Here is a 57,671-nt window from a genome sequence, read left to right on the forward strand (position 1 = left end):
CGGTAGTGGCGGTCCATTCGGAAAAATCAATGTCGTGCGCCCGGGACTCACTCCCGCCGCCAGTCGCTTCGCAGCCTGTTACCCCTGCCCTATTCGCCCGTGGAAATCAACGCATAAAATGGCTTGCGCTCACTCGGTCAGCGCTCAGATTTGCCACGTCATGAAACGAATCGAAGCCATCATCAAACCCTTCAAAGTCGACGAAGTGAAGGAAGCTCTAGAGGAGGCTGGCGTCATTGGCATGACTCTGACCGAGGTCAAAGGCTTCGGCCGCCAGCAAGGCCACAGCGAAGTCTACCGCGGCAGTGAATATGCCACCGATTTCGTGCCGAAAACCAAGTTGGAAATCGTCGTCGACGATGATCTCGTCGACTCCGTCGTCACCGCCATCATGGATGCCGCGCTGACTGGAAAAATCGGCGACGGCAAAATCTTCGTGACCCCACTCGATACCATCGTCCGCATCCGCACCGGCGAAACCGGCCCGGACGCCGTCTAATCCGCCTCCCCACCCTCCGCACTCAGCAATCCCCCAATCATGGAACTCATCCACGCCATCATCCTCGGCATCATCCAAGGCCTCACCGAATTCCTCCCCGTCTCGTCCTCCGGCCACCTCGTGCTCGCCGAAGAATGGCTCAACACATCTCTAGGCGAAGAAAGCAACCTGCAGCTCGCCTTCAACGTGGTCGTCCACTTCGGCACCGCGCTTTCGGTCATCGTCTATTTCCACAAGCGCCTCCTCGCTTTGTTCTTTTCGCTCTTCGACAAGCGCAAGAAAGAGGAGCACCGCATGATCTTCTTCCTCTTCCTTGGCACGCTGCCTGCAGTGATTCTCGTTCTGCTCGACAAGTCGCTATTCGGCGGCCAACTGGATGAGATCCTCACCAGCTTCCCGCTGGCAGGCGCGATGCTCCTGCTCACCGGTGTGATTTTGCAGATCCCACAGCGACTCAAGCCACGCGAAGGCGTCGTCACCGGCAAGCGCTCGGTGATCGTCGGCATCGCTCAGGCCTTTGCCATCCTGCCCGGCATCTCGCGCTCCGGCTCGACCATCGTGGCCGCCATTACCTCCGGCATCCGCGCCGACCGCGCGGCCGAGTTCTCGTTCCTGCTCGCCATTCCCGCCATCATGGGCGGCATGGTCTTCAGCTTGAAAGACCTCAGCAACCTGCCATCCGACCAGCTGGTCAATTTCGCCATCGGCGGCGTCGCCTCCTTCCTCTCAGGGCTTTTCGCCGTGTACCTTGTGTTGGCCGCCGTTCGCAAAGGAAAACTAGGCTATTTTGGGTACTACTGCTTCGCTATGGGGGCCGCCGCGCTGATTTGGTATTTTACCTACGGCAACTCTGTGGCAGCTTAATGGGATACCCATGGGCGGGCGCGCAGTCGTACCTCCCTTGTTGATCGATCCCAGTTCCGCATGCCCACGCCAGCCATCAGGCCCCTGCCCAGCCACCAATCCGTGACCCTCCGGGCGTGGCTCGTCGTGCTCTGTGGCGCACTGTGCGCCCTGCTGGCATCTCCAACCATCGCTCAGGCGGAAGAAAATATCGTCCGCCTCCCCCTCGCCGATGGCTTTGACTATCCCGTTGGCCCACCGGACGCCAAAGGTTACCGCAAAGCCCGTGGATTCTGGCCCAACGGTCACCTCGGCGACGACTGGAACGGCGTCGGTGGTGGCAATACCGACCTCGGCGACCCTGTCTATTCCATCGGCGTAGGCTACGTCGTCCTCTCTGGCGACATGCGCAAAGGCTGGGGCAACACCGTCATTATCCGCCACGCCTACCAGGACCCCCCATCCGGGCGCATCAAGGTGGTCGACTCGTTCTATACCCACCTCGACAAAATCATGGTCAAGAAAGGCCAACACGTCGAACGCGGACAGAAAATCGGCACCATCGGGACCAACCGCGGCATGTACCTGGCCCACCTCCATTTCGAAGTGCGCAAGAACATCTACGTTGGCATGCACCGCACCAAGTACAAGCGCGACTTCTCCATCTACTGGGACCCTACCGACTTCATCAAAAAACACCGCAGCCTCCCCAAACGCTTCAACAAGAAGGTGAAGGTGAAGATCAATACCTTCCAGCCATACAAGTAGCGGGTAGGAAGTAGAGAGGGGCCGCACGCGCGTCCCGCAAAGGTGGTAGCGCACACCGCCGTTCCCCCACCCTGTCAGAGTGGATCTGTTGTCCAGACTCCCTCTATTCCCAAGGCTAAAGCCATTGGGCTTCGCCCCCGGTTCCTTTCAGGAACATCTCGGCACGCGCGCACCGATCCGTCCGATCCGTCCGATCCGTCCGATCCGTCCGATCCGTCCGATCCGTCGTTCTGCCGCTCTGCCGTTCTGCCGATCCGCCGCTGAACTCAGCACCTCGCCGACGGCGAGATTCATAGCAGCCTGGGGTCAGCGAGCCTCAAGCGAGCGCCACCCCAGGTGCCTCGACAAAAAAACGATGGCCGAGCCTGCAACGCCATCAGGACGATCGAAGTGCCCGACGGCCACAATGCATGCGCCGGAGCACCATCCCAATATCAAGCTGGCCTCACCACCAACCAAGGGACTGCGTCCCCAGGCTCATATAACGAGTCGCCTTCAGCGACAATCAGGCACGGCACGATATGAGTTCAGTAGTCAGGGCGCCGCACTCCACGAGGAGGAATGGCATGTGCCCCCTCACTGGAGAGAGCGAAGCCACGGGCGATTGGGATATCGATACCGATACCGACGGCGTAATCCTCGGTTTCGAGATATCGCCCCTCCTTGACACCCCCCGCCCCTCTGAGTGAGGGTGCGGCCACTCCATGTCAGCACTCACCAAATTCCGCATCGCCTCACTCGTCGCACTGATCTTCTTCGGCGCCTGGTTGATCTTCGGGCCGGATCCGGTGGAGGCCGGCATCGCCGCAGCGGAAGCAGCCGGCAAAAAGGTAAAGGTCGAGCACTACATCGCCAGCGGACTGTGGCAAGGCGCACTCATCGGCGGGGGCATCGCCTTGCTCGCCTTGGTCGCCTCCCCGTGGCTCTGTCGCCCGGCCCAACCGATCAACGACAGCAAACCTTCCCTCCCGCGCTCGCAAAAACGCTTCACCATCGCCGTAGGCGTCCTCACCATCGCCATCACCGCGGCCACCAACTACCAGCGCTTGAGCCAAAGCCTGTGGGACGACGAAGCCAAGGCGATGCGCATGTTCATCGTCGGCAAGCTCTACCAGCATTCCAAAACCAACGAATGGAAGTTCAAAGAAGCCACTTGGAGCGACACATTCTTCAACTACCGCCTTCCCAACAACCACATCCTCTTCAGCGCGGCGGCCAAGCTCAGCCACAGCGGCCATAACGTGAAGCCCACCGAGCCCGACGCCATGTACTTCAGCGAGTGGCGCTTACGCCTCCCGTCGTTTCTTGCGGGGCTCGGATCCATCGCACTGGTCGGCGCGCTACTCACCACGCTGGGCTTCCAGCGCGCGGCGGTTTTTGCCATGCCGCTCACCGCATTGCACCCGTGGTTCCTGCGCTATCTGGTAGAGGCCCGCGGCTATGCCATGGTGATTTTCTTCACCCTGCTCGCCACGCTTTTCCTGGTCCGTGCGCTGCAATGCGGGCGCTGGCGTTGGTGGCTGGCGTTCTCCGCGGCCACATTCTGTTTGTTGTGGACCTATCCGGTCGCGCTCTACACCGCGGTCACGCTCTTCGGCACGGGGGCACTGGTCCTGTGGTTCTCCCCCCGCTTCCGCGGCACCCGTCTGGCCATGACCGGCCGCCTCGTCTCCGCCGGGCTCCTGATGAGCGCGTTCATCATCTTCGTCATGTCACCCACGCTGCCTCAGTTGCAAAACTACCTGGCTGAAGACCGCGACCTGCAGACCCTCAACCCACGCCTCACAGCCGACAGCATCTCGCTTTTCTTCACCGGCACCCACTGGCGCCTATGGGATTCTGGCAACCCATTGTCCGTCGCGTTAAAAGATGACATCAACGACAGCCTGGCCGCCTTCCTCGTCGTTGCGATCCCCGTGGCGCTGGCCCTGCTAGCCGGCATCGTGCGCCTCGCGCTCAAGCGCACCCACGCCTGGTTGTTGCTTCCCGTTTTCCTGATCCCACCCGCCGCATTCCTGGCACAGGCCGCGGTTCAACAAACCGCATTCTACCCGTGGTACATCATCGGCACCATTCCCATCGTGCCAATGCTCATCGCTCTGGGTGCCGACTACGCAGCCCGTCCACTGGGCAACCGCCGCGCGGGCGGACTCGTCGCCATTGGCTCGGCCCTGCTTGTGATCTGGGCGTTCAGCTCACTCACTTCGGCACAGCGCAACGTCACCCGCAACCACCCGATCGAGCCCACACGCGATGCCTTCGAACTCTACCGCAGCGAGGTGACCAACCCATTCCACCCGGATATCGACCAGGTCATCACCATCGGGTTCCACCAGGAAAACAACACCTACGACCCGAAACTCCACCGCCTCGACGACCCGCAACAACAACACCGCATCCACGACCTCATCGCCGAAGCCCGCGAAACCGGCAAACCGCTCTACGTCGATTTCGGTCAGGAAGCCTACGCCCGGCTCCACTTCGATGAGATCTTCTCCCTCCTCGACGACCCGCAAACTTTCGAACTCGTCGCAGAACTTCCCGGTCTGGAATTGCAGAACACACGTAAAGTGATGCGACTGCTACCTACTCAGCGCCACGCACCACCAGCCGCCCCATAACAAAATCCGGCGGATATCTTTTCCTGCGGCGGCGATCTTGCTATACCCAACAACGCAAACATCCGAGGTTCACATCTCCGCCGTCCATGATCCACGTCTCCATCCGCGACCTCAAAAAAAGCTTCGGCAATACCTACGTGCTCAACGGCATCAACCTCGATATCGTGCCGGGGGAATTGTTCTTCCTGCTCGGCCCGTCCGGCTGCGGGAAAACCACGCTGTTGCGCTCCATTGCCGGCTTTTACGAGCCCGACGCCGGAAGCATCCATTTCAACCACAAGGACGTCACCAAAGTGCCCGCGCACAAGCGCAACACGGCGATGATGTTCCAAAGCTACGCGCTGTGGCCGCACATGAACGTGGCGCACAACGTGGCCTTCGGCTTGGAAGAGCGCAAGCTGCCCAAATCCGAGATCGAAGAACGCGTGCTCGAAGCCCTGCGCATCGTCCGCATGCAGGACCTCGCCACCCGCAAGATCCACGAACTCTCCGGCGGCCAGCAACAACGCGTCGCTCTGGCCCGCTCGCTGGTCGTTCGCCCGCAGTGTCTGCTGCTCGACGAACCACTCTCCAACCTCGATGCCGGCCTCCGCATGGACATGCGCAACGAGATCCGCCGCATCTGCAAGGAGTTCGAGTTCACCGCGATCTACGTCACCCACGACAAAAAGGAAGCCATCGCCGTGGCCGACCGCATGGCTATTATCGAGCACGGCCAGGTCGCCCAAGTCGGCACGCCCAAGGAAATCTACCGCCGCCCGGTCAGCTCAAGCGTCGCCTCGTTCATCGGCGAAACCAACTTCCTCACCGGCTACATCGAATACACCTACGGTGACACCGCGCTGGTCTCCACCCCAGGCGGTGACTTCGAAGGCCGCATCAGCGAAATGGGCTGGACCCCGGAACGCGGCGAACAAGCCACCGTCGCCATCCGCCCCGAAGCCTTCGTCCTGCGTGATGATCCTTCGTTTAAAAACACACTCCCGGTGAACATCACCTCGTCGATGTACCTCGGCGAAATCGCCCAGTACCAACTGCGCTCGAAAACCGGCGACATCATCCGCGTGTCGGAACTCAACCCACACGAACTGCGCACCGCCAGCCAGGAGTTTCTCTACGCACACGCCGAACCAAACGACGTCGTGATCCTGCGCAACCGCAGCGTTCAACCTCACCCACCCGTCAGCGCGTCATGACCCGCTCGCCACTCACCACACGGATTATCGCGGTTGGGGTGGCGCTCATCGTCACGTTGCTCACGCCATTTGTGCTGCGCCCGAAGTCGTCGGGCAACCAGGACAGCGCGGACGAAACTCTCGTCATCATCAGCCCGCACAACGCGACCATCCGCGATGAGTTCGACCGCGCATTCCGTAAGTGGGCCGAAGCCAACCTGGGCAAAAAAGTCTACATCGACTGGCGCACTCCCGGCGGTACATCGGAAATCCGCCGCGTGCTGGAGAGCGAGTTCGAGTACGCCAGCGAATCCGGCCGCCGCGGCATCGGAATCGACCTCATGTTCGGCGGTGGCGCCTACGACTTCAAACGCCAGGCAGCCGCCGGCCACCTCGCCCCGTCCCAAGCCATCCAGCGTGAGTTGGAACTCCTGCTCAGCGGCATCATCCCCCACAGCTTCACCGGCGAAACCTTCTACGATCCACACGGACTCTGGATCGGCACATGCATCTCTTCGTTCGGAATCGTCTACAACAGCGACTCACTCGCCGCACTCGGTATCGAATCCCCGCCAAAATCGTGGGACGATTTGGCGGACCCTCGCTATTTCGGGAAAATCGCCCTGGCGGACCCAACCAAATCAGGCTCCGCCAACAAAGCCTTCGAATCTCTGATCCAACAAAAGATCCAGGAGGAAACCGCCAAGGTCAGCCCCGACGCCGTCCACCCCGAGCGCGACCGCCAGGAAGCCATCAAGCGCGGCTGGGCCAACGCCCTCAACCTCATCCAACGCATCGGTGCCAACGCCCGCTACTACACCGACAGCGCCTCGAAAATTCCACTCGACGTCGCACAGGGCAACGCAGCCGCCGGCATGTGCATCGACTTCTACGGCCGCACGCTCGCCGAACAACTCACCACCCTCGACGGCTCGTCACGCGTCCATTTCATCACCCCACGCAATGGCACGTCCGCCAGCGTCGACCCCGTCGCCATCCTCCGAGGCGCCCCGAACCCGGAGCTCGCCGAAGCCTTCATTGAGTTCTGCCTCAGCAAACCTGGCCAGCGGCTGTGGAATGGAAAAGTCGGCAGCCCGGACGGCCCCACCGAGAACGCGCTGCGCCGCCTCCCGATCCGCCGCGACCTCTACACCGAAAAGGAACTCGAGCACTTCACCGATCCCGAGGCCCTGCCCTACGAGGCCACCGCCGGTTTCAACTACGACCCCGCCCTCACCGGTAATGCCTTCTCGTCCATCGCCGTCATCATCAAAGCGATGTGCATCGACTCCCACGACGAGCTCAAGGAAGCGATGACCGCCATCCAACGCAATGGCAAGCCCAACCAGGCTACCGAGGCGCTCTTCGACGTCTCGATCACCAGTTACTCCAACGCGGTGGGCGGCATCAGCGAAACCCTCGCCGACGACAACAAGATCCACACGTCGAAGCTCAGCCGTAACCTAGTAAAACGCTTCCGCGAGAACTACCGCCGCGCCGCCGCATTGGCCCGCAGATCAACCCGCTGACCACAGCAAAAATGATCTATTGGGGAACGCACGCCATCGCTTGATTTTCGTTACGGTTCGGTTGAGGTTTCCCATCACGCGAGTGGTAGGGAACACCCACCCAGCCTACTCAAACCACCACCGGGCTACCGTTAGCAATGGATCAGCTAGCCAGCGCGGGTTCTCTGTATCTCAATCAAACGACCAACCCCAACCTCTTTATGAAAGACATCCTGATCATCGGCGCCGGCGGAGTCGGCAGCGTCGTCACCCACAAGTGCGCCATGGCCGGCAGCTTCGGCAAAATCACCTTGGCCAGCCGCACGGTTGAGAAGTGCGATGCCATCGCCGCCAGCGTCAAAGAACGCACCGGCGTGGAAGTCGCCACCGCCCAGGTCGACGCCGACAACGTGGAAGCCACCGTTGCTCTGATCAACGAGGTGAAGCCATTCCTCGTCATCAACGTCGCCCTGCCATATCAGGACCTCCCGATCATGGACGCCTGCCTCGAAGCCGGCGTGCATTACATGGACACCGCCAACTACGAACCACCAAACGAAGCCAAGTTCGAGTACCACTGGCAGTGGGCCTACCAGGAGAAATTCGAAAAAGCCGGCCTCTGCGCACTGCTCGGTTCGGGCTTCGATCCAGGCGTGACCAATGTCTTCACCGCCTGGGCTCTCAAGCACCACTTCGACGAAATCCACTACCTCGACATCGTCGACGTCAATGGAGGCGACCACGGCAAGGCATTCGCCACCAACTTCAACCCGGAAATCAACATCCGCGAAGTCACCGCAGATTGCCGTCACTGGCAGGGTGGCAAGTTTGTCGAAACCCCGGCCATGTCGCGCAGCATGCAGTTCACCTGCCCAGAAGGCGTCGGCACCTACGACATCTACCGCATGTACCACGAGGAGCTGGAATCGATCACCAAACACATCCCGACCATCCGCAAGGCGCAGTTCTGGATGAGCTTCTCGCAGAACTACCTCAAGCACCTCGAAGTGCTGCAGAACGTCGGCATGACCTCGATCCAGCCAGTCGAATACAATGGCCAGGAGATCATCCCGCTGCAGTTCCTCAAAGCAGTGCTGCCAGACCCAGGCGACCTCGGCAAGACCACCCAGGGCAAAACCTGCATCGGCTGCATCGTGCGCGGCGTGAAAGACGGCCAGGACAAAGCCATCTACGTCTACAACATCTGCGACCACGAAAAGTGCTTCGAGGAAGTCGGCTCCCAGGCCATCTCCTACACCACCGGAGTCCCAACCATGATCGGCGCAAAAATGCTCACCGAAGGTGACTGGCTCAAGCCAGGCGTCTGGAACATGGAGCAAAACGATCCGGATGCCTTCATGGACCAGCTCAACCTCCACGGCCTGCCATGGACCGTCGTCGAGCTCCCAGTCGGTGAAACCGGCTTCGAAGACTAAGCTCAAACCAGAGCAACTGTTCAAAATTCACCAGCCCCGGTCGCACACCCGCGACCGGGGCTGATTTTGTATAAACGCGACCAGCCGGGCTGATGACGGAGTCCACCGGTGAATCGTTTTTGGGGAACCGCAGATTTCGCAGAAGACCGCAGATTCTCCGCCCCCCCTGATCTGGCTCGTTCTCAATGCAGAGAGGACTCGCTGTCGGTATCGCCATCCCAATCGGAATTCCCACAACCATCAGCGCCCCACTCGTTATCTTTATCCTTATCGGGCTCCTTATCGATGCAGGGAGAATCGGGATAACGAAGAAGATAAAGATAAGGAGCTGATATCCAGCCGCCATCCGGCGTGGTCTTCCCCCCCCTCCAGATCACCCCGCCGCAACCGTCGCGAAGCGACGCCCTACCGGCTAGCCGGAGGTTGCAACCTCCGGTCCACCATCCTACTCAAGCCTCGTCCCGACGGGACGGTTTACCACCGCTCAGCCCCGCCCACAGATCAACTCAGGCACATCCGCCCCCCGTACAGGACGCCCCCAAATCCCACCAATCCCGAGATCGGTGGAAAAACGGCCGCGCTCACAACCGCCCGATGTTGCGCTCGTTCATCGTGCGCACATTGCGCCGCGCCACTGCAAGACTCATGTCCAACTGCCGCTCGAGAATCTCCGCCATGTTCTGGCATCCGGTGAAACGATCCACCCCATGGTACTCATTGAGCCCCTCAACCAACTCCTGCACTTTGTTATAGCTTGAGCACGGCGCATAGCGCATGCAGTCAATAATGTGGCGCACACGCGCCGCCACCGCGCGATAACGCCGCGCAATCAACACACGCTCCTCAACCTGGTACTGACGCACCGTTGCCGGGTTGATGTACTGTGCGCAAAGATCCACCACCGGCTGGTTGTTGTCATAGCGATGCGGACAATAAACGTTCAGTTGCCCCTCATAGCACTGCTGGTCAAAGTCGATCGAACGCACACGGTACTGCTCCCCCTCGAAGTCCGGCGTGATGTCCACCACGTAGTTGTAGCATCGCATATCGCCCAACAAGCGCACAAAGCAGCGCTCGTTGAACTTGATGAACTCCTTGGCAATCCGCACCTTGTTCAGGCTCTTGCGCTTGAAATAGTTCTCAATGAACTGATCGCCCGGCACCCCGGCGATGTGTTCTTCAAAAAGTGTGTTCTCCCGCACCAAATAGGTGATTCGGTTCGGCGAAAGCAAATGCTCAAGCTCCAGACCGTAGATCCGCGAGGTATCCGCCTGCTTCACGTAGAAGTGATCATAGTTGTCGTTGAATCGGTTGACGATGCGGATCCGGAATGGATGCGAGTTGCCAAACTCACAATAATCAATCCGCTCGACCGCCAGGTTCTCGATCACCGAGATATCCCCTTCCGTCTTCATCTTGGCGTAAGCCCGCGTCAGCTTCTCATTGAGCTCACGCATGATCACCGGCTCGTACGCCACCACACGCCAGAGGGTATCGTTGCCGTCCTCGTCCTCCAGTGGGTAGGCATTGTTGAACTGCATCAAGCTGTCGTACGTAAGCTCGATATCCGTCGCCCGATGGTACTTGCGCAGGTAGTCGTGCAACTTCTCGTGCACCGGATAAATCGTCTTCTTCTGCTGGACGAATGTCTTCGCACGCTGGGTCTGCGGTGTCGGCGCCCCGTCTGAAGATCCGGCCAACTGCACCATCCCGCCAAGCAGGCCCGAATTCGGTCTCGATCGCTCGCTCATAATCAAAAATCTCTAGTGTGCTTCCTCCAGAGGAAATCCGCGCCGGATCCGTGACATCTGCCTCCCGTTCACATTCGGTGTTAATCGTTCTCCAACGGCTCCTCGATCCCGCGCCGCCAGCGGTTGGACAACCACGGACGCACCACCCCGTACAGTACGTAAAACACACACGCCACCGCCGGTGCCACATAGTAAAACTTCACCATCAGCACCAAAACCATCGTCACCACCACAATCAGCATCAACGAACTGCGCGAGGTCAGGCTGATGTTCTTGAAGCTCGGGTAGCGCAGACGGCTCATCATCATCAGAGACAACAGCACCATCAACACCGGCAACGCATAGCGCCAGTTGCCCAACTGCATCTCGCCCTCGCTCACCCACATCATGAAAATCGTCAGCGACGCCACAGTCGCAGCCGCCATCGGTACCGGCAGCCCCACAAAGTCCTTCGACTTGTCATCCCCCTTCTCCTCCGCCTTTTCCTCTACCTCAGCAGGCTTCGCCTCACGCGCACCCGCCGCAGCCACCGAAAACGCCATGCAGTTGAAACGCGCCAATCGCATCGCACCGCACAGCAGGAACAAAAACGCGATCATCCACCCCGCCTGCGACGGCATGTCGATCAACACCACATTGAACACCAACAACGCAGGCGCCACACCAAACGACACCACGTCCGCAATCGAATCAAACTCCTGCCCAAACGGCGACTCCTTCCCTCCCAGTCGCGCCAACCGCCCGTCGAGCAAATCAAACAAACACGCCCCGAAAATCAGCCAGATCGCCGTCTGGTACTGCTGATTGGCCAACGCCACATCGCCCGGCGCCAGCGTCATTCCTTCAAAAATCGTCAGCACTGCCATAAACCCGCAAAACAAATTGCCGGCAGTCATCAAGTTCGGGAGAAAATAGATCTTAGGTTCGTGTGGGGACATGGGAATCAAGGGATCGGACAATAATCCTAACTCTGCCGAACGGTAGGTCGGATGCGCCAACTCGCCAATGATAATACCATTTGAACGGTCAAATTGGCGGAATGGCGGAGAGCTTTTTCGAGTGAGGCAAGGCGCGAACAGCGATGCTAGCGGGCTACCTGAGCTGTGAGCAACGCCGCATCACTCAAAAAGATCCCGCCAAGATCACTTTCTTCATGTCTGATCCTACTCACTCTATCCCCATCGGTTCCGACAAGGTGACCGTTTAAATGGTATAATATCGCCCGCCCACCAGCCACCAATTCCCCGTTCTCCCCCCCATCGGCACCCAATCCACGCCACAGATGGGCACAGATCCTCACAGATGCCTCTGGGCTCCCCCCGTTCGTCGCTCGTCCCAAAGCCCAACATTTCCAAGATCTGTGGGAGAACTGTTGATGGAACCGGTCCACCATCGACGGCGCGGACACCGTCACTCAACTCTCCCATCATTCGCAGCGGCGGAGCTCTCACACAAACACACCAACCACGAACTCATCCCCCGCCTGCTGCGCGCCTGCACCCAGCAGGCGCGCAGCCCCCTCTAAACGGAGGCAATCCTCAGTCACTCAATGGAATCGGGATTACCCCCAAAAACCATTTTCAGAGCTACTCAACAAAAGCTCACTTCAATTTCCATTGGTCATCTTCCCATACCAGCCTGTAGCTGACCCCCTGATACGCACCACTTTCAAGATTAGCCCCTAGGCTCGCAATCCACTCGTTGGTGTATCCTTCATCGAATTTCAATCGGAAGCTAATACTCTCCTCGTCGAGAGGATCGCTGTCGTCAGTGCTCCTTTCGAGACACTCCTTCCTCTTCCTGTCCGGCATATTCTTTGAGAGGTACTTGGCCGCCGTCGCGATATCACCCGATTCCTTGGCAAGGTAGTACGTCACCAAAACATCTTTGGGAGTTTTAGGGTCTGGGCTGATCTCGGAAACGATCACCTTGCTCCGACCTGCCTTCAACTCAGGCGCTGGACTCTCTGCACACACTTCAGCCAACGGGAGGATTGCGCATAACAACGCTATGACATTGCTTTTCATCTTCATGGCGACTGCGGTAACCCCATGGGAGAAACAACGCAACCGCTTTAGTTTCAGAAACTGTTAGATCCCCCGTGGCAAGTTCTTTCGCTACTCATACCAGAGGGCTACGCAAACTCGAACGCCCCCCCCCTCAGCGGGCTACCTGAGCTGTAAGCAACGCAGCATCACTCAAAAAGATCCCGCCAAGATCACTTTCTTCATCCCTGATCCTACTCATTCAATCCCCATCGGTTCCGACAAGGTGACAGTTCAAATGGTATTACCGCCACAGATGGGCACAGATCTTCACAGATGCATCAGATCTGCCCGTTCATCCACCGTCCCACCTCCCACCCTTTCCGAGATCTGTGCGAGACCTCGGCCGGCACCGAGCACGATCGAAGGCGCGGACACCGTCACTCCTGGTCCCCGCCTGGCGCTGCGCCGCCCTGCTCACTGTGCTCGTTCACGACCGGTGCATCGCCCGCTCCCAAAACGACAATCTTCGTCCGCTCCTCATTGGGAAACTCCGCCCGAATTGCACGCACCGTAGCCTCAATCACTTCCTCAATCGTGAATGGGTAATGCTCAGGCCGCTTGGCTTTACTCGCATCGATTCCAATCGCAGTAATTTTTCCACTCTCCGCCTGCTCAATCAACTCGACCGACAACCCGTAACGCGAGATCAAATTCAGATCACCTCCCGACGCGGGGATCACCGTTGGACTCGCGAACAACGCCACCCAAAACTCCGCCGACGAACTGTTCAAAATCTTCGGTGTCTCGATGATTTGAATCTTTGTGTCGGCAGCACTCCCGAGAAAACACATCGGCTGCGAAATCGACGTCAGCGTGGGCGACGTCGCCTCAGCCGCCAATGGAGCGAGCGCAACTAAAAGCCCTATGATCTGAGGAATGCGTTTCATCTTTTTCCCTGGCTATGGATGGAAAACACCACCCCAAAAAAACTAACAATAAGAGAAATTTCAGCGCAATACAGAACTCAGCCCGAATGCCACTAACTTCCGCCTCAGCGTCGTCAATTCCGCGCTGAAAGCGCGTCTCATACCAGCCAGGGGTCAGCGAGCCTCAGGCGAGCGTCACCCCAGGTAAATACGCCCACCAATCCCCGGCCGAGCGTGCGACACCGCCAAGGCGCAGCACCCTCCCCGAGGGCCGCTCCCGACACGACCTGGCACCTTAAGTTAGTGCCGGTCAGGACTCCCCCCCCGAAGCCCACCGTCCCGAAGCCCACCGTTTCCGAACTCCGTGTGAGAACTGTTGATAGAACCGGCCAGCACCGCGCGCCATCGACGATGCGGACACCGTCACTCCACTCTCCCATCATCCGCAGCGGCGGAGCTCTCACACAAACACATCGACCACAAGCTCATCCCCCGCCTGCAAGAACCCTACAACATCCCAATTCCTCACGAATCGTTCGTGAAGTGCTACCGTGGCACGTCACTCTTGAAGCTGCGCCCGTTCTTTTGCGGCGGCTCGAAGGATGGCAGACCCGATGAAACCGATGAGAAGCGCTGGAATCAGGCCATAGATCCCGAGCCAGTAAAGCGGCTTCACAATGTATGAGTGCGGATCAAAATCTTGGTAGACAACCATCGAAGTTGCCGAACCTGCGATCACTCCGACCAAGAATATCGCCAACGCGAATAATGCTCCGGCCCAGAACTTGGTGAGACCTGATCGAAGGGGAAATCCGACGACCTCAATGACCAAAATCATCGCCGCGTAACCCGTCAAAATCTGAGGAAGCCAAGAGACAGCAAACTCACCTGTGGAACGCGGCCCGACGATAGGCACGCAGACCAGCGCAAGACCAATGACCGAAATTGCGAGTGCCGCATAGACGGCCTTGCGAAACGCTCTTCGTGTAACGGTCATTTTGGGGGAGAACGTCCGAGGTGACTCACGCGCAGTAGCGCGTTGAGTCCACCGGATTGTTCGGCTCTATAATGCGGGCAGGCGATGGATTAAAAACTGAGACGGGCTCTAAGACCGCCGAGAACGAGAAGATCGTCAGACGGATTGAGTGCCGGATCAATCAAAACCTGAACCGACGGCGTCAGCGAGAAATGGGAAGAAACATCCCAGCGGAAAAACAATTCGGCCGCGGTTTGGTCTCCAAGAGTGTCGTTCGAAAGGCTCTCCCATCCCAAAGCCCCTCCAAACTCGCCAATGCCACTTTCAGGACGGTAGAGCATGCCGGCGAGGATGGTTGCATCCGCACGAGAGGCCTCACCATCGGCCCAACCCACCCTGGCAAACGGCATCCATCCGCAGTCGAGCATCCAATTGTATGAAAGTGCCAGTCCCCAGCCATCGTCGTTCCCAAGTCCCGTCCGCTCGTCCGCATGCCAGAGGGTAAGATGAGCGGCCCTGTCGAGTCGCCTGGCCCTGTCCGGAGACCAACTCACATAGACTTGCTTGAAGAACTCCCAGCCATCGACAAGAAAATCGAAATCTTGGGCCGAGCCGTTGGCGTCATGAATGGAGGCCCCTACAACCCAGTCACTGCCAATCTTGAAACCAGCTCCGGCGCCAAAACCTAGGTCCGGATAAGGAATCGTAGAATTCACCAGCAGGGAGGCATTCTGGAATCTATGCCACTGGCCGGAGTATCCCGAGATATCAACAAAATCTAGGCTGTCCAGACGGCCCACCACGAAGCCAAACCGCCCGTCGCACAGGAACTGCTCCCAGTAAAGGGGAGCGAGAAACCATCCTGCTTCGGAAAAGCTTGCCCCGGTGACGCCAAGATATCCCAAGTTGGCACCCAGGGCTCCGGGCACTACATCGCCACCCAGTTTGTCGCGGCTCTCTACCTTCCATACGAGGGATCCAGTGTCCTGCGTTCCCCGCCCGAGCAGCTCCCATTTCCCATAGATTCGAAATACGCCACTGAAAGCATCGTCGTTGCCCGTCAGGGTTCCACCGGCCTTCTGGTAAAGGGTGGTGTAGTCCAGGCTAAAGTCAAAGCCTGAGCGTTCGCGCATTTGTTCCTTAAAAGTATACCAAGGGGTAAAAAGGTTCGCTTCCGGAGCTCCGTCATCGCGCTGCAGATCTGAACCAATGCTGGATGGACCTCCAATAAAATCCTCTTCAGATGACGGCATTGGCTCACTCTGGCCTGAGGCAATTGCCACGACAGACCAGACGAATACGAATATCTTTCTTGCGATCATGGAGGGAATTCAAACTGGAATATATTTCACGGAGTAAGGTGCCCACTTCTCTTTCCAAGGGCGCGCCTGCTCCAGTTCGAAGGCAAGCTCGTAGAGCATCCTGTCTCCGCCGAGAGACGCCTGGAACATTGTTCCCACCGGCAATCCGGAGACACCGCACCAATAGAGCGGGACCGACATTGCAGGGATGCCCGCCACATTCGTCGGAGCTGTGAACGCCATTCTTTCTTGCAGGAATTCAAGGAGTGCGTCGTTGACCTTGTCTACCGGGCGCAGTTCCTCTTTGCCTACCGAAACCACTGGCATCACAGGCGACATCAGGACATCGATCTTCTGGAACAGGGCACCATACATTCCGGGCACCTTGTCGAGGTAGGCAAGGCCCTTCCTTTCCTGCTCGGCAGGAATGGTCGCTCCATAGGCGATCAGGGAGGCCGTCCACGGATCAAGCAAGCCGGATTCGGCCGCCGGACGTCCACTGAGCCCGGACGCCATTTCGGCAAAGACACCGAATCGCCGAAGAAACGCCCCGTTGTAGTTCTGGAAGAACTCTTCGGTATCGAGCGGCATGTCGACTTCAACAACCTCGTGTCCCAATCCTTCGAGCAACTTCACGGAACTTTCCATCGCGGCCACGACCCCTGCCTCGGATTTCATTCCATTGCTCATATGAGTCGCGACGCCGATCCTGAGTCGGCGCTTTGACGGTCCCTCGACCAATCCGACGGGCTCGAATATTCTACCTGACTTGTCCTCGGTTTCGTTGAAGAGAGCAGCGCTGTCCCTTACAGTGCGGCTGATGGCCTGGTTGGTTTTGAATGGATTGTGTCCGCCATCGGCCTCTCCCGAGAGCATGCGCCCCCGGCTCGGTTTCATGCCAAACACGCCATTGGCGGATGCCGGAAGCCTATTGGATCCGCCACCATCGGTTCCGTGAACCAATGGCAGAATGCCCGCCGCAACGGCTGCGGCAGCACCACCACTCGAGCCCAAAGTGGACTTGGATAAATCCCATGGATTGCGGGTCGGACCAAATGCGGTGTTGTTGGTAACGACGCCAAGCTGGGCGAACTCCGGGACATTGGTCATGCCGATGATGTTCATCCCTGCAGCCTCGACTCCGTCGATATAAGCAACATTCTTCTTGGGGACGTTTGTCAGCCACAACCTTGAACCGTCTGTACGACGCACGCCTCCGACATCGATCATGTCCTTGATCAATATTGGAACGCCCGCAAAAGTGCTGTCGAGCGGTATGGTCTCCGCCCTTGCCCTCGCCCGGTCGAAAGTCCGAGTGGTGATCGCATTGATGATTGGCTCAACCGCCTCAATGCGACGGATGACAACCTCCACTAGTTCCTTGACGCTAATCTCCCTCTTCTTAACCAGTTGTGCCAAACCCAGGGCATCGAAATCAACCAATTCGTCGATTTGGCGCAAGCGGGGCGAGACAACGCCTTCTCCACGAGAGTAGAGGGGCGCGGCTATGGATCCAAGCAAGCCTCCAGCAATAGTATTCAAGAATTCTCTTCGATCTATTTTCATTATATCGACATCGTTTGTAAGCAATTTTAAAACCGAACGTAAAAGGCCAGACAACCGCGCCTAGCAACGATGAAAGCCTACAGATCTTGCGGACAACATCCAGCGTTATCGCGGTTGGCTGCGCCGTCTTGTTCGCCAGAGTTTTAGTTTGTAGTGGGGATTGAATCGATCCAAGCCTGGATGGCTATGGGAGTCCGTGACGAAACGAGCAAAGCAGTCAGGAAGGTCACGCACGATACTGAGAATCCCCAGAGCTGCCGTCTCGAAAATCGGCGCGATCCAATGAACACGGAAATCCACGCGCACAGAACAGCCAGAGTCGCAAACGCACCAAGGTAAAAGGATGCAGCAGGGAGAAATGGGGAAGTAGTGAATCGAAAGACATCTCCTCCTCCCTGCCAGGTTGTAGTAAGCATGAATGCGTCCCAGCAGATCGAGTTGAGGACCAGATAGTGTGCCGCGAGTATCGGAACGAATGCTTCACTCATCGGCTTTGAGCGGGAAAAGGCCAACGCCAATGAAGCGAACCCAACAAGCAGGATCAAGAGGAGTTGGGGGAATGTCCACGTAACAGGCATTTTTGAGGCGAACGTTGAGGCCAGCTAGCCCGGCACCGGGGGCGATCTCGACTTTGGTTTAAGGGTTAAAGTTACTTCTTAACTTTAGACTTCGGGACGGGTGTCGGGTCAGATGCGGCGGCTTGTTCTCCTTCTTCTTTCGGAGCCTCTCCATCTACGCTGACTATGCGAGCGTCTACAAAGTAATCAAACCCAAACGAGTCATAAGGACAACATACAAACTTCAATTTTGAGGTATTGCTTAAATTCTTGATACCCTGATTAGGTTCTGAGGCACGGAATAGGTAATGAAATACGGGACCTTGCTTTGGTCCACCTTGATATAGGAGAGCTTCTTCAATTTCACCATCAAGGCTAGTCTCAACAATTAGATATTCATCATAAACACCTTCTGTCCCATCAATATTCTCAGGTATGCGGTACGTTGACTTGTAAGTGTAAACGATCTTCGTCCCAGCTACAGGTTCAAACAACCTCAACAGTAACTCTTCATTCCAAGGTTCAAGTTGTTCAATCAGAGCAATATTAATCTTTGATTCGCTAAACACCCCCTCTTGCTGGAACACCCTGTCTTCATAGAGGGGCCACGCCTCATCGGGATGATTGACTTCATCGCTAGAGTTCTTGCAGCCAGAAACCGAAAGCAGTCCAATTACTGCCAATATGGCGATAATTCGCATTTTTGGGAGAACGTAAAAGGCCAGACAACCGCGCCTGGCAACTGTGAAAGTCTAGTGGTCTTGCAAACAAGATCCAGGGTTATCGCGGTTGGCTGCGCCGTCTTGTTCGGCTGATTTCTTACGCTTAAGCTCCCTCCAAATGATCTCATCGAGAACGTACACCTTGCCGTTTTTAATCTTTCGATCCGGAATGCCATCTCCATTAAGATCGCTAATGAACCACGTCGGCTCATCCACATAATTAGATATCGTTATTTCAGCTTCTCTTTCAGATTTCAATTCCAACATACGAGGTGTGCTTCCACCTGATTCAAGTTGGAGTGCAGTGAGCCCCCCATCGATATTGGATACAATCATTGTGCGTGGATTCGCTCCAGCCTGACGTATGACCACAGCTCGATCCGTCTCGAGCACTAAGACATCTTTTGGAAGTTCGGTTGCCTTCGTCAGAACTCTACCTGCCGGTGTGTCAGGTGAATGACAAGCTGACAGAAATATGGTTATCAATGTGATTATCAGCGGTCGCATTTTTTGCCGAACGTCGAAGTGGTGGCACCCGCTACCGGGAGCGCCAGTCCGACAAAGGGTAAAGGGTTCTCATCCCGGTTCAATCTCCGACTCGCGGCGGGGTAGCGGGTTGTCCACCCACGCCTTGTTCGCTGTTGGGTTTCGTGAGGCTTGCGAGGTAGGAAGCGAAGTCTTCAGACATCTGAAAATCGGTGATCTTATCGAAATCCTTCTCTTCGAAACCCCGAAGGCCCAGCACATACTCGGCCTCAGATGCACGGAGATCATCCTCAAAGAGCACGAACGATCGGTACATATTGATGCTGAACTCGGTGTAGGTCTCCGTGCAGATCCGGCCACAAGTCCTGCATCGATACCGGCGCCTTGAGTCACCCTGACGCTGGATGCCCTCGTCGATCGCATCAAAACCATTCCGAATCACCTCCTGAATCAGAATCTCGGAATCCCAGAGCAATGTGGGAGCGATTCCGTAGTCCTCGAAATTGAAGCTGACTATCTTCTGGAATCCGGGGACACCGCATCGGCATTCCTGCTTCACGGCAGCCACAACGTCGCTATTGAACTGGTCGGGTGTTAGTGGCTCCATTTTCTTCAGCGAACGTAAAAGGCCAGACAACCGCGCCTGGCAACGGCGATAGCCTACAGATCTTGTGAAGAACATTCAGCGTTATCGCGGTTGGCTGCGCCGTCTTGTTAGCTTGTTGGGTTGGGGGTGTCGAGCCTAAGGCCTCCGACTTTCGGATAAACGTCTGGCGAAACGGCGGGGCCGCTGCGACCAGAGAAATCTGATGGCTCGAGCGAGTCAAGATACTCAAGACATGCGGGCAAAAAGAGATCAATCACCTCTCCCAATTCGATGAATCTGCATCTCCAGAACAGAATCTTGCTTGATGAGGTATTGCTTTTTGAATCGACCGCTACGCAAAAAAGATCGAACGGATATTCATCAGCGAGATCTAATGGCATTAAGCTCCAATCTCCTTTGTGATCCATTTCGACGTCGATGATGAGCTTTCGGTCGTCCACGATTCCAGAGACGCTAGCATGGGCATGTCGTCCTCTATGTATCGGCTCCATCCCTCGCCTCTTTCCGAACGAATGAACCTTGTCTCGGTATGGCTGCATCTGAGCAAGATACCTTTGCTCCTTCTCTAAGATGCGATCTGGATCATCCATTTCTTGAGCTAACGTTTAAGGCCAGACAACCGCGCCTGGCAACGATGAAAGCCTACAGATCTTGCGAACAACATCCAGCGTTATCGCGGTTGGCTGCGCCGACTTGTTCGGCTTGTAAGTTTTCAGGTGTGGGTGCTGCCCACAAAGGCAACCTTGTCGCTAGCATCAAACGCCACCAACAGAAATTGTGGGCCAAATCCATCAATGCAGTAAGCACGAATGCTGTGGCCCTTCATGACCTCCTCGGATAGCACCTCCGCAACCCAACCTGGCCGATCACTACCGGCGCTGAAATCATACATTGGGAGACCTAGAATCGAGTCAACTTCATCGACCGGCATTCCTGGCTCAATTAGTCTCCACGATTCGATCAGCCGTTCTCGAGTAGTCTCGTAGGGGTTGAAGTGCCAACCTCCAATCCATCCCAATGCTACGCAACAAATTGCCAGTAGAAGGGGAAGGGTAAGTTTCATTTTTTGCCGAACGTCGAAGTCCTCTCACACCTGCACGAGGGCGAGGCTTCGACAGTGGGTTGATGGTTGAATGATCATGACGGATTGAACTCGCAGCGGGGCAGGTGTTGAGAGCGACGCCTTGTTCGACTTATTGATTCGTGTTCATCAGGCGGAACCGAATGGAAAACTCCTCGCAAAACGCCCACAGGCCTCTCTCATCAGCTTCCAGCACCAACTTCACCGTAGAGGTGCCATCATGCCCCTGTTCTTTCAGGGCAGTCAGAATCTCGCTCGGATTGCTCTTAATTGATCGCTCAAGATCCACTACGGTCTTCGCGTGCCAGTCTGCCTGCATCAGCACATCGGAGCCAGTGCCGTCCGACATCATCCCTCCGCCAATTGACATGTAGATTGCTCCATCATCCATTTTGAGGGACGTATTCACGTGGGCGTCTCTGAGTAACTTAACATCCTCGCTCGTCGGATTATGGGCGATGTCGATCACACCCTTGAGCCGGTAGCGCTCGATAGTGTCTGGCCAGTTCTTGTGAATAATCTCTACGACCTCTCGATTCGACCAGTTCCCGTGTGGATAAACCTGAATCTCGTAAAGACTAGAGGTCGTCACAAGGGCGAATAATACTGGTCCAGTCCGCTCTGCGAATCCATCGCCCTCAATGCTGGTCCCCAAGTGCAAATGATACACTCCCCAATCGTTGAGCATGTCATCCTGCTTGCCAGCTTTCTTCAGTCCGCGGCTAAGATGTGGAGTAAGGTCATCACCCCCAACTATCTTCGCCTCTAGGTCTTCGAGTCCCGCCTGGAGTTCTGAAGGACATGAAAACTCTGCGGAGCGATGAACCGTTCGAGGGGCTGGTTGAATGCGGCGGCGAAGCGCATTAAAGTAGAGAATGGAGATGTCTTCATGTGTGGAATTGGCAGGGATCGTGTAGCCCAATTCCGCAAGGCGTCCGCGCAGGATCTCGATCCAGTCGTCATAGAAGTCCGCGTTTATCATTCTTGTCGAACGTCGAAGTCCTCTCACACCTGCCCGAGGGCGCGGCTTCGACTGCGGGTTGAGGGTTGAATGGTCATGACGGTTTGAACTCGCGGCGGGGTAGGTGTTGAGAGCGACGCCTTGTTAGCCCTTGTTTTTGCATCCGTGATCTATCGAGAGTTGTCGCCCCAACTCAAGTGAGTCTGTGAGCGAAGGCTTGCCGATCTCCGACCAGTAGCCATAGCGGGATGGATAGGAAATCGGATCGTCATGATACTCCCAGCGCTCGATGCGAACTTCATAGTTTTGGTCATCGCGAAGGGCGATCACGCCTCTGCGAAGGAAATCGTCTGAGAAAAGAATATCCTTGGTGACCAGCGTGGTAAACGAGGGAGTGGAAATGGTATCTGGAAGCTCCACTCGGCGACCACCAGTCTCAATAAACAGGCTTGGACGAGCATCGCCTGGCATCTCATGAGTCCATTCGTTCAGGCATCGCAGCAATTTGGCGGCATCGTCAGTCAGGGAGGCAGGGAAACCGTCCCAGTCCGTTAGCGTCACCTCTGAAACGTCGTCGAATGCCAGCTCCGTAATGCAGTCCCAGAATGCGTCCCAGTTCCGGCCATAGTAATCCGGAAACGCTAGCGCGTGCGCTAAACGCTCGTGGAGCTCCTCTTTCGATGAAACACCTTCGAGCTGAATTTTGACTGCTCGGGACACGGGCATTTTTCTTGGGCTAACGTAAAAGGCCAGACAACCGCGCCTAGCAATGATGGAAGCCTACAGATCTTGCGAACAACATCCAGCGTTATCGCGGTTGGCTGCGCCGACTTGTTCTGCTCTTCGATTCTTGGGCGGGTCTTGGTGAAGAACTCCCGCGACCACCTGTCCCGCAAAAAGCGAGATGATAGAGACGGGGGGAACCGCGATAATTCGATCAACAAGCAATAGCTCTATTCGAGTGAACGTCGCCCTGAGGATAATGGCTCTTAATCCATGCCCCAACCGGCGTGCGAGCAATTGGGGGGACTATTACGCAATTCCTCAAGACTGCCTTATGTCGGGTCAATCCTCTTAGCCGCCTTTTGGCTATGTCGTTTCGCTCGCTCCTCGGACTTGTATTTGCGCTTTTTGGCGTACTCAACGAGGTCAGGATTAGTCGAGTCAGATAAATCGTTCTTTGAGTTGTCTCTTGAGATCTGTCTGATGGTTTTGTGAATGCTGCGACTCATTTTCTTGCAGAACGTCGAAGGCCTCCTACACCTGCCCGAGGGCGCGGCTTCGACTGTGGGTTGAGGGTTGAATGGCCATGGAAAATTGAACTCGCGGCGGGGCAGGTGTTAGGAGCGCCGCCTTGTTGTGCTTCTTGATTTAGTAGGGAACGGCCTCGCCAGCAAGGAGTTCTCCGGTCTCAAAATCGAGTTCGAATGGTGTATCGGGGGTGACGTTCGACGTCAGCATCCAGGCTCGTCCCCGCAATCGACCGTCGATCAGTGAGTCAAACTCGATCCCATCCCATGAAATTCGTGGCGTCCGCCAAATCAGGTCAGCTCTCTCAAAACGGGCGACCCGCAGAGTGTCCGTCAAGGCATACGCACCACTCTCTCCAACGATCCACGAAACCGGAGCCCCCCAATTCTGAGGCAACTTCTCCTCGACGGCCTTCATCAAGGCATCTTGATCGATTCGAAGCTCGGGATACTCCGTCAAGACGATCTCAAGTAGCTTCCGTGCGTTATCTCCGTCGATCACGTCCCGCGAAACGGCGAGGTCGTATCCATCGACCCATCGGCCGTGGTTGAGTTCATCATCAACCAATAGCTGGATCATCTGCGGGAACTTCGATCCGAAGAACGATTCGAGCTGAACGCTGATGATATCGCGCTTCGTCATTTTCTGCACAACGTAAAAGGCCAGACAACCGCGCCTGGCAACTGTGAAAGCCTACAGATCTTGCGAACAACATCCAGCGTTATCGCGGTTGGCTGCGCCGACTTGTTCTGCCTTTAGGTTCCAACTAGGGTAGACAGTGCTGAGATCTTCTGGAAGCCAACCAGACTTGGAGAAAAGCTGCTTGCGGCCATCCCATGCGCCGTGCCAAATCCAGGTTTTGCCGTCCGAATCAAACTTCTCTCCGGTCTTTGCTCCCGTTCTGATCTTGCCGTTGATCACGAGCTCCCCATGAAGCCCTTCGGACCTAGTGCCTTTGGAGATATACCACATTCTCCATTCCCAAAGCTTGCCTGTGCTATGAAGGTGGGGAGTATTCCGGTCAATCACATGCTTGGATCCACCGTCGTAAGACTTGGGTGGATTGTCTCCATCTGCCGCCAATAGGCCGTATGGCGCAATCATCGCGAGAAGGATCAACTGAAGCAGCTTCTTCATTTTCGGCAGAACGTAAAAGGCCAGACAACCGCGCCTGGCAATAGGGGAGAGCCTACAGATCTTGCGGACAACATCCAGCGTTATCACGGTTGGCTGCGCCGTCTTGTTGTGTAATTGAAGTTCCATTGCCATGTTCGACCAAACCCTGAAGAACGTGCTTCGACTTCTCGGTTCGATGTCAATGGTTGTTGCTGAGTGGGACCTGCCTACACAGTCTCGTTGTGCGACTTCCTCTCTCGTAGGCGATCGTATATTCGTTCAAGTCGCGGCAAGAACACGATCAAAACAACCGGGCCTATGAAGGCAAAGTTCACCCCTTCCGGAGCAGGGACAAGAGCGCGAACACTCCAGATCGACGCACCCAGTAAAAGAAGGAACAGGGTCGTCTTAACCCAATCAAACTTCGATTGGTTGAACCAAGAGAAAACAAAAGCGGCTGGCATTAGGAATAGAGGGCTGAAGAGTGTTGGAGTAGCGAGCCACTGGGCTACTCCAAATCCTAAGGAAGCGCAAACCATCACGATGAAGGAGGCACCAATGAACTTCGCAAAAGATTTCATTTTCTACACAACGTCGAAGTCCACCTACGCCTGATCGAGGGCGCGGCTTCGACTGTGGGTTGATGGTTGAATGGTCATGACGGTTTGAACTCGCGGCGGGTCAGGCGTTAGGTGCGACGCCTTGTTAGCCCTTGTGGAGGTCGGCCATGTTTTTTGGTTGCGGTCTCACACCGGAGATAACGTCGTCTACAATGTTTCGGACCGCTTGTGAGATCTGATCATTAGGTGCCATCTGGAGTGACCGATCGACGGCCTCCTTAGCTTCTACGTTCTTACCACTAATGAGCAATGCTAGTGCGAGGTTGGCATAGAGCCCAGCATCATCCGGCGTCAGCGTAATTGCATGCTCTGTGGCGCGAACTGCTTCTGCGCCAAGTCCCAGATCTAGACAGGTTGACGCATACTCTCGCGCGACGTCTGGATTCTCCTTCTGAATGTCGAATGAGGCCTTGAACTCAGCGTTGGCGGCCTGAGGGTCGCCCAGAACTTGGTATCCCTTGCCCTTGATCCAGTAAGCTGCCCAGTTCCCTGGATTGTATGCTGTTACGGCATCCAAATCCGCAATGCCTCGTGTAACCTGCTCTATCAACTTCTTGGTAACTTTCGGATCGCGGTTAAGGAGCTGCATATGAGGAGAGATCAACTGGCTTCCTCGTTCGTAAATTGCATTGTGATCATCGTCGTTAGTCACGACGACAGCAACAGGCTCGGCGTGTTGCTCAGCGGCTTCCTCGTTCTTGCAGCCGAATAGTGTTGAGAAGAGTCCCATGATGATGAGTGCGCGGAGCATTTTTCTTGGGCTAACGTAAAAGGCCAGACAACCGCGCCTGGCAATAGGGGATAGCCTACAGGTCTTGCGAACAACATCCAGCGTTATCGCGGTTGGCTGCGCCGCCTTGTTGGGCTTGTTTTTCCGGTGAACGGGAAACAGTCTGATTGTGATTCAGTAAGCCACTGCCTTCGAGTAGCTCATCTTCGAGTTCCGCTCTGCAACTCTCTGCTCGGTAATACATTATGACAGATAGGGCTAAGCCTGCGACGGAAGCTCCGAACATAATGGTATCCATCATTCTGCTCTCCATCACGTGTGGTAATGCGCTTGAGTGGCTTGCGTATAGGGTCGTGTACGCGTTTATGGCGAACATCAAGAAGCACGGCAGCAACAGAACTTTCTTCTTATGGTCGATTCGAACGATTTCGAGATCTGATTTATCTGCATGTCCAGCCAGTCGGTAAAGCCTCCGAACTCTCTTGAGGTATCGTGCGTTCTTCGGCTTCATGGTTCTTTGCCCAACGTAAAAGGCCAGACAACCGCGCCTGGCAACGATGAAAGCCTACAGATCTTGCGAACAACATCCAGCGTTATCGCGGTTGGCTGCGCCGACTTGTTGTGCTTGCTGATTCCTGACTTAGCTATCGAAGCTCTCGGGCATTGGGTGCCTGCTGCTAATAGGGGAATCATCATAAAAATCGATGATGATCGAGCGTCGCCCCGGAACTGTTTCCGAGGCTTCGATATTGATCGGATTCCGGTCGAGAGTAAACGAGATGCGCTCTGGAATGGACGTGTCTCCGTGCTTGCGAGGTCTGTCATACTGACGGGCGCGATCGAAGTAGCCAACCGCAACTTCAACGAACTCTTCTGTAAGGTTGCCAGCAGAGTCTTGAATGGTGAGGATGGCTTTGGCGGTGCTGTCTAGATCGACTCGAATATTCCAGCGTTCGTGATCGACATCAGCTTCGATAGCTAGGAAGCCCGGTTGGTCGCTGACTCTGACTACAGGACATTCGGAGGTGGTACCCAGCAACGCGTTGACCCTTGATCGTAGGACTCCTGAAGTCATGGATATTTGGCACAACAGTATTAGTTTACGCCCACGGGCTCAATATCGGGTGAGCTTGGGGCGGGTGGTTCTTGGGAGGGAGTGTGGGCGGCAGGGCTGATGGAGTCAAGGGGTGTGGCGCGCTTGATGTCAATTTTCAAGTGTTAGAAAATACTTCATATCGATTGACCATCCGGACAGGTATCGGATCTGATATCGCGGTGGAATGATGAAGGGGTTGAGCAACCACGCTTCAGGCGGGGTTTGACTCTAACCCTGAATTTGCTCACGCCCCCGCCTTCACTGTGGTGGGAAAATGAGTTTAACAAACCCGTCAAGGTTAATCAGGGCCAAGTGACGGCCCCAACAAGAGGTAACCCGGGGCGTGAGTTCACCGGACTGGGAGTGGAGAGGTTCCCTCCTAAAGCAAAGCAAATCGCTGGGCGGCGATCCACTTGCCCCCCTCCCCCACGAGAAAGAAACAAAAGTGAGGAGAATAATCCGGCGGGCAGCGGCATCTGGGGGTGGGCGCGATCGGTTGACCTCGGCGCGGTCACCTCTACCTTGTGCCACGGCCAACCCGCCTGATCCACCACCATGAGCGAATCCAAAGACCAACCCACCCACAGCGAAGACCTGCCGCCCCTTCACGGCGGTATGACGATGACCGAGGTTTTGTCGGCGTTCCCCGGAGCACAGCGCGCGCTTTTTGCCGCGTTTCACATTGGCGGCTGCCAGGCCTGCGGGTTCCAGCCGGGTGAGACTTTGGCACAGGTGTGCGATCGCAATGAGGACGTGACGCTCGACGAGGCGATCAAAACCATCGTCGAGAACCATCAGAGCGATGTCTCGTTGTCGATTTCCCCTCAGGAACTTCAGACAGCGCTGGCCGGTGATGACGCTCCGTCGCTCGTCGACATCCGCACGCACGAGGAATTCGACGCCGTGAAGATCGAGGGCGCGCTTTTCTTTTCCGAGAACCTGCAGCAGGAGATTTTCGGAACATGGCCTAAAGAGTCGCCGATTGTAGTGTATGATCATACCGGCAACCGCGCACTGGACGCCGCAGCCTATTTCATCGGCCACGGGTTTTCCAACACGCGGGCACTGACCGGCGGCATCGACGCCTGGGCCAAAGAGGTCGACAAGAACATCCCACGCTACAAGCTCGAGTTCGACGCCTAAGCCCCCCACCCCACAATAATTTCAGATCAGATATGGACGAAAAGAAGCTCAACGACGCCATCGCCAACCCACAAAACCTGGGCGAGATGGCCGATGCCGACAGTGTGGGCACCGTGGGATCGCCGGACTGCGGCGACATGGTGCGCATGTGGCTCAAGTTCAAAGAAGAAGACGGACGCAAGGTGATCGACCGCGCGTCGTTCCAGTCATTTGGCTGCCAGACGGCCATTGCTGTGGCCTCGATGGCGACTGAAATGCTCAAGGGAAAAACCGTCGATGAAGCACGCCAGCTCAAGGCCGAAGAAATGACCGGCGACATCGGAGCGCTGCCACCGATGAAAATTCACTGTGGCCAGCTGGTGGAAGGCGCATTGAAAAGCGCTCTCGACAACGACGGCACCGAAGCCCCGGCACCAGCGCCGGAATCACCGGCCACCAACGCCCCCACACTGGCCGACAGCTTGCGCAGCCAACCCGCAACCGGAAAAGGCAAAATTCGCATTGTCAAACTGACCGACGACAACGATCAATAATCCAACTCAGGAGCCCGAAACTCCATCAATCCAACCAATTTACGCTATGCAACACGGAGAAGTCGAAATCAGCCGCGAAGTCGAAGCTATTCAGATCCCAAGCGGTGAGCGCATCACGCTTCCTGCCGGATTGAACGTGATCATCACCCAGTCGCTCGGCGGCACCTACACCGTCGCCACCACGCAGGGACTCGCCCGCATTTCCGAAAAAGATGCCGATGCACTCGGGATCGACCCGAACGCCGCCAACGAAGCCGCGGAAGCCGCTGCAGACCTCGATCCTGACGATCTGGTCGGCCACGTCTGGGCCCAGCTCAAAAATGTCTACGACCCGGAAATCCCGGTCAACATCGTCGACCTCGGCTTGGTCTACGACTGCTTCATCGATGAAGAAGGCGACAAAAAGACCGCAATGGTCAAGATGACCCTAACCGCTCCGGGATGTGGCATGGGCCCGACCATCGCTGCCGACGCACAGAGCCGCATCATGACCATCAACGGCATCGAAGACGCCCATGTCGACCTCGTTTGGGAGCCAGCCTGGAACCAGGACATGATCTCCGAAGAAGGAAAAATGAAGCTCGGCATGATCTAAGTGCCACTTGCAGAGGGGAATGATTCCGATCCGTGAAACATTCCCCTTGCAATCCACCAATTCCTCAATAACTTCCCCGCTCCCGTGCCGCTTAATTTCGGCACACCGACCAACCACACAAATTTTCCTGTCATGTCCCAGCACCCAAGCCTCAAGTCGTCGAAAACCGTCGGAGCCAAGCGCAACGTTCTCAAGCGTTTCGAGCGTATCAAGGTTCTCAAAGAGCGTGGCAAGTGGGAAGAAGGCAAAGGCCTCACCGGTCTGCCTAAGACCCAGCCAGAAGCCTAACCCGGCTTTTCCCGACATTCTCTAGGCGACGAGTCTGGGTGATGAAAATTGAGCACATCGCGGCAATCAACACCGCCCGCTCATTCATCACCACGCTCGCCCCGTCGAAGAATCTCTGGCAGCCCCACACACAACGGGGCCGCCATCGACACCTCCTTCCTGCCGCGCGCGACGGGAAGGAATTTTTTTCTCTACGCCCAACGACCGCTTGAGCGAAGAGCCACCAGCGCACACCCGACCCTTTTCCACCCGCGACCATGACCAACGAAGCAAAATCATCCGACGGCACCCGCCTCAACCGATATTTGGCGTCGTGCGGACTGGGCTCCCGCCGCTCCTGTGAGGAACTCATCACCAGCGGCCGCGTGGCAATCAACGACCTCCAGGTCAAAGGCCTCGGACAACGCGTCCTGCCAAGCGATACCGTCACCGTCGACGGCGCACTGGTCACCCCTGAGCGCGAGATGACCCTCGCCCTGCACAAGCCGACCAAGTGCGTCACCACCAGGAACGACCCACAACAGCGCCAAACCGTCTACGACCTGCTGCCAAAAGAGTACCGCAACCTCCACCACGTCGGTCGCCTCGACCGCGAATCGGAAGGCTTGCTCATCCTCACCAACAGCGGCGACCTGGCTCAAAAGCTGACCCACCCATCGACCAAGGTCGAGAAGGAGTACCTGGTGCAAACCGACCGCGTGTTCGACATGCGCGACCGCAGCGCCTTCATCAAGGGCATCGAGCTCGAAGAAGGCATCGGCAAAGCAGTCGCTGTCCAGGCATTGGCTCCGCGACTGGTCCGCGTGGTCCTGCAGCAGGGAATGAAGCGTCAGATCCGCCTGATGTTCGCCGCCAAAGGGTACGCCGTAAAACGACTGATCCGCACCCGCGTGGGATCCTACGAACTCGGCAACATCAAAGCCGGCAAATGGCGCCGCCTCACCGAGCAGGATATCCGCCAACTCCAGACCAACCCGACCGGGCGCCCGGAGTAAAGCGATCCCTCAGTTGGCGCCATCGACACCAAAGCTCATCTTTCCAATGCCCGCACCACCTTAGTGCGGGCATTTTTTGGATACGGCCGCACACCACGTCGCCCCGATCTTCTTTATCTTTATCCTCTTCCTTATCCAAATCCCCGCGGCCGATAAAGATCCCGATAAAGATCCCGATAAAGATCCCGATAAAGATCCCGATAAAGATCCCGATAAAGATCCCGATAAAGATCCCGATAAGGATAAAGATAAGGACTCCCTCCCTCCTCGATTCGGAATGCGATGGCGCCCCCCCACCAGGCACGCGCAGCGCTGGAGGGACGGCATTCCTGCCGTCGGTGCGGCTCCGCGGCTTCCTCCTAGGCTCCGCCCTGCATGTGATCGGGCATTTCCTCCAACTCTTCGACCCTCAAGCCAACGAGGCAGACATCGTCATCGAATGCCCGGCCATTGGAGAAACGCCGAGCATCAGCCAACACGCCATCGAGCAAATCACCGAGATCGGCATCCAGGTTCGACGACATCGACCGGCACAGATTCTCCTCGTCCCAGCAGTTACCTTCGTTGTCCTCGACTTCGATAATTCCGTCAGTGAACACCAAACCGGTCCACCCATTGGTCAGCTTCACTGAGTTACGCGGATACTGGATTCCATTGATCAATCCCAGCGCAGGTCCAACGTTGGCGGTGCTATCGACCATATTGTCGACCTGACCATCCTCGTCATTGAGGTTGCCGGCAATCGGAGATGGATGCCCCGCGAGCGAAACCGCCATGCGCATTTTGTTCAAATCGAGCACCATGTACGCCGCGGTAGCGAACATCGTCACCTCGGACTCACGCAAGATCGCGCCGAGCCCCTCGTTCATCGCGCGCAGGAAACCACTGGCACTGCGGGCCTTGTTCCCCTGGCGCTCAAGCATGCCACGCAACATCGAAACCACCAGCGCCGAGCGCACCCCGTGCCCCATCACATCGCCGACCACCACACCGATCACCCCTTTGTCGATCTCGATCACCTCGAAGAAATCCCCCGCCAATCCGAATGATGGCAGGTGGCGGTAATCAATGGTGAGGCGCACACAGCGACCATCTGCGGTCTCAATGCACATCACTTGGTTTTCCTTCGGCAGCAGTGCCGACTGAATCTCACGTGCCAGTTGGATCTCCTCCTCGATCAAGTTGTTCCGCGCCTGCAATGCCTTGGTCAGCCTCGCCGACTCCCGCTGCGCCAACACCATCTCCGTGACATCCGACGAAATCCCGAACGTCCCTTTGACGCCTCCCTTGATATCGATCCACGGCATTTTGGTGGTCATCACCCAGCGGGACTCGCCGTCGCCCATCTGGGCCTCTTCGATCAATCCTACCAATGGCTCGCGCGTTTCCATCACTCGCTGTTCATCAGCCACCCGACGATCGGCATCCGGCGCAGGCTCGTAGTCGTGATCCGACTTCCCCTGCATTTCCTGCGGGTCGGCCTCCTCGAACCAGCGCGCCATCGTCGCATTGACCATCTCAAACTTGGAGTCGCGGTCCTTGAAATAGATACTCAGCGGCAGGTTGTCGATCAATTGGCGGAACAACAACCGCTCACTCTGCAATTTGGCCTCGGCATCCTTGCGCTTGGTGATGTCGATCATCGATCCCGCCATCCGCACAACGACCCCACCGGCGTCGCGCACAGGCACCCCGCGGATCCGCATCCAGCGCCACCCCACGCGATCGCCACACCAGAGGCGGCAGTTCACCGCAAATACATCCATCGAGTGGTCGTTCACCACTTCATCGATCGCCGATTGGAACGCATCACGGTCCTCCGGGTGGATGTACTCACCTCCCTGCGAGAACAAATGCGGCAACGGATCACCCGGCGCTACTCCCAGGAACTGAAGGATACTATGGGAGTAATACACCTCGCCATCGGCGATGTCCCACTCCCAGATCCCCTCATTAGAGGCCTTCAATGCAAGGTCGATCAGGTCCGGAGACGGATGTCCCTCGGCGACATATACGCGTTTTTCGGGGGGGGTTAGCATGTAGGAAAATGGGCTTTCATTCATAACGACAGCTCACGGGCTCTGTCACCCAAAAACTCGCGCAATTGACGCAATCGCCGCCACGCCTCCAAGTGCTGCCGATTTCGGTAAGCTACGCCTTGCACAGCTGCTCGAACTCGCTTAATCAATCAGCTGCAAACACCTCGATTCGTACGAATTTCCCGAACTCGACCAACGCATGAGCACCCAGAACCAACTCCCATCCGACACACCGATCGGCTCGTCGCTCGACGAAATCGCCGCCCGCAAGCCAGCCGGTGACCAACATTCCCGCCGACTCATCACCGGAACCATCATCGCTTTGGTGTTCGGTATCGGCATCTCGGTGATCTTCGTGATCAAGAACCAAAAGGCAAAGGCCGCTGCGGAAGCCTTCGGTAGCGCATCCACCAACGAAGAACTTCAAGCAGTGGTGGACAACCACCCGGGCTCGGCCGCCGCAGGCAGCGCGCTAATTGCTCTCGCCGCCAACCTGGCCGAGGACGGCAAACCAGCCGAAGCCATCTCGACGCTCGACACCTTCATCGCCGACTTCCAGACCCACGCTCTGGTGCCTCAGGCCCTGATCTCCAAAGCCACCATCCAGGCGGCTCAAAACGAGACCGACGCTGCGATCGCCACTCTCGATACATTCGACGCCAACCACGGCACCTCCGCTCTCGCCCCTCTCGCATCGCTCACACGTGGCGACATCCTCAAAGGCGCCGGCAAACTGGAAGAAGCAAAAGCAGTCTACGACCTCATCCCAAGCGACAGCCTGATCGCCGGCCAGCGCGACGAGCGCCTGCGCTTCCTTAACTTCACCCCACCGGTGGAAGTCGAGCCAGCCCCAGAGCCAGTCGAGGAAGAGGCCACTCCTGCGGTTGAAGCCACTCCTGCGTTTGAAGCCGCTCCTGCAACCGACGCCGCTCCTGCGGAAGAAGCTGCAGTGGAAGAGACCACCGAAGAAGTCGTCGAAGAAACCGCTGAGCCTGCGGCAGAAGAAGCTGCAGCCACACCTGTGGAATAACGACACCATTCCTTTCCCTCTCACGGCCGACGCTGGACACCCGTCCTCGTCGGCCGTTTTTTTGTAGCCGCCACAGATGGGGGAGGATCGTCACAAATGCATTTTGAATGCACAATCCACCCTCGCCACTCCTAATCCAGGTGGAAGGAACCACAGCCAGCGCGCCCTGACCACGACGGTGGGGACACCGTCACTCCATGCCTCCGCCGCGCCGATCGATCACCAAGCCCACCTCGTCGCAGCCATACCCGTCGCAGCCTCCCCGTCGCGAAGCGACGCCTTACCAGCTAGCCGGAGGTTTCAACCTCCGGTGGAATCCCCCACATCAAATTCGTCCCGAAGGGACGGCTTACCGCCACAGATGGGAACTGATTCCCGCAGATGCGCTTGAGGACGACATTCATCTCGCACCTAAACACCAGCGCATCCCGCAATCTGTGGAACCAACCACGACCAGCGCCCTACTACGACGGTGGGGACACCGTCACTCCATGCCTCCGCCGCGAGCTCTACACGGAGCACGGCACCGAGGGTACCTACCTCACCGTCGCGAAGCGACGCCTTACCAGCTAGCCGGAGGTTTCAACCTCTGGGAAATCCCCCCTCATCAGATTCGTCCCGAAGGGACGGCCTACCGCCCCCTCCACACCTAGCTCGGCTCGTTGCGCTCCTTGTTTCGGTCAACGTAAATCTGAATATCGGCCTCAGCCGTACCGAGGAGCTCCTGGGCGCGCATCAGCGCATTTCGCGTCGAGATATTCGGGTTCTCCGGTGACATCAGGAAAATATTATCGCGCCCGACCACATCGATCATCCCGGAGTTTTTCAACACCGCATAGATCGACTTGGTGATGCCACTGATGACTAGGTGGCGCTCACGCTTGTTCACCTCCCGCACCAGATCCGCCAGGGCCATGACGCTGGTCGCATCCAGATTACGCGCATTGCGCAGCCGCAGAATGATCACTTTCAGGTTCTCGTCGGCAAGCGTGCGTTGGATCTGACTGCGGAACAAATCCGCCGCACCGAAAAACAAATCCCCTTCGACGTGAACAATCGAGATCGCTGGAATGTTGCGCTTGCTCGATTCGGCCAAATTCCCGTCGTCGGTGAAGCCATACTCCACCAAATCCGGACGGGCCGCCTTGCGCAGGTAAAGCATCACCGAAGTCGTCACGCCGACGAAGATCGCCACGTGCAACGGCATCACCAGCGTGGCGCCGAATGTCACAATCAACGACGTGGCGTCCGATTTGGTAGCCCCCAGACAGATGCGGATGTTTTTCCGGTTGATCAACGAAACCGCCACCGCGATCACCAAGCCTGCCAACACGGCCTTCGGGATGTACGCGACCATCTGGGAAAGAGCCACAGCCCCCAGCAAGCACAACATTCCGCTGAACGCAGCGGACAATGCTGTGCGGGCGCCACTTTCAAAGTTCAATGCCGAGCGGGTGAGCGATGCGGACGATGGCATGCCGCCACCAAGAGAGCAGGCAATATTTGCCACTCCGAGCCCATAGAGGTCCTGGTTGGCATCCACCCGGTCACCACTGCGACTGGCCATGCTCTTCGCCATCAAGCCCCCCTCGAGCGAGGCCAAGAACGCCACCGCCAAGGCCAATCCAAACAACGCCCCCATCTCCTGAAACACATCGCCAGAGGCAAAATGAAATGGCGAACTCGGAACCAAGTCCGCCGGAGTGAACGCCTCATAACGTGCCAACTCCGGACCAAAACCCAGTCCATCCACCGTCGCTAGGGCACTGGCACAGAGACAGCCCAACACCAAGGTAATCGCAAACACCGGCAACCGCCGCCACTTCTGCTGCAGCAACAAGTAGACGATAATCGTTCCCACACCCAGCGACACCGCCGCCCACGACGCATTGGGCACCTGTTCAACCAAGCGCCAAACCATACCAAACAAAGAACGCGGCGTATCCGTGGCGGCATCCCCCCCTTCGGGCACCATCTGCACGCCGAGCACATGCTTCACCTGACCGACCATGATCAGAATAGCAGCGCCGGAGAGATAGCCCACGATCACACTGCGGCTGATGTATTGACCGAGGTCAGCCGCACGTAAAAACGCCCCCAGAATCAGCACCACCCCGATCATCAACGATAGCAACGGGATCAGCGAGTTGATCTGGTCGAGCTTCCCCGGATAGGTCACGAAGAAACTGTAGATCATGAACGCCGTCGCGTTGGACGGCCCGAGCATCGTAAAACGAGCGCTCGAGAAAAAGGTCCCAAAGACCGCGGCAATCGCCGTAGCCATGATCCCGAAAACGATATCCACTCCCGCCACCGCCGCGTACGCCATTCCCTGAGGCAACCCCAACAACGCCACGTTAAGCCCGGCTCCAAAGTCTGCCTTCAAGGCGCCGCGCGAATACCCTTTGAACGCTCCTAGCGAGGGCCACATCCGGATCGTGCTCGATCCGAAAAACTCCTGCCAGGCGCGCTTGATCGTGCTGCGGACACCCTTGCTCAACATTCCTACCAGCTTGGATGAGCCCCTCGGTTCAATCAAGCGGCGATTCCCACTCTAGTTATGGAAACTCGACACCGAAGAAGTCCTTCAGCACCGCACGGTAGACGCCGTGCTTGAACTCAGGCAGCCACTCGAGCTCGAAATCCCGTGGGTCGATCCACTGGAACGAGCGGAACTCAGGATGGCGCGTACGCAGGTTGATGTCGCGGTCACTGCCGAGGAAACGGCAAAGGAAATAGGTTTGCTCCTGGCCGATATTCGAGCCAAAGCGGCGCATGCTCGCAGGAAACTCATAACGGTACCCCTCTTTGCGGTCCAGCACGTGCACCAGATGAGGTGGGGTCCCGATTTCTTCCCGCAGTTCACGGAACAACGCCTCGTCCGGCGTCTCCCCACGATCAATTCCGCCCTGTGGAAACTGCCAAGAATTCGCATGCCGAATGCGCTCGGCAATCAACACTTTGTCGTCGTTGTTCAGTAGCAGCGCAGCCACATTCGGGCGGTATTTCTTTTCCGTATTCACTTTATCCATGCTGCTTGCGCTCATCTCCTCGGGGTCAAGGTCACGCAATCGACCTACCCCTTGCAACGAAAATCGCGAAGAAATCTCATCTCCCTAGCTGCGGCATACGTATGGGCATACCCTCCGCACACCATAACCCACTGAGCTTTAACCTCCAAACCACCACCATTAACGCAACGGCACGTCGTTGGACTCCAGCCAATCGTGGAACAAGTCGGTCGCACTGCGCTCAAAATTGTCCAAATTGCGGAAGTACTCACGGCGCTGACGCCCAAGCACTGCGGGAATCTCGATTTCGCCCTCCCCTTCACGCAATACTTTGAGGACTACCTTGCGCCCTCCCCCACGTTTGAAAATGTGCCGGTAAAACGACAGATCACCGTGAAGCGTGTTGAGGTCCACATCATCGATCATCAAGATCCGATCCCCCACCTTTACTCCCGCGGCCTCCGCCGGCTCGTCCGAGACCACACGGTCCACCTGCACTGCATAACGTGGCTTGCCCTCGGCAGATGGAAAAACCACCAGGCGGTGCTGCACTCCGAGAAACCCGTGGTTGGGGCCAAAATCTGAAAACCTCACCGCCCACAGCACTAGCAGCTCACGCGCACGCTCCCATTGTTCCGGATCATCCGACTCGGCATACGTTCGCAGCAACTCGGCAACCAGGGCTTCGCTGTCCTGTCCCTCGACAAACCGGCGCTCCACTTCCTCCTCCGCACCCAGGCGGATCGTGGCATTCTCTCCCCCCAACTCGGCTACCAGACGTTTGGCATCGAAGTCTTTCAGCGAGACCTCCGCCGCAGGGGCATCGTTCTCAACAACACCGGCATCCTCAGCCGGATCTGCTTGACTCTCTTCTACGGCGGCCGCATCCGCAGCGCCGGCAGCCCTCAGGGGAGCCGCATCCTCAGGAGCGGCTTGGGCAGTCACCAAACAACATCCCGCCGCCACCGCGTACGTGTGAAATTTCATCCATCTGATCATCGCGCGCAGTATGGTACCGAATCCGCCCCGCCCGCAAGTCTCAAGCCACAGTGATCACTTCGATTCGATGCGCTCGAGCACATCCTGGCTCAGCCACAGGTCGTTCATCCGCGCGGGCTGCCACAGGCTATCGGAGGAAAAAACCACCCACCCGCTGCTGGTACGCAAGCGCCAGTCGGTCAGCCCACTAACCCGCAGCCAGCCATTCCACTCAAACTCAGGCGCCGCAATTTCTTCCCCCTCGTTGGTCGCCAGTTCATGCAACCCCTCGGGCGTCAGCATGGATCGCACCACCTTTTTCACCAACCAGCGCCGTGACTTACGCGCTCCGGCCTTCACCCAGTCGGCCACATTGCTGGGCGGAACTGTCGAGCGCACCGCATCCATGCGCACAAAATGATCGTCCAACTGCGACTCCAGCGACTCCTTGAGTTGTGGAAATTCCACCATCCGCTCGATCCGCGATTCGTCGCCCGAAACCACCGCCGCACGCACCATCGCCATCTGCACCGCCCACCACACAGGCAATACCAGCAAAACCACCAACGCCAATCCCCGCACCCAACGCCACGTACCCCGGCGCTTCTTCTCTACCGGAACGACCACCATCCACAACAACAACGCCACAATCGCCGCCACTCCGCCGCGAACCCACATCGGACCATCCACCATCTCGCTCACCGCCATGCCCGCGCAAACCACCACGATCCCCAACACCACGCTCACCAGCTTGGCGAGCCATTTGAGATCGGCAAACCAGCGCTGGCTCAAATGAGCCACGACGACCACGGAAAGAAACGCAACAAGATCCATCATGCAGGGTTCCTCCATCTCACAGACCACGGGTAATGGAAACCACAAATATCATCACACCACCACGTCACGGATCCACTTGCATTGCCCGCTGAAATCCGATTCCCTACAGCACCATGAAACCACGATTCCTTTCGCTTCGGTCATGCGCCTTGGGCGCTCTGACTCTGGCTACCACATTGGCCACACCACTCCACGCCCAGGAAGCGGCGCCGGAAGAAACCGACCTCAAGAGCCGCATTTGGGGGTACACATCCCCTGCCGGCACCTACGAAGTACGAGTCGATCACATCTCGTCGATCTCCAAAACCGAGTACCTTATCGAAGGCAACATCATGGTCTACGAAGTCACTATCGATACCATCGGCCAAACCACCGCGCGCTTCTACTACGGCGAGCCATGGACTCCGAAAACCAGCGTCGGCGCAGTGGAAAACGCCACCAACCGGGCCCGTGACATCGGAAACACTCTAAACCAGCGCGCCGGCCAGGTGAGCGGACAGGTCGACCGATTGGTGATCAAGAACTACGGCCCGCCTAACACCACCCACGCCAAAACCATCGAGTTCAAGGTCGCCAACCGCTCGGAGCTCAACCAAGTCTACCAAGCCGCCCGCAATTCCTGGATCAAAGGCCGCGGGCGCAATATGAGAGTGAAAGACGAATAACACCGTCAGCTCCTCACGGCACATGCGATCCTCCCTCGCCAGGATCCCGAATTCCCCCTCAAACACCCTGCGGCAACCCACATTGCCGCAGGGTGTTTGTTTTTAGCACCTTACGAACCAGACAAACGACCTCGACAACCCGACCGCGCCCCAACGCACGACATTTTTTGCATGATTTTACCAACTTTTACTTGATGATGAGATTCAGTCGCATTAGTGAACCAAGGTCGGCGCCACGCTCGGTGACGCCGACTTGGTTCAAAAATCCATCGCTATGAAACACACATCCAAAGTTGTCGCCTCCGCGACTATTGTTGGTTGCGTTGCACTGGCCTCCCAGATGAACGCACTCGCCCAGACCGGAGAAGTCACTCCTCCAGCGGAAGCTGTGCCTGTGAGTGAGTCCGTCATCAGCAGCGATGAAATGCTCAGCCCTCTGAGCGTGGTCGGAAGCGAGGATCAGATCTTTGAATTGGTAGGCTCGGCTGCTTACATCGCGGATCAAGTCTTCCGCTCGCAGAACTACCAAAACGTAAACCGCATTCTGGCTCGTGTTCCTGGTGTCTACGTTCGCGAGGAAGACGGCTTCGGTAATTTCCCGAACATCTCGATGCGCGGAGCCAATGGCGAGCGCTCGGAAAAAGTCACGATGATGGAGGACGGCATCCTCACCGCACCGGCCCCCTACTCCGCACCGGCAGCCTACTACTCTCCACGAGCCGCACGCATGAGCGGAATCGAGATCCTCAAAGGCTCGAGCCAGGTGCGCTTCGGCCCACAAACCACCGGTGGTGTGATCAACTACCTCTCCACACCGATCCCCGACAACGGCCCGGACGCGGCACCGGCCACCACGACGGCTAAAGGCGGCAAAGCTGTCGCCGCCGCACCTCAAACAGATTCCGCCAACAGCGTACCAAACTTCTACTGGCGCTCGACCTTCGGCACCGACAACACGTTCTTCAACCACGGCTATTTTGGCGATACCGCCTACACCGACGCAGGTGCCTTCGGCTACCTGCTCGAACTCCATCAGCACTCGACCGATGGCTTCCGCGACATCGACGGTGGCGGTGATTCCGGGTTCATGCTGATCGAACCGATGCTCAAGTTGAGCTGGAGCCCTAACACGGCGATGAATCAGCGCTTCGAGTTCAAGTACGGCTACTCCGACTTTGATGCCGACGAAACCTACCTCGGCCTGTCTGAGAAGGATGTGCGCGAAAACCCATACCGTCGTTACAGCGGCACCAAGTTCGACAACATCAAGTCGAAGCAACACCGCACCTACCTCAAGTACCAGTTTGAACCGACCGACAACAGCCGCTTCGAAGTGGCCGGATACTACAATCAGTTCAAGCGTAACTGGTACAAGATCCGCAAAGCCGATGGCGAAAGCATGGCCACCGTGCTCGCCAACCCAGCGCTCTACCCATCAAGCTTCGCCGCACTGACAGGTGAGGGCAGCGACGCACCGACCACACTCGGCATCCGCACGAACAACCGCACCTACAAGTCCTACGGCGTGCAGGCCGCTGGTGATGTGGACTTCACCACCGGCGACGTCGCTCACACCCTGGGCTTCGGCGCCCGCTTGCACTACGATGAGATCAAACGCTTCCAGCGCGATGATGTCATCAACCGCAGCACGTCCGGTGCCTTCACCGGGATCGACCGCGGCGCGGATGGCTCCGGAGGCAACCGCGAACAGGATTCGACCGCGCTCGCTCTGTGGATCGAGGATTCCATCACCATCGGAAACCTCACGCTGCGTCCAGGTGTGCGCTACGAAACCATCGACCAAAGCTACACCGACTACGCCAGCGATTCATCGTTCACCAAGACCGATGGAGCCGACGGCAACATCCACTACTGGGCACCTGGCATTGGGTTCAACTACGCCCTCAGTGACAGCAACCGTCTCTTCGGTGGCGTCTACAAGGGCTACTCCACCCCGGGACCACGCGCCACGCTCAAGGGCGGTGTCGACTTCGAAGAGAGCCTCGGTTACGAGCTCGGCCTGCGCAACCGCGGCCAGACCGTGGCGGCTGAAATCGCCGGCTTCTACTCCGACTTCGACAACCTGATCGGATCGGACGCCGGACTCGGTGATTCCTCCGCCACCAACGCAGGAGCAGCCGATGTCTACGGTATCGAAGCTCTCGTCTCCTACGATGCGCTCGGCAACAGCACATCGGGATACTCGCTGCCGCTCTACGCCTCGGCCACCTGGACCCAGACCGAGATGAAGAGCTCGCTTAACAGCGACAACGACCTCTACTCCGGTGCCTTCCCTGGCGCGGAAATCCCATACGTCCCCGAGTGGAAACTCGCCGGCGGCATCGGATTCTCCACTGGCCAGTGGGGCGTGAACCTCGACGCGAGCTTCGTCAGCGAGGCCTTCGGCACCGCGTCCAACCTCGACCGCCCGGACACCACGTCCCTCCAAGGCAAAATCGACGACGCACTCGTCTTCGACCTCTCGGCCCACTACCAGCTGACCGAGAACGTGCGCTTGCTCGCCGGTGTGCAGAACCTCTTCGACGAGACCTACATCGTCAGCCGTGCGCCCGAAGGCCCACGCAACGGTGCACCTCGCCAGCTCTACGGTGGCCTTGAGATGACGTTCTAAGAACCTACTCAGACACCGTGGCCGGGTGGCGACCCGCACGAAACCGCCACCCGGCCCATCACTTTCCATCTGGATAATGGGAGACGGACTTTCAGCCAGTCCGTCGGTTGCAGCATCCCTCGCAGTGGGTCTCCCCCACCGCGAGGGATGTTTTTTTTGTATAGATCCTGCACTCTGGCTGCCTCCCATGCCGGTGGGGACACCGTCGCTCCGATACAACTAAGTAACGCCACGGCGGTTCGATCTCGCGGCCGAAGTACCGACTGCTACACCTGAGCTCAGCGCCCATCCCTCCCGCCATCCATAAAACTTAATCACCTAACCACCTAAAACCTTCCCCCAACCACCTTTTCTATTATCTGCCGCTTCCAATCAGTTGAATCCTGTCCATTCTGTTCCAACCAGCCCCTCCTCCCCGATGAAACCACGTCTCGCCTTCTTCCACTCCCAGATCACCGAATCGCCCGCTCTCTCCGATGACCTGGCGCACCTCGAGTCGCTGTGCGACGTGACCTATCATCCATTCCTTGTCGGATCTCCGGAAAAGCTCGCCGAGCACGCGGCCGCGGCCGAAATCATTATCGCCAACGACGTCGCCCTCACCGCCAGCGACCTGCCATCATTTCCCAAGCTCCAGCTCGTCTCGCTGCTCGGCTCCGGCTACGACATGATCTCTCTAGCAGACACCCGTGACCGCGGCATCACCGTCTGCAACGAACCGAGCTACGGCGCCACCAACGTCGCCCAACACGCGCTTGCACTCATCCTCGAGCTCTGCCACCGGGTCGGCGACCAAAACCAAGCACTCAAAGCCGACGGCTGGCGCACGCCTCGACGCCAAATCATCGCCGACCACCCAATCCTCGAACTCGACGGCCTCACTCTCGGACTGATCGGCTTTGGCCGCATCGCCAAAAAACTCGCCACCGTCGCCGCCGCGCTCGGCATGCGCGTGATCGCAGCAAGCTCGCAATCCGAACAAACTCTGGCTGAATTCGGTGTCGGCAAAGTCACGCAGGACGAGCTCTTCGCCACCTCTGATTTTATCTCGCTCCATTGCCGTGCGTCGGAATCTACTCGAGGCCTGGTCAACGCCCGCCTGCTCGGATTGATGAAACCCACCGCATTTCTCATCAACACCGCCCGGGGCGAACTGATCGACGACCCCGCTCTCTTCGCCGCTTTGGACAACGGTACCATCGCGGGCGCCGCCATCGACGTCCTCGCCCAGGAACCCCCAGCCGACGACCACCCACTCGTCGCCCATCCACGCTGCATCGTCACCCCACACATAGCCTGGAACAGCCAACCCGCCCGCGAACGACTCGTCAAAGCCACCATTCACAACATCGAAGCGTTCCTCAACGGCTCGCCTGTGAACCAGGTGAATTAGGGCAAGGTTTTACGTAGTTAGGTGATTAGGTTTTAAATGCCGGGATCCGGCGGTTCTCGCATCACTTGATCGAGGAGCATCTCCTCGCGCTGGTGACCCGGCTCCGCCTCCAATCGGAAGCGGCGACCCTCGCCGCACTCCAAGACCCACAAACTAACACAACAAGAACACCATTATAAAACACCACCGCCGCATGCCAGCTTTTGGGAGTGCAGTGAGAATCACTGCTTTGTATCGGCCTCAAACCAAACGTCGTACCATTCCCCTCCAGCATGACATTCCTCACCCGTCCTCAGGAATTGCCTGAGGGCCTACGTCTATCGTTTACCTCGGCGCCCCCACACCCGGCTACGCCCGCAATCGAAAGCGGCGATCCTCGCCGCACTCCCAAATAAATCCTCCCCATCCACATCATCTGAGGATCACACCATCCTATCCATCTGCGGACTTCCCGCCCATCCGCAGAGCCCCTCACGCGCCGCCGGCATCGAGTGCCTTGCTGATGCGCTTGGACGACACTTTCCCCATCGCCGTGACCTTGGAGGAGAAGAGCGAAACCCGCCACTCCTGCAACTGCCAGCCGATCTCATCCCACACCGGCGACGCCACATCCTCCATCACCTTGGCGAACCAGCGTTCGTGGTGCGGATAGAGTTGGTCCATCTTTTGCAGGTCTTTCATGATTGGCTGCGACTGCAATCGATCGATCCGCTCAGCCATGGCGGCAAAGTACGCCGGGTAACGCGCAAACCACTGCGCACCCGCCCGCTGGATGAATCGCGGACGCATCAACCACTCGAACTGCTCGGCCATGTCGTCGGCGACTTCGCCCAGGTGACGGTCGCCTCGGTGCTTCTGGATGAAATTGGCCACCACCTGGTAGTGTTCGGCCACGCCGTCCACCCACTTGGAAGTCATCTCCGCCGACGCATAAAGCCCCGCCCGCATCTTCTCGGCCGCCGCGGCAAATGCCTCCGCATCCCGCGGCAATGGAGTCCCCAACGCGTGTTCGATGGTCACGTCCATCAGGTCGTCCTGGTTGGTCTTGGGCGCGCTGCCCATCACCGGCAGCATCAGCTTCCCATTCATCGAGAACGGAAACTTCTTCCGCACCCACGCCACTTGATCCGGATGGGCGAAACTGGCCAACCGCACACAGCCGGCACGATGACTCGCCCCAGCTTCTCCGGCGGTAGCAAACACACGCACTCCGACAAACTTGCCCTCATCGACCAGCGCGGGATACGCCTGACCACTACCCACGGCAATCGCCGCCGGCAGCGCATCGCACTCCCACTCCTTCATCCCGCTCACCTCCCAGCCGGAGTTGGCTTGTTCGTCGAAACGGTCGGCGAGCAAGTCGGCCAACTGCTCACGGATGGCACCCACATCGCTGCCCATGGCCAGCTCGTTGCCCTCGTCATCGCAGACCCAGATCTTGGTCACCAGCTCGTGCGGGATCCGTTTGAAATCAAATGCCGACGAATGGATCAACCGCCCGGTACGCTCACAAAGGAATGCCGCCAGCGCCGACTCGATCGCTCCGGTCTTTTCATAACCGAGCCACTGCGCAACAAACGCATCCACTGAATCTGCAATCGGTTGGCAGGCGATGCGATCCGCCTTCGGCAGCGAGCGCACCAGAATCTCGACCCGCTCCGCAAGCGCCCCGTCCACACCCCAGCCCGGCAGCCAATCAGGGAATCCGGACAATTGGTCAATGTGCACACCGAGTGTCACGCCGTCGTCATCCGCTCCCGGTTCGCAACGGTAATAAACCGCGTAACTCGTATCGCCACAGCTGATTTCATCAGGGAACCACGACGCCTCATCCTCCGACACGCCGCCGAACACGCAATCCTCCAGCGTCACAAACAGACACTTGCGATCCTCCTTCGGCAGTCCCTTGCGCCAGCGATGGAATGCCTTGGCGGTGCACATCCCCTCGGGGATCACATTCTCGAAAAACTGCAGCACATAATCGTCGGACCACAGTTGCCCAGGTCGGCGCAGTTTGTGCTCAAGCGCGGCCACCTCGTCCTTCATGGCGTCGAGATGTTGCAGGAAATCCGGGCGCGACTTGAGGCCACCGCCCAGGATTCCGTCGCAAATGAAGATCTCACGTGCCTTGGCGGGATCGATCCGCCCGAAGTGCACCGGCCGCTCGTCGACGACAATCAACCCGCCGCTGACCACTCGTTCTTTGGCGTAAACCGCGCCCTGACCGACATCCCACGCCGCCGCGTAATACTGGCTGCGGCACAGGTGCGGCGCCACTTCCTCGATCCACGCCGGATCCAGACTGGCGCACTGACGCGCCCACAGACGCGACGTTTCCACCAAGTCGAACCCAAGGATCCACTCGTGGCGCTTGTTTGTGTTGAACAACCCGGAGCCAGGGAAAATCGCGAAAAGCTTCCCGCCCGCGCCGCGGTAAGCGCGTTCGCCCTTGTCCCACCATCCGATCTGGCGCGGCACTCCGGTAAGCATCGCCTTGTGCACCGCATCGTATCCGGCCCCGCCCTCGCGCGATGGATCCACCGCGCCGACATGCCACTTGAACGCCTGACGGCAAACCGCCAGCAACTCGTGGTGCAGGTTCGCCCACTCCATCACCCGCCGGAAGTTGAGGAAATACTTGCCGCAGAACTTACGCAGCTGGTTCATCTTCCAGCGCCGCCCATCGCGGAACTGCATCAGATCGCGCCACAAATGCACCAACGAGAGGAAGTCCGAGCGCTCGTCATTCCACTGGGCGTGCGCTTTGTCCGCTGCCTCCTTTTTCTCCCGTGGGCGCTCACGCGGGTCCATGATCGTCAGCCCCGCCACGATCACCGCCACCTCAGGCAGCGCACCATATCGCTCGGCGGCCAACAACATCCGCGAGAGCTGCGGGTCGGCAGGAATGCGCGCAAGCTTGCGCCCGATCTCGGTGAGTTCGTCGGTCTTCTTGTCCAACGCCCCGATATCGCACAGCGTCCGCCGCCCGTCGTTGATCGCTTTGGGCGATGGCGGGTCGATGAACGGGTACTCGCGGATGTCCCCAAGGCGCAGCGACTTCATCTGCAAGATCACCCCCGCCAACGACGATCGACGGATCTCCGGGTCGGTGAACTCAGGCCGCCCGAGAAAGTCCTCCTCGTCGAACAAGCGGACACAGATCCCTTCCATGATACGGCCACAACGCCCCATCCGTTGGCGCGCCGACGCCTGACTGATCGGCTCGACCTGCAGTTGCTGCACACCTTTGCCCGGTCGGAAGCGACTGATGCGAGCGACTCCGCTGTCGACCACATAGACAATGCGCGGAATGGTCAGCGAGGTCTCGGCCACGTTGGTTGCCAGCACAATGCGACGGCGACCCTTCGGCGGCGTGAAAATCATCCGCTGCTCGTTCATCCCCATGCGGGCAAAAAGCGGTAGCACATCGGTGCGCGGCAGATTCCAACCCGCGATCAAATCGGCAGCTTCACGGATCTCGCGCTCGCCCGGCAGGAAAATCAAAATATCGCCGACCTTGTCGACGTCGTTGATCCAAGTAACCGCGCGCCCCACGTGCTGGGCCAGCGGCTCGCTGTCGCGGTTGGGCGGCAAATAATGCACGTCTACCGGGAACGTGCGCCCTTCCACTTGGATAATAGGAGCAGCGATCTCGCGCTTGGCATCACCGAAGAACTCGGCAAAACCACCGGCATCGAGTGTGGCGGAACTGATCACCACCCGCAGATCTTTGCGGCGGGCGAGCAGTTGTTTGATATAGCCGAGCAGGAAATCAATATTGAGGCTGCGCTCGTGTGCCTCGTCGATAATCAGAACGCTATACTGATTGAGATTGCGGTCGCCCCGGGTCTCGGCGAGCAAAATCCCATCGGTCATGAACTTGACCCGAGTGTCCTTCGACGTCTGGTCACTGAAACGGACCTGGCAACCGACCAACCCACCAACCTCGGCACCAAGTTCATCCGCCACGCGACTCGCCACGCCGGTCGCCGCAATCCTTCGCGGCTGGGTACAACCGACCACGCCGTTGAGCCCGAGCTCCGCCGCCACCTCAAGCGCCATCTTCGGCAGCTGAGTCGTCTTGCCCGACCCCGTATCCCCCACCACCACAACCACCTGGTGGTCGCGCATCGCCGCCATGATATCGGCACGCCGTAAACTCACCGGCAGATCCGGATAGACAATCTTTGGCAATGGCTTGGGCTGGGCGTCTGACATGAGCCGCCACTATTGCCGCCGCCGGCCGCCGGTTCAACCAGCAACACGTGTGTTGCTGGGCCGCCTATGGGGCATGTGGGAGTGCAGCGAGAATCGCTGCTTTGTCTCGACCTGAGCTCTTCCAACGCACCTTTCCCTTTCACCGTGCCATTCCTCCTCCGCAGAACGCCCAATCGCTGGTGGGTAGGTCCCGCGTCCGCGGGACCGACAAAGCCAACCGTACGGAGCGCAGCGACCAAATCTCCATCCTCCCGGCTCCGCCAGCAATCAAAAGCTGTGATTCTCACAGCACTCCCCCCCCCACAAATCCGACAACCACCCTACCGCCGGCATGCGTATCCCATCGTTAAGGGAAGGCGATGTGTCTGCACATCTCGTCACTCGCCGTGCCAATCGGTTCACGCACCCGAACTCCTGAAAACTGCCCACTAGGAACTAGCAAACTAATACGCCATGACCCTCGACCGCCTACTCGCCATCTGTGAAGGACTCGAAGATGAGTTCGACGGTAGCCTCGACGCCCTCGACAACCGCCTCCACCGCTTGGAGGAAGAGTTCGAAAACCGAGTCGCCGCTCTTCAGGACCGCTACCCTAGCGACCCAGACGTCGGCGCACTCCAGCATTTGGACACCGGCCTGCGCCGCACACTGCGACTCCTGCGCGGCAAACTCACCGCCATCCAGGAAAACGGCGACAACCTGCTCGAAGAACTCGGCCCCGAAGTGCTCAAACACGCCCCCGCCATCCGCGAAAAACTCGCCAGTTGCTCGGACATCGAGCAAGCCGCCATCGAGATCCAAAAGGAAATCCACGACTCCAGCGCCAGCTTCCGCAGCTTCATCAAAGGAATGCTGATGTGGAAAGATTCCCCGGAAGAACACCTCGAGAAAAAAGAGTGACGCCAGCCCCGCATGCCAGCTTTTGGGAGTGCAGTGAGAATCACTGCTTTGTATCGGCCAGGGACCGCCGCCGCACCTTTCCACGTCATCGTGCCATTCCTCCCCCGTCCTCAGGAATTGCATGATGGTCTGCGTATACCATCTAGCACAACGCCCACCACTCCTGGCTCCGCCTCCAATCGAAAGCGGTGATCCTCACCGCACTCCCAAAAGGTCGCTCAGTTAAAAGTCGTCGTAGTCTGCGATCCGATCAGTCTTGAACGTATCTACAACCCGCTGCAGCGCGGGCGGTGCCTCCTTGGCAAACCAACTGGCAGAACACCAAGGATACTCCGTCGCTACTTTCACCAGCCCATGCTTCACAGGGTTCCTCTGCACGTACGCCAAGCGCGCCAGATATGACCTCTCATAGGTCAGTCGCTTCTCCCAGTAGTTGTACCAAACCTTGCGGCCCTCTGCCCCATCCCATCGGTTTATCATCACCGCCGACTGCCGGTGCACGTCCCCGATGAGTCTGCTCAGCGACGCGGCAGAGCCATCCGGCGAAGCCCCTACGAAGTGGTAGTGGTTGGAAAAGACAGCCCACGCCTGAATCCGCCACCCCGCCTCATTCGCCCGATCCAACAGCAGGTTGCTCAACATCCGCAGTTGCTCCCGTGAGCGAAACACATGCTCTTTGCGGTAGGTCCCCGCCGTCACCATAAACACACCCGGCGAATTCAAATAATGCGGCGGATGGTGCGGCCAAACGATTTCATTCTCTTCTCGACCCATAATCCACCAACTAACACCGAAAGCACACCATTAGAAAAACCACCGCCGCATGCCTGCTTTTGGGAGTGCAGTGAGAATCACTGCTTTGTATCGACCAAGAACCACCGCCGCACCTTTCCTCTCCAACATGCTATTCGTCCCCCGTCCCTAGGAATTGCCTGAAGGTCTGCGTCCATCGGTTCGCACAACGTCCACCACTCCCGGCTCCGCCTGCAATCGAAAGCGGTGATCCTCACCGCACTCCCACACCAATCCTCCCCATCCACATCATCTGCGGATAGTGCCATCCTGATTATCTGCGGACGCCCCCCGAACCCGGCGCGCCGATCACCAATGCCGATACTCCTCGGGACCTCTCCTGAAAGGAGAACGCAAACCAGCCCAGGGTAAAAGGGAGCGCCAGCGACCCATACCCTGGGTCCCCCGCCCCGCGGACAAAGGCCAAGCCTTGCCGCACGGATTCACCAAAGCTGGCAACCCGCAGGCCCTAGGATCCGCTCCGACAGTTCACGGCAGCCTATACCGAAAGACTCCACTCCCGGCTCCGCCTCCAAGCTAAAGCGGTGATCCTCACCGCACTCCCAAACCAATCCTCCCCATCCACATCATCTGCGGATAGTACCATCCTGATTATCTGCGGATAACGCCCTCCATTTCACCAGCGAAATCCATCACGCCCCCCTCCCCGCCCCCCATCTGAGGACTAGGCGGATTTGGCGGGCAAGGAGCTCTTGCCGATGCAGGGAATTGGGGCATGTTGCGTGGTCCGTTTAGTACTCACCACGTTATGAATTTCAAAGGATCCTGCTCACTTGGGGCCAGCGCGATGCTGGCTCTTTTGTCACTGAACGTCGGCCAACTGGAAGCACTGGCAGCCGAAGCCAGCGCGGTTCAGGAAGCGGCCGAACTCGATTTGAAGGTGCTCGGCGCAAAGCAAATCAACCCGACCACCGTCGAGTTTGTGCTCACCAGCCAGCGCCGGATGACCATGGATTTCTACAGCGACTCGATCTTCCGCTGGTTCCGTGACGATCAGGGCGGGATCCTGCGCGATCCTGTCGCCGAGCCACCAGCACAAATCCTCGTGGACCAGCCACGTGCCGAAGTCGGTGCACTGACCCTTGAGAACGAATCCGGTGTTTTCGCCGTCAGCACGTCCAAAGTGCGCGTCGAGGTGGACGCCGCGACCGCCCGCGTGAAGATGACCCGCATCGCTGATGGTGCGGTTTTGTTTGAGGAAGTAACTCCCGTTGAGTTCGACCGCAAAGGGGTGAAAGTGACCCTCACCGAGCGCGACGACGAATACTTCTACGGTGGTGGCGTCCAAAACGGCCGCTTCTCCCACAAGGGCAAGCTCATCGACATCGAAAACCAGAACAGCTGGACCGACGGCGGAGTCGCCTCCCCGAACCCATACTTCTGGTCGACCCGCGGCTACGCCATGATGTGGCACACGTTCAAGAAAGGTCAGTACGACTTCGGCTCGAATGACAGCGGTCAGGTGAAGCTCACCCACGAGACCGACTACCTCGATGTCTTCGTCATGGCTGGCGAGACTCCGGCCGATCTCTTGGACCGCTATTTCCAACTGACCGGCAAACCGGTGCTGCTGCCTAAGTTCGGCTTCTACCTCGGTCACCTCAACGCCTACAACCGCGACTTCTGGAAGGAAGTCGAAGAAGACGGCATCCTCTTCGAAGACGGCAAACTCTACAAAGAGGAACAGAAGGACAACGGCGGCGTGCAGGAGTCGCTCAACGGCGAGAAGGACAACTATCAGTTCTCCGCACGTGCTGCGGTCGAACGTTACGAAGACCACGACATGCCGCTGGGATGGTTCCTTCCTAACGACGGCTACGGCGCGGGCTACGGCCAGACCGACACATTGGAAGGCAATATCGAAAACCTCCGTGAGTTCGGCGAGTGGGCACGTGAGCGCGGCGTCGAGATCGGGCTTTGGACGCAGTCGGACCTGCACCCGAAAGCTGACATCAGCGCCCTCTTGCAGCGCGACCTGGTGCGCGAAGTGCGCGACGCCGGTGTGCGCGTGCTCAAAACCGACGTCGCCTGGGTCGGTGCCGGATACTCGTTCGGATTGAACGGTATCGCCGATGCAGCCCAGCTGATGACCTACTACGGTAACAACGCCCGCCCATTCATCATCACGCTCGACGGATGGGCCGGCACCCAGCGCTACGGCGGCGTTTGGACCGGTGACCAGACCGGCGGCAAGTGGGAGTACATCCGCTTCCACATCCCGACCTACATCGGTGCCGGACTCTCCGGTATGTCCAACATCTGCTCGGACATGGACGGTATCTTCGGCGGCAAGGACCTCGTCGTGAACACCCGCGACTACCAGTGGAAAACGTTCACCAGCATGCAGCTGAACATGGATGGCTGGGGCTCGAACCCGAAATACCCACACATCCTCGGCGAACCGGCTACCTCGATCAACCGCTGGTACCTCAAGCTCAAAGCCGAGCTCATGCCCTACACCTACAGCATCGCCCGCGAAGCCGTGGACGGCCTGCCTATGGTGCGTGCCATGTTCCTCGACGAGGTGAACCCATACACCCTCGGCTCCGCCACCCGTTACCAGTTCCTCTACGGTGAGGACTTCCTCGTCGCCCCGATCTACCAGAACACCCGTGCGGATGACGAAGGCAACGACGAGCGCGATAACATCTACCTGCCTGAAGGCCAGTGGATCGACTTCTTCACCGGCGATGTCATTGCCGGCGGCCGCATCATCAACAACTTCGACAGCCCGCTCTGGAAGCTGCCGACCTTCGTTCGCCGTGGCGCGATCATTCCTAAGAACCGCCCACACAACGACCCGGCCGAGATCGACCTCACCGAGCGTATCTACGAGTTCTACCCATATGGCGAAAGCGCCTTCACCGAGTACGACGACGACGGATTGACCGAGCAATACAAAGCCGGTGCCTTCGCCGAAACCGAGATCACCTCGGTGCAGAACAAGGACCAGGTGAAGATCTCCATCCAGCCAACCCGCGGTAGCTTCGATGGCTTCGTGAAGGAAAAGTCGACCGAACTTCAGGTAAACCTCACCGCAGAACCATCAGCAGTCACCGCCACGATCGGCGGCCAGACCGTGACATTGCAGAAAGTCGACACAGCCGAGGCTCTCGCCTCCGGCTCGAATGTCTACTTCTACGATGCCGCTCCTGAACTCAACCGCTTCGCTACGCCGGACACCGAGTTTGCCAAAGTCAGTGTCATCAAGAATCCAGTGCTCCACGTCAAACTCGCCAAGACCGATACCAGCGTCAATGGCGTCGAAGTCCAGATCGACGGCTACCGCTACGATCTCGGGGATCCATTCCTCGCGTCCACCGGCGAACTGACCGCACCAGAACCGCAGATCACCGACGAAAACACCAAGCCATACACCCTGGAACCAAGCTGGGAGCCGGTCGCTAATGCCGACTACTACGAGATCGAGTTCCAAGGCATGAACTACTCGACCATCCGCCACAACAGCTTCCTCTTCGAGAACCTGAATGTGGAGACCGAGTACAGCTTCAAGATCCGCTCGGTCAACAGCGAGTCCACATCCGACTGGGTCGCCTTCACCGGCACCACCAAGGCGGACCCATACGAGTTCGCCATCAACGGATTGGTCGCACGTTCCACCGCGGAAGATCAGGGTGGCTCGGGCATTGCCAAGCTCTTCGACCGCGACCAGCTCTCCGGCTGGCATACCAAGTGGGGCGAAAAAGCCGTACCATTCGAGTTCATCGTCGACCTTCGCTCGGTCAACCTGCTCGACAAACTCCAGTACATCCCGCGTGACGATGCCAGCAACGGCACGCTGTTGGAAGGAACCATCTTCCACAGCATGAACGGCCGCGACTGGACGGAAGCCGGTGCCTTCACCTGGGAGAAAACCGGCGACACCAAGGAGTTCGTCTTCTCCGAGCAGCCGAAAGCTGGTTACGTGAAGATCGCGGTGACCAAGGCCGTCGGCGACTTCGGCTCGGGCAACGAACTCTACATCTTCAAGGTGCCGGGCTCGGAAAGCTACATCCCGGGCGACATCAACGAAGATGGTGCCATCGACTTCAACGACCTGACCTCCTACGGTAATTACACCGGTCTGCGCCAGGGCGACTCCGACTTCGAAGGCTACATCAGCAAAGGCGATATCAATAAAAACGGCCTCATCGACGCCCTCGATATCTCCTACGTCACCACCCGCCTCGAAGGGGGCGCCCAGCCACAAACCGATGACAAACCAGTCGCCGGCACCCTCGAAATCAACACCGACAAGGAGCAATACCAGGCCGGCGACAAAGTCGAGATCGCCGTCAGCGGCAAGGACCTCGTCTCGGTCAACGCACTGAGCTTCGCCCTGCCATACGATGCCCAGAAGCTCACCTTCGAAAGCATCGAGCCTGTGGCCATGAAGCAGATGGAGGACTTCACCAAAGACCGTCTCCACGGCAATGGTCAGAAGGCCCTCTACCCGACCTTCCTCAACCTGGGCAACCAGGAAGTCCTGGAAGGTAGCGAGACGCTCTTCGTGATCACCTTCACCGCCAAGGCCGCCATCGACGCAGCCCCACAGGCGAAGGACGGAATCCTCGTCGGCAAAGACCTCGATTCGACCAACCTCTGGGCTGAGTAACCCCTCATCCCATCCCGTTTCCCTAATGGGCGGTGACGCATCAGTCGTCACCGCCCATTTTTTGTGCCTGCTGCCGCCAAAGTTACAAAAATCCGATCCGCCGCCGTCGGTCCTGCGCACAGGAGCTTAGCAATATTGGTTGGGACGTCGGCATCCAGCACACAACATCACAACGGACGTTATTGATTGAGCTGGCAATCTGATATCATTTGAACGGTCAAATTGGTGGAGAGCTTTTCCGCGTGAGGCAAGACGCGAACCGCGATGCCTGCGGGCTACCCTAGCTGTGCGGAACACAGCATCACTCAAGAAGATCCCGCCACGATCACTTCCTTTGCTCAACATCCCTCTGATCCCACCCTCATCGATCATGCCAAGGTGACCGTTGAAATGGTATTAGTTCGCAGCAATCCCCTCTCGGTCGTTGGTTTCCAGCCACGCCATGAAGACATCCGCAGCAGCATCGGCAGTGTGAATGGGAATTCCCCCAGCCCGCTCCACGCTCCGGAACTCTTGATCTTCAAAAACCCGCACCATGACCGGCACCCCGCTCACAACCCTCAGTACGGTGAGCGAATCTTGGACCCTACGCAGCGAGGAAACAACCAACCTTGCCCGCGAGGCTCCAGCACGATGCAGAACGCCCACGTCCGCAGCATCGCCGTGGATCACCTCAATCCCTCGTTGCTCCAGTTGCCGACAAACGATTGCATCATCGTCCACCACCACCACCCGATGGCCTGCGGCGATCAGCGGCTTTACCGTCCACATCCCCGAAGCTCCAAGCCCGAGAATCAACACGTGCCCCTCTGGTTCTGCGCATTGCGTCCCACGGGTGCGGAATGGGTGCAGAGGTAGCAGTGCCTGCGCCAACCGTGAGCGACCTAGGAATGGGGTCAGTGACATCGTCATCACAGCGGCCAAAGCCAGCACCTCAAATCCACTCTGAGAAACATGGCCCGCGCTTACCCCAGCAAGGCACAACAACAACGATAGTTCGCTGATCTGCGCCAGCATCAAACCACTCTCGATTGACGCACGGGCATTGAGCCCCCTCCACTCGGCCAGCACCGCAACCAACGGAGGAGTCACGATCAACACCACCAATGCCAGTTGGCCTGCCGTCAACCACTGCCCGGCCTCAGGCACTCCCAGCAAAGCTCCCAGCATTACAAAAAACAACGCTTGGAAGAACTCAGTAAGCGACGCCAGCTGTCCGCGGATCAGAGAGTTGAGGGGAAAGGATGAAAACGTGAACCCTCCGAAAAATGCCCCCACAATTGGAGGCAATCCCAGCGCCATCGAAATCCACACAAACGAGAACATCACGGCAATCAACCACAGAAGAAGACTCTCCTCATCGGGCTTGATCCGCCGCAACAACGCAGGGACCACGTGACGCTGGGCAAACCACGCCGCCACCCCTAGTAAAACAACTTCACCCAAGCCAATGCTAATGCGCACCCAGCTTCCATCGACCCGCGCGAGCAACACCAAAGCCACAACAAGCAACCCATCCTGAACCAACAAAGAGCCAGTAACCACGCGGCCGAAGGGCTCGAACATCGCTTGGCGTAAACGCAAATTCCGAAGTACGACCACCGTCGAACTCACTGCCACACCAATTCCTAAATAGGTCGACTCCAGAGCACCAAATCCCATTATCCAACTAGCCGCTGCGAAACCTGCGGCTGCAGAAGCCAGAAATTGCACACAGCCAATCCAAAGTACGGCGGAAAAATGTTTGGCAAAACGCCGCGGATTCAATTCCACCCCCGACGCAAAAACTAGGAATACCAACCCGAACTCAAGCACGCGGATGGCACCGCCACTTAGGTCCTCGCCACCCGCGCTACCGGGGACGAAGCCCGCAGGCAACCAGCCCATCAAGTTGACCGCCATCCCCGTCACTATCAATACAGGCAGCGCTGGCAGCCGCGCCATGTGCGCCACCCCGTAGGCGATTGCCGCAGCAGCAAGCAAAAGTATAAATGTGTTCATCTCCCGATCACCCCCATCTCTTCGAGTTTCGCCAATTGGGCTTTCAGCCCATCGGCCCGAGAAATCATGAGGAAATCCACATCCAGCTCAAGGAGGCCCTCGACTACAGAAAGATCAGTCACGTGGATCGCGCTGGGCACCCCGAGGCCCTGACACCGATAAGCCAACAGTTGGTTCACCGCCTCAATCCGAAGCGCCGATACCAGCAACCGGGCCTTAGCCAGTTGGGCCTCATCGAGCACTGAGGCATACTCAACACTCCCGAGAAGGGTCTCGGCTGGCAGGTCGCTGAGCTTCTCTGGATCCGTATCGATCGCCAGAACTAGTTCGCCGCGTTGGTGAAGACGCCGCACTAGTTCGCGCCCCAAAGTGTTCATTCCCACCACGATGATATGCCCACTCAATTCGTGGTCATCGCCGTGCCCCCTCTCTGCATGCCCGGAGGTTCTGAATATCCGCCACCTCAGCAAGCCCAACTTGTCGACCCACGAGTAAAGTCGACGGTTATGGATAATCATGAAGGCGGAAATCGCTATGGTGAGTACTCCGACCAACGCAGTGATTGAAAGAATTTCGCCCCCGATCAATCCGCTCGCCAACCCCATTCCGGCAAAAATGAACGAGAACTCGCTGATCTGCGCAACAGTGACACTCGTTAGAAACGATGTCTCCTGCCGATAGCCCATACGTGTGATGATTAGGATGAATATGAATGGATTTCCGATGAGAACAAACACGGTAAGCACCAGCGTTGGCCACCACTGATCGATCGCCCCCCCAAGATCCATCCGCACTCCCAAAGAGACAAAGAACACCGCAATGAATAGATTCATCAGCGGGTGCACTCGCCGCCGCAGATCGTCATTGTAAGGAAGTTGCGCGAGACTGATACCAGCTAGAAACGCCCCCACCTCGAGCGACAACCCAAAGGCGTGCGCCGCCCACACTAATATAAAGCACCACGTCAGAGCCCAAACCAACAGCATCTCCGGCGAGCGCGACGCCCATCGGAACGGACGGGGCAACACGTAACGCGATGCAGCCAACGCAAAGACCAGCAGAAGAATCATCCCGCCGAACGCTTTGGCCAGCGCAATCATCACCCCGCCTGCATCCATTTCCTCGGCCCCTGAAATCCCAGCAAGAAAGGTGAGAATCACGATGACCACCAGATCCTGAACCAGGAAGATCCCGACCGCGATGCGTCCATAGAGACTGTTTAACTCCCCCTTCTCATCGAGCAGCTTTACCACCACAACCGTGCTGCTGAAGGTCAACGCGATCGCCAAGAAGAGCGCCTCGACCAGAGGAAAACCCAGTGTCCAGCACAGGACATAGCCCCCTGCCGCCGTAAACACCACCTGGCCAATGCCCGCCATGATCGCGACCTTGCCGACATCCCTAATCTTGGCGAAGCTCAATTCCAACCCGACCAGAAAGAGCAGGAGAGCTATACCTTTCTCCGAAATAACTTTCAGCCCGTCGCTCATCTCAACCCAGCCGAACGCAGGGCCAATCATCAACCCGGCGAAGAGATAAACCACGATCGCAGGCATTCGGATCAGCCGACCAAGAACAACCAGCACAGCGGCAGCAACAACAATGGCTCCCAAGTCGTTGAAAAACTGCCCGTCTATCATCGGTGTAACTTTGGTGAGGCGCTAACTGCAAACCAACGTCGCAGGCGACATCCTGCGAGCCCGACCGTCACGAGCGCGTGAGAAGGGCGAAGCAAGAGACATTCCACCACTGATTGGCACCAACTGTAAAGTCACTTCAGCTCCCCTCGTTCGCGACAGCCGCACTGTACTCTCAAAGCGACCGAGTACCGGAGCCCCTGTCCTGATGCCCATTTATCGCCTCCTTCAAAGACCTGAGGATGACAATCCGTGCCGTAGGTTCGCACCGTACTCTGTTTAGCCGATGCAGTCACAGCCCGGTTGAAGCTCGCCGATTAGCCCAGCTCTGCAACCAATTGAGCAAACCCTCAACACCCCTCACATTCACAATGAATATTGGCACCGCCATAACGAGTGAGAATTGCAGTCCCTGGCTCTTGGGCGGCAACTTTGGCATCGAAAAGGAGCACATCCGCGTGGATCGCCAGGGCAACCTGGCTCTCACTCCCCACCCCACCGCCTTCGGTGACAAGCTGGCGAACCCCTATGTAACCGTAGATTTCTCAGAGAGCCAGCTTGAGATGATCACACCACCAATGGGAAGCGCGCGCGAAGCCATAGGGTTCCTGGAAACGATCCATGACGTGGTCAGTGAATCTCTAGACGACGAATACCTGTGGCCACAAAGCATGCCACCCGAGCTACCGGAAGACGGCAGCAAAATCCCAATTGCCCAATTTTCCGACGACTTCAAAGCACTCAACGAATACCGCTATTTCCT

The 57,671-nt window shown here is 57.7% G+C and carries 49 protein-coding genes (2 of these 49 running past the window's edge); 20 read left to right on the forward strand and 29 right to left on the reverse strand.

Features of this window, described 5'->3' with window-relative positions:
• On the reverse strand, positions 1-17 hold the beginning of the coding sequence (locus G3M56_RS10945) for a DUF2062 domain-containing protein (RefSeq protein ID WP_164365609.1). 565 nt of this gene lie to the left of the window's left edge; 17 of the gene's 582 nt are visible here — the first part of the coding sequence; its start codon is at positions 15-17; its stop codon lies off the left edge, out of view.
• Between the two features lie 143 nt (positions 18-160).
• On the opposite strand from G3M56_RS10945, the gene G3M56_RS10950 reads away from it, so the two are divergent.
• The 7 genes from G3M56_RS10950 (at position 161) to G3M56_RS10980 (ending at position 8,850) form a co-directional block, all read left to right on the forward strand.
• Entirely contained in the window at positions 161-499 is a 339-nt protein-coding gene (locus tag G3M56_RS10950; RefSeq protein WP_164365610.1) for a P-II family nitrogen regulator, read from the forward strand.
• A gap of 39 nt (positions 500-538) precedes the next feature.
• The gene (locus G3M56_RS10955; protein ID WP_164365611.1) at positions 539-1,363 is read left to right on the forward strand and encodes an undecaprenyl-diphosphate phosphatase; all 825 of its coding nucleotides are present in this window, start codon (positions 539-541) and stop codon (positions 1,361-1,363) included.
• Positions 1,364-1,423: 60 nt separating this feature from the next.
• Entirely contained in the window at positions 1,424-2,110 is a 687-nt protein-coding gene (locus G3M56_RS10960) for a murein hydrolase activator EnvC family protein (RefSeq protein WP_164365612.1), read from the forward strand.
• Between the two features lie 704 nt (positions 2,111-2,814).
• Positions 2,815-4,731, forward strand: coding sequence for a glycosyltransferase family 39 protein (locus tag G3M56_RS10965; protein ID WP_164365613.1), 1,917 nt, complete (start codon positions 2,815-2,817; stop codon positions 4,729-4,731).
• Between the two features lie 86 nt (positions 4,732-4,817).
• Positions 4,818-5,927 (forward strand): ABC transporter ATP-binding protein, encoded by a 1,110-nt coding sequence (locus G3M56_RS10970; protein WP_164365614.1) that lies wholly within the window; start codon positions 4,818-4,820, stop codon positions 5,925-5,927.
• Positions 5,924-7,435 (forward strand): ABC transporter substrate-binding protein, encoded by a 1,512-nt coding sequence (locus tag G3M56_RS10975; RefSeq protein ID WP_164365615.1) that lies wholly within the window; start codon positions 5,924-5,926, stop codon positions 7,433-7,435. The genes G3M56_RS10970 and G3M56_RS10975 overlap by 4 nt, the downstream gene beginning before the upstream one ends.
• 200 nt (positions 7,436-7,635) lie before the next feature.
• Positions 7,636-8,850, forward strand: coding sequence for a saccharopine dehydrogenase family protein (locus G3M56_RS10980; RefSeq protein WP_164365616.1), 1,215 nt, complete (start codon positions 7,636-7,638; stop codon positions 8,848-8,850).
• 581 nt (positions 8,851-9,431) lie between these two features.
• On the opposite strand, the gene G3M56_RS10985 is transcribed toward G3M56_RS10980, so the two are convergent.
• The 19 genes from G3M56_RS10985 to G3M56_RS11075 all read right to left on the reverse strand — a co-directional run bounded on the left by G3M56_RS10985 (position 9,432) and on the right by G3M56_RS11075 (position 26,564).
• The gene (locus tag G3M56_RS10985; RefSeq protein ID WP_235203399.1) at positions 9,432-10,601 is read right to left on the reverse strand and encodes a hypothetical protein; all 1,170 of its coding nucleotides are present in this window, start codon (positions 10,599-10,601) and stop codon (positions 9,432-9,434) included.
• Positions 10,602-10,681: 80 nt separating this feature from the next.
• Positions 10,682-11,539: a CDP-alcohol phosphatidyltransferase family protein gene (locus G3M56_RS14255; RefSeq protein WP_164365617.1), complete on the reverse strand. Its 858-nt coding sequence runs from the start codon at positions 11,537-11,539 to the stop codon at positions 10,682-10,684.
• A 663-nt stretch (positions 11,540-12,202) separates the two neighbouring features.
• The gene (locus G3M56_RS10995) at positions 12,203-12,634 is read right to left on the reverse strand and encodes a hypothetical protein (RefSeq protein WP_164365618.1); all 432 of its coding nucleotides are present in this window, start codon (positions 12,632-12,634) and stop codon (positions 12,203-12,205) included.
• Positions 12,635-13,026: 392 nt separating this feature from the next.
• Positions 13,027-13,536 carry a hypothetical protein gene (locus G3M56_RS11000; protein WP_164365619.1) on the reverse strand — a complete coding sequence of 170 codons (510 nt, stop codon included), beginning with the start codon at positions 13,534-13,536 and terminating at the stop codon, positions 13,027-13,029.
• Between the two features lie 538 nt (positions 13,537-14,074).
• Positions 14,075-14,512: a hypothetical protein gene (locus tag G3M56_RS11005; RefSeq protein WP_164365620.1), complete on the reverse strand. Its 438-nt coding sequence runs from the start codon at positions 14,510-14,512 to the stop codon at positions 14,075-14,077.
• 89 nt (positions 14,513-14,601) lie between these two features.
• Positions 14,602-15,813, reverse strand: a complete 1,212-nt coding sequence (locus G3M56_RS11010) for a carbohydrate porin (RefSeq protein WP_164365621.1) — start codon at positions 15,811-15,813, stop codon at positions 14,602-14,604.
• A gap of 9 nt (positions 15,814-15,822) precedes the next feature.
• On the reverse strand, positions 15,823-17,358 hold the full coding sequence (locus G3M56_RS11015; protein WP_164365622.1) for an amidase: 1,536 nt from the start codon (positions 17,356-17,358) through the stop codon (positions 15,823-15,825).
• 649 nt (positions 17,359-18,007) lie between these two features.
• Positions 18,008-18,616, reverse strand: coding sequence for a hypothetical protein (locus G3M56_RS11020; protein WP_164365623.1), 609 nt, complete (start codon positions 18,614-18,616; stop codon positions 18,008-18,010).
• Between the two features lie 51 nt (positions 18,617-18,667).
• Positions 18,668-18,973, reverse strand: coding sequence for a hypothetical protein (locus G3M56_RS11025; protein ID WP_164365624.1), 306 nt, complete (start codon positions 18,971-18,973; stop codon positions 18,668-18,670).
• A 250-nt stretch (positions 18,974-19,223) separates the two neighbouring features.
• Positions 19,224-19,730, reverse strand: coding sequence for a hypothetical protein (locus G3M56_RS11030; protein WP_164365625.1), 507 nt, complete (start codon positions 19,728-19,730; stop codon positions 19,224-19,226).
• Between the two features lie 107 nt (positions 19,731-19,837).
• Complete coding sequence (locus G3M56_RS11035; RefSeq protein ID WP_164365626.1) at positions 19,838-20,170, reverse strand: hypothetical protein; 333 nt, start codon at positions 20,168-20,170, stop codon at positions 19,838-19,840.
• A 272-nt stretch (positions 20,171-20,442) separates the two neighbouring features.
• Positions 20,443-20,793: a hypothetical protein gene (locus tag G3M56_RS11040; protein ID WP_164365627.1), complete on the reverse strand. Its 351-nt coding sequence runs from the start codon at positions 20,791-20,793 to the stop codon at positions 20,443-20,445.
• Between the two features lie 130 nt (positions 20,794-20,923).
• Positions 20,924-21,793 carry a hypothetical protein gene (locus G3M56_RS11045; RefSeq protein WP_164365628.1) on the reverse strand — a complete coding sequence of 290 codons (870 nt, stop codon included), beginning with the start codon at positions 21,791-21,793 and terminating at the stop codon, positions 20,924-20,926.
• A 123-nt stretch (positions 21,794-21,916) separates the two neighbouring features.
• Positions 21,917-22,498, reverse strand: coding sequence for a barstar family protein (locus tag G3M56_RS11050; protein ID WP_164365629.1), 582 nt, complete (start codon positions 22,496-22,498; stop codon positions 21,917-21,919).
• 645 nt (positions 22,499-23,143) lie between these two features.
• Entirely contained in the window at positions 23,144-23,665 is a 522-nt protein-coding gene (locus tag G3M56_RS11055) for a hypothetical protein (protein ID WP_164365109.1), read from the reverse strand.
• Positions 23,666-23,716: 51 nt separating this feature from the next.
• Positions 23,717-24,160 (reverse strand): hypothetical protein, encoded by a 444-nt coding sequence (locus tag G3M56_RS11060; RefSeq protein WP_164365108.1) that lies wholly within the window; start codon positions 24,158-24,160, stop codon positions 23,717-23,719.
• A gap of 684 nt (positions 24,161-24,844) precedes the next feature.
• Positions 24,845-25,510: a tetratricopeptide repeat protein gene (locus tag G3M56_RS11065; RefSeq protein WP_164365107.1), complete on the reverse strand. Its 666-nt coding sequence runs from the start codon at positions 25,508-25,510 to the stop codon at positions 24,845-24,847.
• Positions 25,511-25,565: 55 nt separating this feature from the next.
• On the reverse strand, positions 25,566-26,000 hold the full coding sequence (locus G3M56_RS11070; protein WP_164365106.1) for a hypothetical protein: 435 nt from the start codon (positions 25,998-26,000) through the stop codon (positions 25,566-25,568).
• Between the two features lie 129 nt (positions 26,001-26,129).
• Complete coding sequence (locus G3M56_RS11075; RefSeq protein WP_164365105.1) at positions 26,130-26,564, reverse strand: hypothetical protein; 435 nt, start codon at positions 26,562-26,564, stop codon at positions 26,130-26,132.
• 576 nt (positions 26,565-27,140) lie between these two features.
• Here G3M56_RS11075 and G3M56_RS11080 point away from each other — a divergent pair.
• The 5 genes from G3M56_RS11080 to G3M56_RS11100 all read left to right on the forward strand — a co-directional run bounded on the left by G3M56_RS11080 (position 27,141) and on the right by G3M56_RS11100 (position 30,139).
• A complete protein-coding gene (locus tag G3M56_RS11080) occupies positions 27,141-27,728 on the forward strand; it encodes a rhodanese-like domain-containing protein (RefSeq protein WP_235203400.1) in 588 nt (195 codons plus the stop codon).
• Between the two features lie 32 nt (positions 27,729-27,760).
• A complete protein-coding gene (locus G3M56_RS11085) occupies positions 27,761-28,261 on the forward strand; it encodes an iron-sulfur cluster assembly scaffold protein (protein WP_164365104.1) in 501 nt (166 codons plus the stop codon).
• Positions 28,262-28,307: 46 nt separating this feature from the next.
• A complete protein-coding gene (gene sufT / locus G3M56_RS11090) occupies positions 28,308-28,856 on the forward strand; it encodes a putative Fe-S cluster assembly protein SufT (RefSeq protein WP_164365103.1) in 549 nt (182 codons plus the stop codon).
• A gap of 132 nt (positions 28,857-28,988) precedes the next feature.
• On the forward strand, positions 28,989-29,144 hold the full coding sequence (locus G3M56_RS11095) for a small basic protein (protein ID WP_164365102.1): 156 nt from the start codon (positions 28,989-28,991) through the stop codon (positions 29,142-29,144).
• A 257-nt stretch (positions 29,145-29,401) separates the two neighbouring features.
• On the forward strand, positions 29,402-30,139 hold the full coding sequence (locus G3M56_RS11100; protein ID WP_164365101.1) for a pseudouridine synthase: 738 nt from the start codon (positions 29,402-29,404) through the stop codon (positions 30,137-30,139).
• Between the two features lie 359 nt (positions 30,140-30,498).
• Here the strand turns inward: G3M56_RS11100 and G3M56_RS11105 are convergent, their stop codons facing one another.
• Positions 30,499-32,178 carry a SpoIIE family protein phosphatase gene (locus G3M56_RS11105; protein ID WP_164365100.1) on the reverse strand — a complete coding sequence of 560 codons (1,680 nt, stop codon included), beginning with the start codon at positions 32,176-32,178 and terminating at the stop codon, positions 30,499-30,501.
• Positions 32,179-32,377: 199 nt separating this feature from the next.
• On the opposite strand from G3M56_RS11105, the gene G3M56_RS11110 reads away from it, so the two are divergent.
• Together G3M56_RS11110 and G3M56_RS11115 are read left to right on the forward strand one after the other, a co-directional pair.
• Positions 32,378-33,208, forward strand: a complete 831-nt coding sequence (locus G3M56_RS11110; protein ID WP_164365099.1) for a tetratricopeptide repeat protein — start codon at positions 32,378-32,380, stop codon at positions 33,206-33,208.
• A 381-nt stretch (positions 33,209-33,589) separates the two neighbouring features.
• Positions 33,590-33,781: a hypothetical protein gene (locus G3M56_RS11115; RefSeq protein WP_164365098.1), complete on the forward strand. Its 192-nt coding sequence runs from the start codon at positions 33,590-33,592 to the stop codon at positions 33,779-33,781.
• Between the two features lie 76 nt (positions 33,782-33,857).
• On the opposite strand, the gene G3M56_RS11120 is transcribed toward G3M56_RS11115, so the two are convergent.
• From G3M56_RS11120 to G3M56_RS11135, 4 genes are all read right to left on the reverse strand, one after another.
• Entirely contained in the window at positions 33,858-35,711 is a 1,854-nt protein-coding gene (locus G3M56_RS11120) for a SulP family inorganic anion transporter (RefSeq protein ID WP_164365097.1), read from the reverse strand.
• 55 nt (positions 35,712-35,766) lie between these two features.
• A complete protein-coding gene (locus G3M56_RS11125) occupies positions 35,767-36,255 on the reverse strand; it encodes an RNA pyrophosphohydrolase (RefSeq protein ID WP_235203401.1) in 489 nt (162 codons plus the stop codon).
• Between the two features lie 144 nt (positions 36,256-36,399).
• Positions 36,400-37,206, reverse strand: a complete 807-nt coding sequence (locus G3M56_RS11130) for a PDZ domain-containing protein (RefSeq protein ID WP_164365095.1) — start codon at positions 37,204-37,206, stop codon at positions 36,400-36,402.
• A gap of 66 nt (positions 37,207-37,272) precedes the next feature.
• Positions 37,273-38,034 carry a DUF2939 domain-containing protein gene (locus G3M56_RS11135; RefSeq protein WP_164365094.1) on the reverse strand — a complete coding sequence of 254 codons (762 nt, stop codon included), beginning with the start codon at positions 38,032-38,034 and terminating at the stop codon, positions 37,273-37,275.
• 113 nt (positions 38,035-38,147) lie between these two features.
• Here G3M56_RS11135 and G3M56_RS11140 point away from each other — a divergent pair, with 113 nt between their 5' ends.
• The 3 genes from G3M56_RS11140 to G3M56_RS11150 all read left to right on the forward strand — a co-directional run bounded on the left by G3M56_RS11140 (position 38,148) and on the right by G3M56_RS11150 (position 42,724).
• The gene (locus G3M56_RS11140; protein ID WP_164365093.1) at positions 38,148-38,699 is read left to right on the forward strand and encodes a hypothetical protein; all 552 of its coding nucleotides are present in this window, start codon (positions 38,148-38,150) and stop codon (positions 38,697-38,699) included.
• A gap of 274 nt (positions 38,700-38,973) precedes the next feature.
• A complete protein-coding gene (locus G3M56_RS11145) occupies positions 38,974-41,331 on the forward strand; it encodes a TonB-dependent receptor family protein (RefSeq protein WP_235203402.1) in 2,358 nt (785 codons plus the stop codon).
• Between the two features lie 418 nt (positions 41,332-41,749).
• Positions 41,750-42,724: an NAD(P)-dependent oxidoreductase gene (locus tag G3M56_RS11150; protein WP_164365092.1), complete on the forward strand. Its 975-nt coding sequence runs from the start codon at positions 41,750-41,752 to the stop codon at positions 42,722-42,724.
• A 471-nt stretch (positions 42,725-43,195) separates the two neighbouring features.
• Here G3M56_RS11150 and hrpA read toward each other — a convergent pair whose 3' ends face one another.
• A complete protein-coding gene (gene hrpA / locus G3M56_RS11155; protein WP_164365091.1) occupies positions 43,196-46,942 on the reverse strand; it encodes an ATP-dependent RNA helicase HrpA in 3,747 nt (1,248 codons plus the stop codon).
• Between the two features lie 453 nt (positions 46,943-47,395).
• Between hrpA and G3M56_RS11160 the strand changes: the two genes are divergently transcribed.
• Positions 47,396-47,842: a hypothetical protein gene (locus G3M56_RS11160; RefSeq protein ID WP_164365090.1), complete on the forward strand. Its 447-nt coding sequence runs from the start codon at positions 47,396-47,398 to the stop codon at positions 47,840-47,842.
• Between the two features lie 222 nt (positions 47,843-48,064).
• On the opposite strand, the gene G3M56_RS11165 is transcribed toward G3M56_RS11160, so the two are convergent.
• Positions 48,065-48,616: an REP-associated tyrosine transposase gene (locus G3M56_RS11165; RefSeq protein WP_164365089.1), complete on the reverse strand. Its 552-nt coding sequence runs from the start codon at positions 48,614-48,616 to the stop codon at positions 48,065-48,067.
• Positions 48,617-49,403: 787 nt separating this feature from the next.
• Between G3M56_RS11165 and G3M56_RS11170 the strand changes: the two genes are divergently transcribed.
• Positions 49,404-53,270, forward strand: a complete 3,867-nt coding sequence (locus G3M56_RS11170) for a TIM-barrel domain-containing protein (protein ID WP_235203403.1) — start codon at positions 49,404-49,406, stop codon at positions 53,268-53,270.
• A 396-nt stretch (positions 53,271-53,666) separates the two neighbouring features.
• On the opposite strand, the gene G3M56_RS11175 is transcribed toward G3M56_RS11170, so the two are convergent.
• On the reverse strand, positions 53,667-55,271 hold the full coding sequence (locus tag G3M56_RS11175) for a cation:proton antiporter domain-containing protein (protein ID WP_164365088.1): 1,605 nt from the start codon (positions 55,269-55,271) through the stop codon (positions 53,667-53,669).
• Positions 55,268-56,911 carry a cation:proton antiporter gene (locus G3M56_RS11180; RefSeq protein WP_164365087.1) on the reverse strand — a complete coding sequence of 548 codons (1,644 nt, stop codon included), beginning with the start codon at positions 56,909-56,911 and terminating at the stop codon, positions 55,268-55,270. Before G3M56_RS11180 ends, G3M56_RS11175 begins: the two co-directional genes overlap by 4 nt.
• A gap of 368 nt (positions 56,912-57,279) precedes the next feature.
• On the opposite strand from G3M56_RS11180, the gene gshAB reads away from it, so the two are divergent.
• On the forward strand, positions 57,280-57,671 hold the 5' portion of the coding sequence (gene gshAB, locus G3M56_RS11185) for a bifunctional glutamate--cysteine ligase GshA/glutathione synthetase GshB (protein ID WP_164365086.1). The gene runs 1,918 nt beyond the window's last position; the window shows 392 of its 2,310 coding nt (coding positions 1-392); it begins with the start codon at positions 57,280-57,282; its stop codon lies beyond the right edge, outside the window.

Source organism: Sulfuriroseicoccus oceanibius, from assembly GCF_010681825.2.
Lineage (GTDB): Bacteria > Verrucomicrobiota > Verrucomicrobiia > Verrucomicrobiales > SLCJ01 > Sulfuriroseicoccus > Sulfuriroseicoccus oceanibius.

Bases quoted from the DNA above. Each gene is read 5' to 3' on its own strand.
- G3M56_RS10950 (WP_164365610.1), top strand. From the start codon at position 161: ATGAAACGAATCGAAGCCATCATCAAACCCTTCAAAGTCGACGAAGTG.
- G3M56_RS10955 (WP_164365611.1), top strand. From the start codon at position 539: ATGGAACTCATCCACGCCATCATCCTCGGCATCATCCAAGGCCTCACC.
- G3M56_RS10960 (WP_164365612.1), top strand. From the start codon at position 1,424: ATGCCCACGCCAGCCATCAGGCCCCTGCCCAGCCACCAATCCGTGACC.
- G3M56_RS10965 (WP_164365613.1), top strand. From the start codon at position 2,815: ATGTCAGCACTCACCAAATTCCGCATCGCCTCACTCGTCGCACTGATC.
- G3M56_RS10970 (WP_164365614.1), top strand. From the start codon at position 4,818: ATGATCCACGTCTCCATCCGCGACCTCAAAAAAAGCTTCGGCAATACC.
- G3M56_RS10975 (WP_164365615.1), top strand. From the start codon at position 5,924: ATGACCCGCTCGCCACTCACCACACGGATTATCGCGGTTGGGGTGGCG.
- G3M56_RS10980 (WP_164365616.1), top strand. From the start codon at position 7,636: ATGAAAGACATCCTGATCATCGGCGCCGGCGGAGTCGGCAGCGTCGTC.
- G3M56_RS10985 (WP_235203399.1), bottom strand. From the start codon at position 10,601: ATGAGCGAGCGATCGAGACCGAATTCGGGCCTGCTTGGCGGGATGGTG.
- G3M56_RS14255 (WP_164365617.1), bottom strand. From the start codon at position 11,539: ATGTCCCCACACGAACCTAAGATCTATTTTCTCCCGAACTTGATGACT.
- G3M56_RS10995 (WP_164365618.1), bottom strand. From the start codon at position 12,634: ATGAAGATGAAAAGCAATGTCATAGCGTTGTTATGCGCAATCCTCCCG.
- G3M56_RS11000 (WP_164365619.1), bottom strand. From the start codon at position 13,536: ATGAAACGCATTCCTCAGATCATAGGGCTTTTAGTTGCGCTCGCTCCA.
- G3M56_RS11005 (WP_164365620.1), bottom strand. From the start codon at position 14,512: ATGACCGTTACACGAAGAGCGTTTCGCAAGGCCGTCTATGCGGCACTC.
- G3M56_RS11010 (WP_164365621.1), bottom strand. From the start codon at position 15,813: ATGATCGCAAGAAAGATATTCGTATTCGTCTGGTCTGTCGTGGCAATT.
- G3M56_RS11015 (WP_164365622.1), bottom strand. From the start codon at position 17,358: ATGAAAATAGATCGAAGAGAATTCTTGAATACTATTGCTGGAGGCTTG.
- G3M56_RS11020 (WP_164365623.1), bottom strand. From the start codon at position 18,616: ATGCGAATTATCGCCATATTGGCAGTAATTGGACTGCTTTCGGTTTCT.
- G3M56_RS11025 (WP_164365624.1), bottom strand. From the start codon at position 18,973: ATGATTGTATCCAATATCGATGGGGGGCTCACTGCACTCCAACTTGAA.
- G3M56_RS11030 (WP_164365625.1), bottom strand. From the start codon at position 19,730: ATGGAGCCACTAACACCCGACCAGTTCAATAGCGACGTTGTGGCTGCC.
- G3M56_RS11040 (WP_164365627.1), bottom strand. From the start codon at position 20,793: ATGAAACTTACCCTTCCCCTTCTACTGGCAATTTGTTGCGTAGCATTG.
- G3M56_RS11045 (WP_164365628.1), bottom strand. From the start codon at position 21,793: ATGATAAACGCGGACTTCTATGACGACTGGATCGAGATCCTGCGCGGA.
- G3M56_RS11050 (WP_164365629.1), bottom strand. From the start codon at position 22,498: ATGCCCGTGTCCCGAGCAGTCAAAATTCAGCTCGAAGGTGTTTCATCG.
- G3M56_RS11055 (WP_164365109.1), bottom strand. From the start codon at position 23,665: ATGACGAAGCGCGATATCATCAGCGTTCAGCTCGAATCGTTCTTCGGA.
- G3M56_RS11060 (WP_164365108.1), bottom strand. From the start codon at position 24,160: ATGAAGAAGCTGCTTCAGTTGATCCTTCTCGCGATGATTGCGCCATAC.
- G3M56_RS11065 (WP_164365107.1), bottom strand. From the start codon at position 25,510: ATGCTCCGCGCACTCATCATCATGGGACTCTTCTCAACACTATTCGGC.
- G3M56_RS11070 (WP_164365106.1), bottom strand. From the start codon at position 26,000: ATGAAGCCGAAGAACGCACGATACCTCAAGAGAGTTCGGAGGCTTTAC.
- G3M56_RS11075 (WP_164365105.1), bottom strand. From the start codon at position 26,564: ATGACTTCAGGAGTCCTACGATCAAGGGTCAACGCGTTGCTGGGTACC.
- G3M56_RS11080 (WP_235203400.1), top strand. From the start codon at position 27,141: ATGAGCGAATCCAAAGACCAACCCACCCACAGCGAAGACCTGCCGCCC.
- G3M56_RS11085 (WP_164365104.1), top strand. From the start codon at position 27,761: ATGGACGAAAAGAAGCTCAACGACGCCATCGCCAACCCACAAAACCTG.
- sufT (WP_164365103.1), top strand. From the start codon at position 28,308: ATGCAACACGGAGAAGTCGAAATCAGCCGCGAAGTCGAAGCTATTCAG.
- G3M56_RS11095 (WP_164365102.1), top strand. From the start codon at position 28,989: ATGTCCCAGCACCCAAGCCTCAAGTCGTCGAAAACCGTCGGAGCCAAG.
- G3M56_RS11100 (WP_164365101.1), top strand. From the start codon at position 29,402: ATGACCAACGAAGCAAAATCATCCGACGGCACCCGCCTCAACCGATAT.
- G3M56_RS11105 (WP_164365100.1), bottom strand. From the start codon at position 32,178: ATGCTAACCCCCCCCGAAAAACGCGTATATGTCGCCGAGGGACATCCG.
- G3M56_RS11110 (WP_164365099.1), top strand. From the start codon at position 32,378: ATGAGCACCCAGAACCAACTCCCATCCGACACACCGATCGGCTCGTCG.
- G3M56_RS11115 (WP_164365098.1), top strand. From the start codon at position 33,590: ATGCGCTTGAGGACGACATTCATCTCGCACCTAAACACCAGCGCATCC.
- G3M56_RS11120 (WP_164365097.1), bottom strand. From the start codon at position 35,711: ATGTTGAGCAAGGGTGTCCGCAGCACGATCAAGCGCGCCTGGCAGGAG.
- G3M56_RS11125 (WP_235203401.1), bottom strand. From the start codon at position 36,255: ATGAGCGCAAGCAGCATGGATAAAGTGAATACGGAAAAGAAATACCGC.
- G3M56_RS11130 (WP_164365095.1), bottom strand. From the start codon at position 37,206: ATGAAATTTCACACGTACGCGGTGGCGGCGGGATGTTGTTTGGTGACT.
- G3M56_RS11135 (WP_164365094.1), bottom strand. From the start codon at position 38,034: ATGATGGATCTTGTTGCGTTTCTTTCCGTGGTCGTCGTGGCTCATTTG.
- G3M56_RS11140 (WP_164365093.1), top strand. From the start codon at position 38,148: ATGAAACCACGATTCCTTTCGCTTCGGTCATGCGCCTTGGGCGCTCTG.
- G3M56_RS11145 (WP_235203402.1), top strand. From the start codon at position 38,974: ATGAAACACACATCCAAAGTTGTCGCCTCCGCGACTATTGTTGGTTGC.
- G3M56_RS11150 (WP_164365092.1), top strand. From the start codon at position 41,750: ATGAAACCACGTCTCGCCTTCTTCCACTCCCAGATCACCGAATCGCCC.
- hrpA (WP_164365091.1), bottom strand. From the start codon at position 46,942: ATGTCAGACGCCCAGCCCAAGCCATTGCCAAAGATTGTCTATCCGGAT.
- G3M56_RS11160 (WP_164365090.1), top strand. From the start codon at position 47,396: ATGACCCTCGACCGCCTACTCGCCATCTGTGAAGGACTCGAAGATGAG.
- G3M56_RS11165 (WP_164365089.1), bottom strand. From the start codon at position 48,616: ATGGGTCGAGAAGAGAATGAAATCGTTTGGCCGCACCATCCGCCGCAT.
- G3M56_RS11170 (WP_235203403.1), top strand. From the start codon at position 49,404: ATGAATTTCAAAGGATCCTGCTCACTTGGGGCCAGCGCGATGCTGGCT.
- G3M56_RS11175 (WP_164365088.1), bottom strand. From the start codon at position 55,271: ATGAACACATTTATACTTTTGCTTGCTGCTGCGGCAATCGCCTACGGG.
- G3M56_RS11180 (WP_164365087.1), bottom strand. From the start codon at position 56,911: ATGATAGACGGGCAGTTTTTCAACGACTTGGGAGCCATTGTTGTTGCT.